This is a genomic window from Algoriphagus aurantiacus, assembly GCF_035156405.1.
Classification (GTDB): Bacteria; Bacteroidota; Bacteroidia; order Cytophagales; family Cyclobacteriaceae; genus Algoriphagus; species Algoriphagus aurantiacus.
In genome coordinates this window covers 57,360-115,030 of the sequence record NZ_JAXRUT010000009.1, presented here as the reverse complement: position 1 = coordinate 115,030, position 57,671 = coordinate 57,360, and the positions used below count along the sequence as shown (strand labels likewise).

The 57,671-nt window shown below is 40.4% G+C and carries 47 protein-coding genes (2 of these 47 cut by a window edge); 14 read left to right on the top strand and 33 right to left on the bottom strand.

Going from position 1 to position 57,671, the window contains the following annotated elements; translation table 11 throughout:
* The 4 genes from SYJ56_RS11150 to SYJ56_RS11135 all read left to right on the top strand — a co-directional run.
* Positions 1-663, top strand: the 3' portion of a protein-coding gene (locus SYJ56_RS11150) for a methionine aminotransferase (protein ID WP_323834174.1). Its footprint begins 486 nt before the window's first position; the window shows 663 of its 1,149 coding nt (coding positions 487-1,149); its start codon lies beyond the left edge, outside the window; the stop codon is at positions 661-663.
* 154 nt (positions 664-817) lie between these two features.
* On the top strand, positions 818-1,252 hold the full coding sequence (locus SYJ56_RS11145; protein WP_323834173.1) for a hypothetical protein: 435 nt from the start codon (positions 818-820) through the stop codon (positions 1,250-1,252).
* Between the two features lie 116 nt (positions 1,253-1,368).
* A complete protein-coding gene (locus SYJ56_RS11140; protein ID WP_323834172.1) occupies positions 1,369-2,754 on the top strand; it encodes an arginine decarboxylase in 1,386 nt (461 codons plus the stop codon).
* 169 nt (positions 2,755-2,923) lie between these two features.
* Positions 2,924-5,698, top strand: coding sequence for a carboxypeptidase regulatory-like domain-containing protein (locus tag SYJ56_RS11135; RefSeq protein ID WP_323834171.1), 2,775 nt, complete (start codon positions 2,924-2,926; stop codon positions 5,696-5,698).
* Between the two features lie 26 nt (positions 5,699-5,724).
* Here the strand turns inward: SYJ56_RS11135 and SYJ56_RS11130 are convergent, their stop codons facing one another.
* The 8 genes from SYJ56_RS11130 to SYJ56_RS11095 all read right to left on the bottom strand — a co-directional run bounded on the left by SYJ56_RS11130 (position 5,725) and on the right by SYJ56_RS11095 (position 12,546).
* Positions 5,725-6,768, bottom strand: coding sequence for a hypothetical protein (locus SYJ56_RS11130; RefSeq protein ID WP_323834170.1), 1,044 nt, complete (start codon positions 6,766-6,768; stop codon positions 5,725-5,727).
* A 178-nt stretch (positions 6,769-6,946) separates the two neighbouring features.
* Complete coding sequence (locus SYJ56_RS11125; protein WP_323834169.1) at positions 6,947-7,465, bottom strand: mycothiol transferase; 519 nt, start codon at positions 7,463-7,465, stop codon at positions 6,947-6,949.
* Positions 7,466-7,831: 366 nt separating this feature from the next.
* Positions 7,832-8,173, bottom strand: a complete 342-nt coding sequence (locus tag SYJ56_RS11120; protein ID WP_323834168.1) for an L-rhamnose mutarotase — start codon at positions 8,171-8,173, stop codon at positions 7,832-7,834.
* Between the two features lie 264 nt (positions 8,174-8,437).
* Positions 8,438-9,253 carry a sugar phosphate isomerase/epimerase family protein gene (locus tag SYJ56_RS11115; protein WP_323834167.1) on the bottom strand — a complete coding sequence of 272 codons (816 nt, stop codon included), beginning with the start codon at positions 9,251-9,253 and terminating at the stop codon, positions 8,438-8,440.
* Between the two features lie 4 nt (positions 9,254-9,257).
* Positions 9,258-10,277, bottom strand: a complete 1,020-nt coding sequence (locus SYJ56_RS11110; protein ID WP_323834166.1) for a zinc-binding alcohol dehydrogenase family protein — start codon at positions 10,275-10,277, stop codon at positions 9,258-9,260.
* Positions 10,278-10,441: 164 nt separating this feature from the next.
* Complete coding sequence (locus SYJ56_RS11105; RefSeq protein WP_323834165.1) at positions 10,442-11,374, bottom strand: aldo/keto reductase; 933 nt, start codon at positions 11,372-11,374, stop codon at positions 10,442-10,444.
* Positions 11,375-11,467: 93 nt separating this feature from the next.
* Positions 11,468-12,121, bottom strand: a complete 654-nt coding sequence (locus tag SYJ56_RS11100; RefSeq protein WP_323834164.1) for a serine hydrolase domain-containing protein — start codon at positions 12,119-12,121, stop codon at positions 11,468-11,470.
* Positions 12,118-12,546, bottom strand: a complete 429-nt coding sequence (locus SYJ56_RS11095) for a serine hydrolase domain-containing protein (protein WP_323834163.1) — start codon at positions 12,544-12,546, stop codon at positions 12,118-12,120. Before SYJ56_RS11095 ends, SYJ56_RS11100 begins: the two co-directional genes overlap by 4 nt.
* A 207-nt stretch (positions 12,547-12,753) precedes the next feature.
* On the opposite strand from SYJ56_RS11095, the gene SYJ56_RS11090 reads away from it, so the two are divergent.
* The gene (locus SYJ56_RS11090; RefSeq protein WP_323834162.1) at positions 12,754-14,832 is read left to right on the top strand and encodes a S9 family peptidase; all 2,079 of its coding nucleotides are present in this window, start codon (positions 12,754-12,756) and stop codon (positions 14,830-14,832) included.
* Between the two features lie 264 nt (positions 14,833-15,096).
* On the opposite strand, the gene SYJ56_RS11085 is transcribed toward SYJ56_RS11090, so the two are convergent.
* Positions 15,097-15,909, bottom strand: a complete 813-nt coding sequence (locus tag SYJ56_RS11085; protein WP_323834161.1) for an amidohydrolase family protein — start codon at positions 15,907-15,909, stop codon at positions 15,097-15,099.
* A gap of 265 nt (positions 15,910-16,174) precedes the next feature.
* On the opposite strand from SYJ56_RS11085, the gene SYJ56_RS11080 reads away from it, so the two are divergent.
* Positions 16,175-18,109, top strand: coding sequence for a TlpA family protein disulfide reductase (locus SYJ56_RS11080; RefSeq protein WP_323834160.1), 1,935 nt, complete (start codon positions 16,175-16,177; stop codon positions 18,107-18,109).
* 19 nt (positions 18,110-18,128) lie between these two features.
* On the opposite strand, the gene SYJ56_RS11075 is transcribed toward SYJ56_RS11080, so the two are convergent.
* Positions 18,129-18,788, bottom strand: a complete 660-nt coding sequence (locus tag SYJ56_RS11075) for a metal-dependent transcriptional regulator (RefSeq protein ID WP_323834159.1) — start codon at positions 18,786-18,788, stop codon at positions 18,129-18,131.
* Positions 18,789-18,899: 111 nt separating this feature from the next.
* Here SYJ56_RS11075 and SYJ56_RS11070 point away from each other — a divergent pair, with 111 nt between their 5' ends.
* Positions 18,900-21,182: a TonB-dependent receptor gene (locus SYJ56_RS11070; protein ID WP_323834158.1), complete on the top strand. Its 2,283-nt coding sequence runs from the start codon at positions 18,900-18,902 to the stop codon at positions 21,180-21,182.
* Positions 21,183-21,361: 179 nt separating this feature from the next.
* Here the strand turns inward: SYJ56_RS11070 and SYJ56_RS11065 are convergent, their stop codons facing one another.
* The 16 genes from SYJ56_RS11065 to SYJ56_RS10990 all read right to left on the bottom strand — a co-directional run bounded on the left by SYJ56_RS11065 (position 21,362) and on the right by SYJ56_RS10990 (position 42,177).
* Positions 21,362-21,922, bottom strand: coding sequence for a DUF3347 domain-containing protein (locus SYJ56_RS11065; protein ID WP_323834157.1), 561 nt, complete (start codon positions 21,920-21,922; stop codon positions 21,362-21,364).
* 12 nt (positions 21,923-21,934) lie between these two features.
* Positions 21,935-22,630 (bottom strand): PepSY domain-containing protein, encoded by a 696-nt coding sequence (locus SYJ56_RS11060; protein ID WP_323834156.1) that lies wholly within the window; start codon positions 22,628-22,630, stop codon positions 21,935-21,937.
* Positions 22,631-22,657: 27 nt separating this feature from the next.
* Positions 22,658-24,445 (bottom strand): efflux RND transporter periplasmic adaptor subunit, encoded by a 1,788-nt coding sequence (locus tag SYJ56_RS11055; protein WP_323834155.1) that lies wholly within the window; start codon positions 24,443-24,445, stop codon positions 22,658-22,660.
* Positions 24,446-26,485: a copper-translocating P-type ATPase gene (locus SYJ56_RS11050; protein ID WP_323834154.1), complete on the bottom strand. Its 2,040-nt coding sequence runs from the start codon at positions 26,483-26,485 to the stop codon at positions 24,446-24,448.
* Positions 26,486-26,510: 25 nt separating this feature from the next.
* The gene (locus tag SYJ56_RS11045) at positions 26,511-26,969 is read right to left on the bottom strand and encodes a DUF305 domain-containing protein (RefSeq protein ID WP_323834153.1); all 459 of its coding nucleotides are present in this window, start codon (positions 26,967-26,969) and stop codon (positions 26,511-26,513) included.
* Positions 26,959-28,200 (bottom strand): TolC family protein, encoded by a 1,242-nt coding sequence (locus SYJ56_RS11040; RefSeq protein WP_323834152.1) that lies wholly within the window; start codon positions 28,198-28,200, stop codon positions 26,959-26,961. Before SYJ56_RS11040 ends, SYJ56_RS11045 begins: the two co-directional genes overlap by 11 nt.
* Positions 28,197-32,021 (bottom strand): efflux RND transporter permease subunit, encoded by a 3,825-nt coding sequence (locus tag SYJ56_RS11035; protein ID WP_323834151.1) that lies wholly within the window; start codon positions 32,019-32,021, stop codon positions 28,197-28,199. The genes SYJ56_RS11040 and SYJ56_RS11035 overlap by 4 nt, the downstream gene beginning before the upstream one ends.
* Positions 32,022-32,117: 96 nt before the next feature.
* On the bottom strand, positions 32,118-32,534 hold the full coding sequence (locus SYJ56_RS11030) for an HYC_CC_PP family protein (RefSeq protein ID WP_323834150.1): 417 nt from the start codon (positions 32,532-32,534) through the stop codon (positions 32,118-32,120).
* Positions 32,535-32,690: 156 nt separating this feature from the next.
* Positions 32,691-33,125 (bottom strand): CHY zinc finger protein, encoded by a 435-nt coding sequence (locus SYJ56_RS11025; RefSeq protein ID WP_323834149.1) that lies wholly within the window; start codon positions 33,123-33,125, stop codon positions 32,691-32,693.
* A gap of 119 nt (positions 33,126-33,244) precedes the next feature.
* Positions 33,245-34,030 carry an AAA family ATPase gene (locus SYJ56_RS11020; RefSeq protein ID WP_323834148.1) on the bottom strand — a complete coding sequence of 262 codons (786 nt, stop codon included), beginning with the start codon at positions 34,028-34,030 and terminating at the stop codon, positions 33,245-33,247.
* Between the two features lie 115 nt (positions 34,031-34,145).
* On the bottom strand, positions 34,146-34,355 hold the full coding sequence (locus tag SYJ56_RS11015) for a heavy-metal-associated domain-containing protein (protein ID WP_323834147.1): 210 nt from the start codon (positions 34,353-34,355) through the stop codon (positions 34,146-34,148).
* Between the two features lie 183 nt (positions 34,356-34,538).
* Complete coding sequence (locus tag SYJ56_RS11010) at positions 34,539-36,767, bottom strand: heavy metal translocating P-type ATPase (protein ID WP_323834146.1); 2,229 nt, start codon at positions 36,765-36,767, stop codon at positions 34,539-34,541.
* Positions 36,768-37,110: 343 nt separating this feature from the next.
* A complete protein-coding gene (locus tag SYJ56_RS11005) occupies positions 37,111-39,039 on the bottom strand; it encodes a c-type cytochrome (RefSeq protein WP_323834145.1) in 1,929 nt (642 codons plus the stop codon).
* Between the two features lie 18 nt (positions 39,040-39,057).
* Complete coding sequence (locus SYJ56_RS11000; RefSeq protein ID WP_323834144.1) at positions 39,058-40,845, bottom strand: 3-keto-disaccharide hydrolase; 1,788 nt, start codon at positions 40,843-40,845, stop codon at positions 39,058-39,060.
* A 279-nt stretch (positions 40,846-41,124) separates the two neighbouring features.
* Positions 41,125-41,688: an AraC family transcriptional regulator gene (locus tag SYJ56_RS10995; RefSeq protein WP_323834143.1), complete on the bottom strand. Its 564-nt coding sequence runs from the start codon at positions 41,686-41,688 to the stop codon at positions 41,125-41,127.
* A gap of 132 nt (positions 41,689-41,820) precedes the next feature.
* Positions 41,821-42,177: a DoxX family protein gene (locus SYJ56_RS10990; protein ID WP_323834142.1), complete on the bottom strand. Its 357-nt coding sequence runs from the start codon at positions 42,175-42,177 to the stop codon at positions 41,821-41,823.
* A 203-nt stretch (positions 42,178-42,380) separates the two neighbouring features.
* Here SYJ56_RS10990 and SYJ56_RS10985 point away from each other — a divergent pair, with 203 nt between their 5' ends.
* Positions 42,381-42,773: a winged helix-turn-helix transcriptional regulator gene (locus SYJ56_RS10985; protein WP_323834141.1), complete on the top strand. Its 393-nt coding sequence runs from the start codon at positions 42,381-42,383 to the stop codon at positions 42,771-42,773.
* A 1-nt stretch (position 42,774) separates the two neighbouring features.
* Here SYJ56_RS10985 and madM read toward each other — a convergent pair whose 3' ends face one another.
* The 3 genes from madM to SYJ56_RS10970 are packed head-to-tail and all read right to left on the bottom strand — an operon-like array spanning position 42,775 to position 45,372.
* Positions 42,775-43,533 carry a malonate transporter subunit MadM gene (gene madM / locus SYJ56_RS10980; protein WP_323834140.1) on the bottom strand — a complete coding sequence of 253 codons (759 nt, stop codon included), beginning with the start codon at positions 43,531-43,533 and terminating at the stop codon, positions 42,775-42,777.
* Position 43,534: 1 nt separating this feature from the next.
* Positions 43,535-43,894 (bottom strand): malonate transporter subunit MadL, encoded by a 360-nt coding sequence (gene madL, locus SYJ56_RS10975; RefSeq protein WP_323821772.1) that lies wholly within the window; start codon positions 43,892-43,894, stop codon positions 43,535-43,537.
* A 2-nt stretch (positions 43,895-43,896) separates the two neighbouring features.
* The gene (locus SYJ56_RS10970; protein WP_323834139.1) at positions 43,897-45,372 is read right to left on the bottom strand and encodes an acyl-CoA synthetase; all 1,476 of its coding nucleotides are present in this window, start codon (positions 45,370-45,372) and stop codon (positions 43,897-43,899) included.
* A gap of 226 nt (positions 45,373-45,598) precedes the next feature.
* On the opposite strand from SYJ56_RS10970, the gene SYJ56_RS10965 reads away from it, so the two are divergent.
* The 5 genes from SYJ56_RS10965 (at position 45,599) to SYJ56_RS10945 (ending at position 52,140) form a co-directional block, all read left to right on the top strand.
* Positions 45,599-46,060, top strand: a complete 462-nt coding sequence (locus SYJ56_RS10965; RefSeq protein ID WP_323834138.1) for a GbsR/MarR family transcriptional regulator — start codon at positions 45,599-45,601, stop codon at positions 46,058-46,060.
* A gap of 6 nt (positions 46,061-46,066) precedes the next feature.
* The gene (locus tag SYJ56_RS10960) at positions 46,067-47,500 is read left to right on the top strand and encodes a TolC family protein (protein ID WP_323834137.1); all 1,434 of its coding nucleotides are present in this window, start codon (positions 46,067-46,069) and stop codon (positions 47,498-47,500) included.
* Positions 47,501-47,629: 129 nt separating this feature from the next.
* Positions 47,630-48,682, top strand: coding sequence for an efflux RND transporter periplasmic adaptor subunit (locus SYJ56_RS10955; protein WP_323834136.1), 1,053 nt, complete (start codon positions 47,630-47,632; stop codon positions 48,680-48,682).
* Positions 48,683-48,685: 3 nt separating this feature from the next.
* Positions 48,686-51,844 carry an efflux RND transporter permease subunit gene (locus tag SYJ56_RS10950; RefSeq protein WP_323834135.1) on the top strand — a complete coding sequence of 1,053 codons (3,159 nt, stop codon included), beginning with the start codon at positions 48,686-48,688 and terminating at the stop codon, positions 51,842-51,844.
* 65 nt (positions 51,845-51,909) lie between these two features.
* A complete protein-coding gene (locus SYJ56_RS10945) occupies positions 51,910-52,140 on the top strand; it encodes an acyl carrier protein (protein WP_323834134.1) in 231 nt (76 codons plus the stop codon).
* A 420-nt stretch (positions 52,141-52,560) separates the two neighbouring features.
* Here the strand turns inward: SYJ56_RS10945 and SYJ56_RS10940 are convergent, their stop codons facing one another.
* Both SYJ56_RS10940 and SYJ56_RS10935 read right to left on the bottom strand, forming a co-directional pair.
* Positions 52,561-54,930 carry a S9 family peptidase gene (locus SYJ56_RS10940; RefSeq protein WP_323834133.1) on the bottom strand — a complete coding sequence of 790 codons (2,370 nt, stop codon included), beginning with the start codon at positions 54,928-54,930 and terminating at the stop codon, positions 52,561-52,563.
* A 27-nt stretch (positions 54,931-54,957) separates the two neighbouring features.
* Positions 54,958-55,293, bottom strand: a complete 336-nt coding sequence (locus SYJ56_RS10935; protein WP_323834132.1) for an Hpt domain-containing protein — start codon at positions 55,291-55,293, stop codon at positions 54,958-54,960.
* A gap of 411 nt (positions 55,294-55,704) precedes the next feature.
* Between SYJ56_RS10935 and SYJ56_RS10930 the strand changes: the two genes are divergently transcribed.
* The gene (locus SYJ56_RS10930) at positions 55,705-56,352 is read left to right on the top strand and encodes a DUF7255 family protein (protein ID WP_323834131.1); all 648 of its coding nucleotides are present in this window, start codon (positions 55,705-55,707) and stop codon (positions 56,350-56,352) included.
* 55 nt (positions 56,353-56,407) lie between these two features.
* On the opposite strand, the gene SYJ56_RS10925 is transcribed toward SYJ56_RS10930, so the two are convergent.
* Positions 56,408-57,025, bottom strand: a complete 618-nt coding sequence (locus SYJ56_RS10925) for a deoxynucleoside kinase (RefSeq protein WP_323834130.1) — start codon at positions 57,023-57,025, stop codon at positions 56,408-56,410.
* A 6-nt stretch (positions 57,026-57,031) separates the two neighbouring features.
* Positions 57,032-57,671 carry the 3' portion of a 3-hydroxybutyryl-CoA dehydrogenase gene (locus tag SYJ56_RS10920; RefSeq protein WP_323834129.1) on the bottom strand. Its footprint extends 251 nt past the window's final position, so only the last 640 of its 891 coding nucleotides appear in the window; its start codon lies beyond the right edge, outside the window — the gene reads right to left on this strand; its stop codon occupies positions 57,032-57,034.

Sequence of the window (57,671 nt, the reverse complement as noted above, 5' to 3'; positions counted from 1 at the left end):
ATGGTAAACACCCCGCACAATCCGAGCGGCTATGTGTGGACGCAAGATGATCTAAATACCCTGGCAGAATTGATTCAGGACAAAGATATTTTTGTCGTCAGCGATGAAGTATATGAGCATATCACCTTTGATGGGAGGGAACACCTTTCTCTTTTGACTCATCCGATCTTAAGAGAAAGAACTTTTATTTGCGGCTCTTTCGGGAAGACCTTTCACGTGACTGGGTGGAAGATCGGATACTGTTTGGCTCCGCCCAAACTCACTGAAGAATTTAGGAAAATCCATCAGTTTTTGACTTTCAGCACGGCTACGCCTTTACAATATGCCTTGGCAGATTACTTATCCGAATCTTCACACTATTTGTCACTTCCTGATTTCTATCAGAAGAAAAGAGATATTTTCTGTGAGGGGCTAAAGAAAACTCCATTTAAATTCATTCCTGCGGAAGGGAGTTTCTTTCAGATGGTGTCCTACGGCCACATTTCCCAGGAATCAGATTATGAACTTGCTATACGGTTAACCAAAGAAATAGGGGTCGCGAGCATTCCAATTTCAGTTTTTTTCTCCGATAAAAGGGATCATAAGATACTTAGATTTTGCTTCGCTAAGAATGATTTAGACTTGGATCAAGCTTTAGAAAAACTTCAAGGTGTAAAACTGTAAGGTGGAAATACATTAATGTAATGTGGAAATACAATACTTTAAAAAAGTAATCAAAATCCATATCTCCATTACCCTATAAAAATTATAGGGAGTATGGGATTATAAGAAAAACTCTTTTACATTTGACACGTAAGTAAATATAAACCTCAAAAAAATGAGCGCATTACCACATACAGATCCTACACCAAATGATCAAGTGAATAGTTTAGCCAAAGGCATTTCTAAAGTTTCCGTTAATCAGCAGGAGATTGTAAAGATCTTCAATCAGAAATCTGATAAGGTCATGCAGGGAATGTGCAAATTTGAGGAGAAGTTTGAATTTCTTTACCCACTTTTCAGAGGACTAAGTGAAGCTGGGAAACCAAAGAGTTTGAAATTGAGGTTTTCTTCCACTGATAAAGAAGCATACTTTCATTACCCAGAATCAAGTCAGTCTGAAGTTTCTTTATTTTTTTCTCAACTGATTTTGCTTTTGCAAAACGAAGTAAAATTCAAACAAGTATTGAAAAAAGTGATCACCAACAGAAAGCATTTCAATTCTGAGCAATTCTTGCTTCAAAATGCTATGTTGGGTTCTGCAGAAAATTAAGAAATCATTACGTTTTTCTAATAATGGGACAGTCCTTTGGGATTTGTCCCTTTTTCGTTTGAATTCCCCTGAGAAAAAGCAATTTTTGCAGGGCTTTAACACCAACTACCTTGCTAATGAATACCTACAAAGATCTGATTGAGCAGACCTTCGATTTTCCTACCAAAGAATTTAAAGTAGAAAACAATGAACTGCATTTCAATGGAGTAAATATGATGGAGATCATAGAAACCTATGGCACTCCGCTAAAGCTTACTTATTTACCCAAAATATCCGAGAGTATTCAGAATGCCAAGACATATTTCAGGAATGCAATGGAGCAGCATGACTATAAGGGCAATTACACCTATTGCTATTGTACCAAGTCATCTCACTTCAGCTTTGTACTCAATGAGGCGCTAAAAAACGATATTCATATCGAGACATCTTCGACTTTTGATATTCCTTTGGTTAGAAGTCTCTATGCCAAGGGCAAAATCACAAAGGATACTTTCATCGTGTGTAATGGCTTTAAGCGGGAGTTGTACAAGCAGTACATTACTGAATTGTTAAATGACGGTTTTGTGAACTGTGTGCCGATTTTGGATAATTTGGCTGAGATCGATTATTACTTGGAACATGTGAAAGTACCCTTCCAAGTAGGGATCCGAATCGCTGCTGATGAAGAACCAAAGTTTGGTTTTTATACCTCTAGACTAGGTGTGAGATACAATGATATCATCAAGCTGTACGAAGATAAAATCAGGGATAATCCAAATGTTAGCCTGAAAATGCTGCATTTCTTCATCAATTCCGGGATCAGAGATACTGCTTATTATTGGTCAGAATTGACTCGATTTATCCAGAAATATGTAGATCTGAAAAAGATCTCACCTACCTTGGACTCTATGGATATTGGCGGTGGCTGGCCGATCAAGACCAATGTCTTTTTCGATTATGACTACCAATACATGGCAGATCAAATCGTGAAGAACATCAAGTGGATGTGTGGCAAAAACAATACAGAAGAGCCGAATATATTCACGGAATTCGGAAGCTATACAGTAGGAGAGAGTGGGGCGGTGCTTTATTCTGTCTTGGAAGAAAAGCTCCAAAATGACAAAGAGCTTTGGTATATGATCGATGGATCATTTATTACGCAATTGCCCGATAGCTGGGGGCTCAACCAGAAATATATCATGCTTGCGGTGAATAATTGGGATGCTGAATATCATAATATCAATCTGGGTGGGCTGACCTGCGACAGTATGGATTATTACAACTCTGAAGCTCACCAGTATAATATTTACCTTCCAAAGCCTGAAACGAAAGTACAGTATCTGGGCTTTTTTCATACAGGAGCATATCAAGAATCACTCGGTGGATATGGTGGAATCCAACATTGCCTAATTCCAGCACCAAAGCACGTGTTGATTGATAAAGATGAAAATGGGAATATTACTCATCGACTCTTTGCGAAAGACCAGACTGAGGAAAGTATGTTAAAAACTCTGGGATATTAAAATTTGAAGCCGCTCCTAAAACGAGTGGTTTTTTTTTTAACCGCCGAGTACGCGAAGGTTTTCGCAGAGCACACAGTATTATTGTCCTGTTTCTCCGGAAGCTGGACTGTTTAGAGGATTTTTTTCGGTAAAACTGGTATCTTAAGAGGCTAAACCCAATTTTAGCCAAATGAATTTATTTTTTCCAAGTATCAGGAATCTGCTAATGATAATTTGTTTGGGTGTAAATTTTTTAGTGAATGCTCAAACAATCTCCGGAACAGTAAAAAATGCAAAAACAGGTGAGGCCATGCCTTTTGCCAATGTTTTTATCAACAACACTACTTTAGGAAGTACTACCGATGATGAAGGCCACTATCGCATAAGTGGAGATCTTCCAAGAAATGTTGAGTTGGTAGCTTCGTTTGTTGGGTATGTGACAGCTACAAAGACATTGAATCTTTCTGGTTCCACCACGGTGAATTTTAAGCTGGAACCTTTGGAATCTGTACTGACTGAGGTAGAATTGAAATCACGTCGGGATAAAAAGTGGGAGCGGGATTTACGTCGCTTCAAGCAGGTATTTCTAGCGCTTCCGGATGATCCTTTTGCTGCGCAACTGGATATTAAGAATCCCTGGGTGTTGGATTTTGAAACGGTTAGACAAAATGGTCCTAATTACGTCCATGCCACAGCACAGGAGCCATTACAGATTGTAAACGATGCCTTGGGGTACGATGTAACCTATTATTTGAAGGATTATCGTTATTATCACAATCGTTCCAGCTATGTGGGATTTGTTTTTTTTGACTCTCAAGAGGTGACAGACAGTGTTGAACTAGCCAAAGTAGAAACCAACAAGGTGAGTAGTTATATGGGGTCAATTAGACATTTGTTAAAATCTGTTTTGTTGGCTAATGTGTATGAAGAAGATTTCCGGATTTTCGAGTTACTTCCTGTTGATCATTTTAGGGTGCGTACAAATGTATTTACCGAGGAAATTGACAAATCCATAAGGCGGGTTTTTGCCGATTCTATTCAAAGAGTACCTCTGGAAAATGGGAATTATCGGATAATTTGGCCTTATGATGCAGAAATTCATTACAGTGGGAAATCATGGGTAAATGACTATTATTCAGATATTTATAGTTCTGTCAGTTGGGTTTCTGCGCCTCTAGGATATTTTGATATTGATCGCAATGGAATTCCGGTAGTTCCTTCGCAGGTAGTTATGTCTGGCTACATGGGGAGGCAGCGGATGGGGAGGTTTTTGCCACATGACTATGTGCCATCAAAGAGTTTGGATAGCTATAGATATCTGACAGAAATTGATAGCCCTCAGATGAGATTTTCCCGCTGGAATAATCTTCGCGAAAAACCTTACGTCAATACCAATAAGCCTTACTATTATCCTAGTGAGACGGTCTGGCTTGGTGGTCAAATGCTATATCAAAATAAGATCATGTCCGATACACTCAGCAGAGTTGTTTATATGGACTTGATGGATAAAGACTCAAAAATCATTCAATCTGAAGCTTTTCCCATCAAAGAAGGAAAGATTGCAGGAGCATTCGTTTTGCCAAATGAACTTAAATCAGGCGATTACTTTCTTCGCGCCTATACCGAATGGATGCGTAACTACCCTGAGAAGGATATTTTTCTGAGAGCACTTCCTATTTTGAAAAAAGAAGAAAATATCCAAACTGTCGCCATTACCAATCCTGATCTTTTTGGAGATCTGACTATCAATTTGACAGACTCATTGTTTTTCAGAGATTCTTATAAAGAAATGGAATTTCAGTTATCACTTCTAGATGAAACGGAGGAGCTGACAGACGCGCAGTTTACAGTTTCCTTAACGGATGCAGATTTGGTATCAACGGTCGCTGATCAGATGATTATTTTAAATGCTATGGAATGGCTTGATGTAAAAGATCCACCTAAGAACCTTACCCTTGGCAATCATCAAATTGAGTTTGGGATTACAATAGATGGGCAATTCACCAGAGATAAGAAACGGGATCCATTGGTGAATCCAATTACCGTTGTCCGGGATGATTTAGCAGATTATGGAATAGTAGAGACAGATTCTTCGGGATATTTCCGTGCTACAGGTTTGTATTTCACAGATACGGCGACGATTTCAATTGCTGCACTGGATTCCAAGCAAAGGCACTATGGATCGATAACTATAAATGAAAATAGCAAGCCGCTTTTCAAAGGTTCCTATCCAAAAATCAATTATGAAACTTACTTGAGAAACCCTGATGATTTAAGGTTTGATGTATCAGGTGATTATGTGTTGCTTGAAGAATTTGTGAAGGAAGACGACAAAATTGAAACACTTGAAGATCGAAATTATGGTTATGGAATGGCTGATCGAGAGCTGAGTGGGGAGAGGCTGACAACTATTTCCCCTGAAGCTTTAGCAGGATATTTAGGATTTAAGCGTGGAGGAAAAAGTATTGGGAATTATAATTTTGGCTTGAAGGCATCAAATCCCTTGTTGATAATTGATGGAGCTCAATATCCTTTTTTGGAAAATGAACAGTTTGACCAAATTATGAGCTCCTTTATTCCAGCTGAATTGGAATCGATTAAAGTTTACACTTTCAATTCAGCTTCCTTTGGTATGGCAGGATTTGGCGGAGTAATTATGATTACCACCAAAAAAGGCAATAGATTTGATGCTACTGAACAAACGGCTTTCAACTCATCCGAATTTCAGCAGTTTAAGATTCGTGGCTTTTCACGAGAAATACCATTTCCTGATAGCTATGAGAGTGATCAAGCAGTAGAAAGTAAACCAACTCTTTATTGGGATGCAAATGCTGAAACCGACAAGGGCCTTTATTCTTTTAAAGTAAAAATCCCCCAAGCTCTAAAACGGATGAATCTGAGAGTTGAGGGATTGACAAAAGACGGTTTGGCTTTTGAAAAGACTTTTGAGGTTGTTGTGAAATAGGATCATGGATTAAAAGGATCAGTTGATCAAGGTTCTCCTACAATAATTTCAAAATTATCAAAATAAACCTCCCCCTGAGTTCCCGGAAGCATTATTGCGAAAGGGATAAGCATTGTGTTTTCTCTGGAATAGCTTGGAATAGAAATTTCCAACATATGGTTTGTCAATTTACCTGTTACAGGTTCTGATTCAGTACCTGTAACATATGTTTCAACTAATTGTGCTCCTAGCGGAAATAACTGCGGTTCATAAACGCGCATCCCTATTGCAGCTCCTGTTCCAACCAGTCCCTCCGAATTTATTTTTGTACGCAAAGTTACTTTAGCGCCTTGGGGTATGTTTGTGACCTTCAATTGTGTATTCCAATAGCCTGTTTCAGTTGAATTTTTACCAGGAACTGAAGATATCCTTAGTGAATAGGGCGGGGATTCAGTAGATCTAGAACCTACAAAATTACCTTGTGCATCATGAAAAGTCCATTGTTCATCTCCACCTTCATGTTTAAAATAAACTGGATTATTGACCCAATCTTGTTTTGGTTCTATACATTTTGTTTCGGCAGCCAACCTATCGAAGAGCTCATCAATGTAATCTTTCCTTAATTCTGGTTTTTCTAAATAATAGGAATAAAGGCGAACATCTGAATGCATCAAAGAAGCAGGACTTCCATCACAAAGGAATGAATCATCATGATAGAGATTTAAGAATGCATGACCTATTTCATGAAAAAAGAACTTCTCTCTGTTTAAATCTGAATCATTTATCCATCCACAAGAACTCTCTTTTGAAATTAAAACAGTTCTTCGTCCTGTTTGTGAATGATTTACATAGCCATATCCACAAAAAGTAGTTCCTTCTTCTGGTATTTTCTCATCTACGTAGCGGACATCCAAACCAGAGAAATCCAGATCATACCCTCTGGCTTTAGCTTCGGCTAAGAATCTGTCTTTGTATGTAGATAAAGATGGAAATGGATCAGGATCGGGAGTTGGATCATCTTTTTTATCGCATGACATCAGTAAATAGAAAACCAAAAACACTAAAAGTTTTGAAGACAAACGTAGGCTCATGATTTTGGGTTAAAAGTTTATTGTTAGCCTTTTAAAGGCCATATTATGTTTAAGTTAATTAAATTTCGGCTATATATTGAGTATGATTTTTTGAAAATGTTTTTGATCCTCTTAATTGGGACAGAACTTACTCAGGTAATCTACTTCTCAGCATATTGATTTGCCCCATATGATTAGCCTAGTGCTCCATCACATGAAACCATGCCCAGTGATTGTCAGTCTGCCCACCTGTTGTTAAAGTAGCAAACCATTTATCATCCTTGGTTTTGAGTGTATCTAATGTCTTTTGACGGACTTCAGCCCAGATATCTAAATAATATTGAATAGGCTTTCCAACAAACTCAGATCTGGCCTCATCACCCAAATTCAAAGCAGTTTCCCATTTCTCTTTTTCCTCCTTATTAAAACTTCTGCCTTCAAATGTATAGGCTTGGTAATAAACTTCAGTTGCAGCCAAATGCATGATCATAGCACCGATTCTATTGGCTTTATCATCCAATAAAAAATCTGTTTGATTCTGATTTAGACTTCGGGTGCTCATGATTATCCTTGTTCTGAGGTTTTCCAGCATGGATACCATAGTTCCAATATCATGATCATAGCCATGAGGGGGAGTCATCGTGTTTTGTCCGTAGGTCAAGGCAGAGCAGGACAAGACTAAGGCAATGAGCAGAGGGAATTTTATGTTGTTTTTCATGTGATTATAAATTAAATCTTTTAGTTATTTGGAAGAAATAGTCAAGTGAGTTTACAGAGGTTTTTAAATATCCTCTTGTGTGAGGCTTGAGTCAAGCTCGTTTTCTTTGTTCTTTTGGCTTGGCCCAAAAGAACCAAAAGGCCAAGACGCCAGCAAAGCTTCCGCGCGCAGACCAGCCGCATGGCTCGCTGCTGCGTCACCCCAGCGCGCCCTAACCACAAACAAATCTGCTGATGCGGTGTTTGCTGGGTTATAATCATCCCGCTGTATGTCGTCCGCTCGTCATGGGTATTTCATAAGTGAGAAAAGTTTGTGGATTAGAAAATTGCTTATAAAATGATAAAGTGCTTAGTCAATCTTTGTTAATTACTCACCAGACTTAAAGATTCTATTCATCAGTACCCACTTTTCACCAGGTTTTGCCCACGGTATGGGCTGCTGATACTTCCACATAAATGCCTCCCATTCTGCAATTTTCGGATTGGAGGCATCGAATTTTGCCTTCTCTTCGAAGTCAAATTCATCTACCGTTTCCAGAAGCATAAACATGCGGTTTCCTGTTCGAAATATCTCAATATTAAGAATTCCAGCATCAATATCATGTTGGGTGACTTCTGGCCAAGCGGCACCCTTAGCATGATGCTGCTCGTATTCTCTGATTGATTCCTCGTTATCAATGAGGTCAAGTGTAAGTGCAAAACGTTTCATTTTTTATGTTTTAGATTTAAGACATTAGACGTTAGACATAAGGTTTTAGAAGCTAGAGCCAAGAGCCTAGAGTCAAGAATCAAGAATTGGGCAACTCCCCCTTGAATCTCTTATTCAATATTGACTCGAAATGCCCGTAAAAGGGGGTAAGGGGGATTTAGATCAAAGGCCTTTGAATTAAGAGATATAACTTAACTAGTTGTAGAAGGAGGTTCAAAAATCTCAAATCTCAAATCTCAAATCTCAAATCTCAAATCTCAAATCCTATCTAAACCATTTCCTAAATTCCTTTATCGTCTGCTCAGCAGCTTCATCTGGACTCGGGTAGGGGAAAGCTTCCGCTGAAGCATAGCCAGTGTAGCCAATTGTTTTAAGCGCATCTGCTATACTTTCCATTTGGGTATGTCCAAAACCCATTGGTCTTCTGTTGCTATCCGCAAAATGTACGTGGCCGATGCTTTTTCCCCAGTTCAAAATGCTTTCTTCCAAATTACCTTCTTCAATATTCATATGAAATAAATCTGCCAACAGCTTCACTGACTTGGTATCTAAAGAATCCAAGAATTTTGATCCAGCTTCAAGTGTGTTTATTAAATTACTTTCGTAGCGGTTAAGTGGTTCGTAGATCAATATTACTCCTTTTGATTCAGCATGCTTTCCCAATTGGTTCAATCCTTCAGCTAGCCAAGACATCGTTTCTTCTCTGTCTTTTCCAGGGAGTACATTTCCCTGCATTGAGCCGATAATTGACGGAGCTCCGAAAGCAGCTCCAAAGTCAATCATGTCTGAGATGAAGGATATAGCTTTTCTCCGAATTTCTGAATCAGGGTCAGTAAGCGTTAGACCATGGATGACCTTGCCAGCACCCGTTCCAACAGCCGCGAGTTTGAGGGAATATTTATCCAATAGTTCTTGGAGTCTTTGGATTTTAATTGCATCAGCGGAAGCTGTGAAAAGCTCAATCGCATCAAAGTCAAGTTTGGAAGCTTTCGCCATTCCAGCTTCTAAGTCTTCCCAAAAAATCCAAGGGCCACTTTTAATTTGAGGAACTAAAGCAATTGTTACGCAGGATTTTATCATTTCGTTAGTTGTCAAAATCAATCATTATTTTAATTATACCCTGCTGATCCATCGCCCAATCTGCAAGTGCCTGTTCGGACTCGTCTAGTGTTACTACTTTGCTGATTACTTCATTCACAGGAAATTTTCCCTGCTCCAGATAGCTGATCACTTCAGGGAATTCGGTAGTGCAGTTTCTTGATCCCAAGATTTCTATTTCCTTCTGCACAAACAGTGATGTATTGAATTCGACGGGTGCTTTTGCATACCCTATGCAAACTACTCTTCCGGTAAAGGCCACTTCTTCTACGGCTTGGCGATAAGTTATGGGACTACCGACCGCTTCAATAATTACATCAGGACCATCGTTGGTTGTCATCTCTTGAAGAGCCTGATGTAGGTCTACTTTCTTTGGATTGATGGTATGCTTAACTCCGATTTTCTTTGCGATCTCAAGTTTGGCGTCATCTAGATCAATGGCGATCACTTCTGCACCCTGCTCAACTGCAGCAGCTACAGCTCCCAAGCCGACGATTCCGCAGCCGATCACAGCGACACGATCCTGAGAAGTGACTTTAGCACGGTTCACAGAGTGAAAACCAACAGTGAGAGGCTCTGCCAAAGCTAATTCGCGAAGCGATAATTTCTCCGATGGAAATACATCCTGCCATGGCAAAGCAATGTATCTACACATAGCTCCTGGACGTCGAACTCCCATTGTTTTATTTTCCTTGCAGGCATTACGGGCGCCTTTTCGGCAGGCGATGCATTTTCCACAATTCAGATATGGATAAACAGTCACTTTCATACCAACTTTGATTTCAGCAGGAACATCATCACCCAATTCCTCAATCGTGCCACCAACCTCATGGCCTAGAATATTCGGATATTCTTGCAGTGGAAAAAGACCTCGGTAACTATTCAGATCTCCTCCGCAAAAGCCGACCATTCCAACTTTAAGGAGGGCTTCTCCCGATTTTGGAGTGGGTTTTTCGACTTCTCGGAGTTCTGTTTTACCGATATCAGTTAGAACTAATGCTTTCATAAGGTTTGAGTTATTGTCTTTACTTAATTAAATTTTTGCAGGCTACTGCGGTCAATAGTTGAGGTTCTTTTCTTGGTGATTCCCCCTTTTTCAAAGGGGGGCAAGGGGGATTTAATTATTTGAAATGCTAACTTATTTTTGAGTACTCGTCTTCCGTCTTTTTCTTAAATATTGTTCTCAGACTTGCCTTCATACCACATTTGGTTTTTGACAGGAGCTACCAGCGTTTCGATTTCTTCTAATAAGCCATCTGGAATTCTGAAATCAAGTACACTAATATTTTGTGTGATAGTCGCAAGATCACACATGCCCACTATCGTAGTAGTAATATCGGGATGATCCAGTGCATAGCGGATGGCCACATCACTGAGTTTTACGCCATAGTTCGCGCAAAGCTTAAGTAACTCTGATTGCATTGCTTTCATTGCTGGTGGAGATCGATGCCAATCTGGTAACTCCCCATCTGAAAGTATGCGTTGCATCAAAGGAGCAGCATTCATCAAACCAAAGCCTATTTCTTTAGAAAGTGGCACTAGTTCCCGATTGATTTCATCTTCTAATAAATTATAATGTGCCCATGATAACACCGAATCCACTTCGATATTTCTCGTGATTTCAGCTAGATAGTTTACTGGAAGTCCAGTGATTCCTATGAATCGGGCTTTTCCAGACTCTTTGAGTTTAAGCAGTGTTGGCCATGCTTCATTCAGAATTTGTTCTTTGTCTACAAATTCAATGTCATGAAGCTGAAGTAAGTCTACATAATCTGTTTTCAGTCTTTTAAGTGATTCATCCACACTTTGCAGAATCCGCTTTTCAGAAAAATCAAATTCCTGCAAATCGTAACGTCCACATTTAGTAGCTAAAATCACGTTGTCACGTTTGCCTTGGAGTGCATTTCCCAATCGCTTTTCCGCTAGGGTAATTCCATAAAAAGGAGAAACATCAAAGAAATTCACCCCCTGGTCAATCGCATAATGCACGGCACGATAGCCATCTTTTTCGTCAGAAACATTAAAAACATCACCCATGGGTGACGCGCCAAATCCAAGAATAGACAAATCTATTCCTGTGTTTCCTAACTTTCGGTATTCCATATATTGATTATTGCGGGTTTTTGACTTTGCCAAACCAATATATGGAGATTTTATGAGTAGGGAAATTCAATTGCAATGGACGGGATTAATCTCTCAATTTCCCATAGTTAACTGTGCGATATCTCGGGTCAATTTCGTGGGAGAATTGCAGTCACAATTACTCAAACCGACCACATAAACATCTTCTTCAGGCAAGTATACTCCCATGGATTTGAATCCAAAAATGCTGCCTCCATGCTCAAAAGTTAGGGCATCATTCAAAGTGGTAATATGCCATCCATAGCCGTGGTTGATTTTTTCACCATAATTTAAGCTGTAATTCTCAAATGCTTTTTTCGTGGTTTCTTCCTTAAGCAGGGTGTTGTTTTTTAATGCTTCATTCCATTTGAGCATATCGTCCACGGTGGACATTAGCGATCCGGATGAATAAGGTAAACTCAGACTGATGAAGGTCTTATTTACATATTTATCCTTTTGATGGTAGCCGTATGCACGGTTTTCAATGACTTCGGAGTGGCTGGCATATTGAGAGGAGTTCATTTCGAGTTTGTCGAAAATATTATCTTGAATAAATTCAGCATAAGTTTTCCCTGAAAGAACCTCTATGATATATCCCAGAATCACATAACCTGAATTATTGTATTTAAACTCTTCTCCGGGATCAAAATCCATTGGATTCTCCTTGAAAAAATCGATTAATTCTAAAGGCGTAAGATCTTGCCTTTCGATTGCCCGCAGAGACTTCATGACAGTAAAATTTTGATGCCCGAGGTGTGTGTGAGCAAGTGATGAATAGTGATGCTTTTTCCATAAGTAGGGTAGTTGGGGAAGAATTTAGTGATCTCATTATCGAGTTGAAGCTTACCTTGCTCCATTAGCGTCAAAATAGCTATAGCCGTAAACTGTTTGGTCATTGAGCCAATTTCGAAGACGTTACCGGTATTCATTGGGACATTGAGTTCCAAGTTGGCCTGTCCAAAGGCTTTTCTATAAATGGGTTTACCGGCCTTGGCAACCAAAAAAACAGCTCCTGGGCCTTCTGGAGAAAAAGTAGTTTCGAGCAAAGAATCGATCTTAGCTTCCAAGGTTTGAGAATAGACGAGTTGGGTGATTTGCGAAAAAAGGAAAAAAGTAGCAATCAGCAGTTTGCTTAGCGAGTCAAAGTTTTTCATGTGGGGAGTTTGTTGATTATCCCTTGGATGCTGGAATCTGTTATATGGTTACAAAATCAGGTTTAGTTGAACTGGATTTGATATCATTATTACGAAAATGAAGAGTAAATAATATTGAGTTTGAGCAACCTATCGTGTATTTATACCTGTTTTTTACAGCTAAAAATAGTATCATCGCAACACGAATAAACTTAACCCGAATATGATATGAAGAATAAGTTCTTCCTAACTATGGCGACAGCCTTAGCCACCACCATTTCTGTTTCTCAAGCTCAGGACAAACTTAAAAGCATGCCTGGCTATGAGCAATACCAAAAGATTGCTCCCCAAATTAGATCTGCAGTTAAGTCAGGTAGCCTAAATGTGAATTGGGCCGAGGATGGCAAATCCTTCGAATTTGTAGAAGATGGTAAACTTCAGTCCTTTTCTGTCAAAACCAAAAAGATCACAGAACTGGGGGATCCACCAGCTCAGGAGCGAAGAGCTAATAATAGACCTGCCCGAGGCCGTCAGTTCGATTCAGCTGAGTCTCCTGATGGCAAATACAAGGCATTTACCAAAGATCGCAACATGTACCTCAGTGATGCAGATGGTAGCAATGTAATCCCAATTACTACTGATGGTAATGAGGAAAACCAAGTGAAATACGGTATTGCAACTTGGGTTTATGGAGAGGAATTAGGACAAAATACCGCTATGTGGTGGTCCCCAGATGGTAGCAAGATCGCTTTCTACAGATTTGTTGAGAAGGATGTGAAGAAATACTATGTGCTTTTGAATCAACTGAGTTTATATGATTCGCTTGAGATTGAAGCCTATCCTAAAGTAGGAGAGCCCAACCTTCCTGTAGATCTTATGGTCTATGATGTAGCTACCAAAAAGATGACTGAACTGGATATCAGAGATGGCAAGCCTTACAGCGATGGAGATTTAGGTACATATATTTATGACTTGTCTTGGACTCCTGATGGCAAAGAATTGCTTTTCCACAGCACCAATAGACGTCAGAACATTCTTGAACTTCGCGCAGCAAATCCTGAAACTGGCAAAAGCAGAACGGTGATCCGTGAAGAATGGCTTCCAAGTTTCGTGGAGAATTCCCCGGAGATGGAAGTTCTTGCTGATGGGAAGCACTTCATCTGGGCTTCTGAAAGATCAGGTTTTAACAATTACTACCTGTATAATTTTGACGGTACCCTTGTCAATCCCATAACCACTCATCCTTTCGAAGTATCCAATATCGTGAAAGTAGATGAGGATGATAAAATGCTTTATTACTTGGCTCGCAGCGGTGACAATCACATGCTGATGCAGCTTCACCGCGTAAAACTCGATGGTACAAAAGATACCCGATTGACAGATCCGAAATTCAACCATGCTGTGACGATTTCTCCTGAAGGTAAATATTTTGTAGATGTAGCGCAGACTCATGAAATAGCTCCAATTACAAATTTGATGGATGCAAAAGGGAAAGTAGTTGCCGAATTGGCGAAAAGTGACATGAGTAAGTTTGAAGAATTGGGTTTGAAAAAAGTGGAAGTATTCACTTTCACATCAAAAGACGGTGTAACTGAATTGCATGGTATGATTCACTTTCCATCGGATTTTGACTCTACTAAAAAATACCCGGTTATCCTAAGTAACTACGGTGGGCCGGCTACCAACGCTTTCCGTGAGAATTTTGTACTCCCAGACCCATTGACAGAATATGGATTTTTAGTGCTTAACATCGATGGTCGAAATGTGAGAGGACGAGGTAAGAAATTGCTGGATCAGTTGTACGGAAACCTAGGTTTGGTAGAAATGGATGATTTTGCCGAAGGCATCAAATCTCTTCATGACCGCCCATATTTTGATAAAGATAGAGTGGGGGTTTACGGAACTTCATATGGTGGAACTGTGGCGGCTTCAATGTTGCTTAGATTCCCGGAGCTAGTTCATGCGGCAGTTGCAAATTCATCGGTGACCGACTGGAGATTGTACGATAATATCTACACGGAGCGCTTTATGAGCACGCTAGAGAATAACGAGGAAGGTTATAATAGATTCAGCTTAATGAATATGGCTGATCAGCTTGAGGGTGAATTGTTGGTTTTCTTTGGTACTGCGGATAACAATGTACACCCATCCAATTCATTACAATTGATCAAAGCATTTCAGGATGCAGGAAAAAGCATAGAAGTGCAAGTGGCGCCTGATGGAGGCCACACGGCTTTAAACAGAGACCGAATGATGGAGTTTTTCATCGAACATTTGGTGACAGATTACAAGAAAGAAGTTCGTTAATAATGACTTTATTTTAATGCAAAACTACCTACTGGGTGATCGGTAGGTAGTTTTTTTATTAACCACGGTGGTCGCGGAGTGGGGCGCAGAGGTCGCGACTGTCAGGTTGAGCGAAGTTTGCCTTAATTAATGTTTGGCAGGGCAGTCTGGAGACTGCATTACTTTGGGTCCAAGCCTGCCTACCGGTCAGGCAGGTCGTGAGACTTGAACCAGATATGTTTTTTTGGAGAAATCAACTAGAAGAAGCCAAGGGGAAATGCAGGACTACTTGATATTAGTCACGTCAATTTTGAACAATTCAGCAGCATTTTTCCAGAGGATCAATTCCTTTTTTTCTTGAGGTAAGTCCAGATTCTTCATAAAATTCAAATAAGATTTCATAGAAGAAATAGGCCAGTCTGTTCCGTAAAGCAGATACTTTGGATTGCCAGCATAAGTAATCATTTGCTCCAGCTCATGTTTCATCCACTTCTCAAATTTCTCCGAAAAATCACCAAGCACTAATCCAGAAAAATCAGCATGGACATTCTGGTTTTTATAGGTTACTTCCATGCAGTCTTTGATCCAGGGATTACCCACATGACAGATGACAATTTTTAATTCAGGAAAGTCGACCGCCAGATCATCAAGGTGGATAGGGTGGGAATATTTTACCCTTCCTGTGGGAGAATAAGTGTCTCCAGAATGAAACATCACAGGGACGTCAAATTCAATTGCCATGTCATAGACTACCTTCATACGCATATCATTTGGGTAAAATGGTTCGTACCCTGGATAGAGTTTAAGTCCTTTGATTAGACCTGATTCTAAGTATTCAGCTATCTCGCTGAGATCTCTATGATTATAATTCAAGTAGCTGATACCGGCCACTACTCCTAAGTTTTTCCTATGTGAGATAGCCTCGACCACCTTTTTGGTGCTGGGTCTGTGTTCATTGACCTTGTAGGAAGTGAGTACCAAAGAGTAATCCACTTGATTTTCCTCCATAGTTTCAGTCAATTTATTCAGGCAATCTTCCAGCGAAACGACACGGTCTTCATGGTAATTATTGATGTGGGTATGTACGTCTATGATCATGTTTTAAAAATTAGTTCTGGAATAATGTAGCAATTACTCGTCCAAGTGTCAAAAGAAAGAAACATGACTGGAGATGATCTTGTTAACTATATCTGGGTTAAAGTGCCTAAATTCATTTGTCAAGTAGTATTTAGCCATTTGATAAATTGCCCTGCTTATTCATAATTTTTCTTAAAGAGGACAATTTTCCAGCTTTTATGAACTTGATTACTTGTCACAAAACTATTTAATTCTTTTATTAGAAGGGTATTAAACTTCCTCTGTTATGTTTTTTAGAATTGTAATTACTTTTATCGTTTTCCTATCTTTTCATCCCGTTTTTTCTCAGAACCCAACTTTTGATGAAGTTCAGGGAAAATGGTATGCCTCTGACGGGTCCAACATTCTCAAGCTCTTTGTAGCTGACGAGTATGCCTTATTCAATAGTCAGCTGTGGGATATTGATGGATATGAAGAGGGAATGCTGAGCTTATCCAATCAACTTGAAAAAGTGGATGTCAATTTGAATAAACAAGCTAATCACTTAGTTCTGAAATTTAAGGAAGAAGCTTATCCTATAATTTCTACTAAAGTTGTAGATATATCAGACCGAGCAACTGCCTCTACTAATCTTGATGATGATTATTTCCAACGAGGTCAGGTGGTTTTGCAGGGTGTGTTTATACCTGTGGATTCCATGCCACCTACTATTTCGATTATATATAACTACGCATATGCCGATGATCAGAAGAAATTCGTCGCGGATGTTGATAACAAGGGAAGATTTAAAATTATTTACCCATTGGAGAATCCACAAACAGTAATGCTTCAGATTGGTAATTCATTTTTTAGTTATCTAGCAACTCCAGGTGGAAATCAGGCTTTAATTATTGACGAAAGAACATTTTCAGGTTCATGGACTGAAGTTCAGGGGATTGATTTTATGGGATCATTAGCTGTTGAAAATGAGGAATTACGTTTAGTTCGACCAGAGTACATGAAAGTGAGAAAATACTTTGAAAATGACAGTTTGCAGCGAGCCCTAGAGTCTGACGAATACTTGGAATATAGGCTTGAATTGATGGAGTCACACCGTCAATTTTACCAAGAATATTTTGATTCACTTCCCATAAGTGAGGTAGTTAAAGACATGAGTTTCAGGAATACTCGAATCGATGCGGCTGATGATTTGATGCGCTATTCTTGGCTTCACAATCGTCTCAATAAAGAAGGTGTTAAGGGGCCAGCAGATATCTCTGATAAATATGTTGCAAAAGTAAGAAGTTTAGTCTGGGATGAGAAAGAGGAATTATTGGCTGAAAGTTACGCTGATCTAAATCGGGAATTTGCCAAGTCATCCTTAAAAATGGAAAGAGAAAAAATTCAGATGTCTCAAGCAGAAAAAATGTATGATTTTCTCCTTGAAAATGTTTCCTCAGATTCCGGTCAAGTTGCTGTTAAAGCGTGGCACAGAGAGGTATTGGAAAAGAATAGTCTTTCGGATGTGAAGCTTACTAATGCTGAAGCTCTTGAAGTGATGAAGAACAACACACAGATATTAAATTCAATGTACTATTCGACCGTGTGGGATCATTTGGTGCAAAAAGTTACAGATTTTGGAATTTATCAGCGTTCGAGTATTATCTCCACTTTCTTAGATCAAGCATATTTAAGTCATGGGAATGATGTGCCTAATGAAATTCAGGAAAAATTAGAAGAGCTTGATATTCAGCCTCAGGTTTTGGAAGGGATCTATCGTCAAATCGAAGAATTTGAAGCCACGAAAAACTTAAAATTTATAGAAGGAATTGAGATTGCCGCTGCTTCTGATAATATCCTCAGCCAGTTGAAAGAGAAGTACCAAGGAAAGGTAGTTTACGTGGATGTGTGGGCTACCTGGTGTGGACCATGTATATCTGAATTCGGATACATGAAAGAGATAAAGAAAGAAGAACTCAATGATGTGGTTTTCGTCTATCTCTGCGCTCAGTCACCGGAGAAATCCTATGAGCCTATGGTGAAAAAGCATAATCTCATTGGGGACAACTATTTTTTAGATAACGATAGCTACCAAAAGTTTGACAAAGAAGTAGGAATCTCTGGTTTCCCAACTTACATGGTAATCACCAAGGAAGGGAAACTGGTAAGAGAAGGTATCAATCGGCCGAGTTCAGGGGCAACATTGATTAACCAACTAAAGGAATTTGCATCCAGGGAGTAAATTGTACGGCTTAATTTTGTTACTCCACAACCTTCACCAATAACTTCTCACAGACTTTTTCGGAGAGTGTTTCGCTGGGATGATCAGAGTAGCTGACCACAATGCTTTGATCGTAAGCTTCCTTGGAGCGAATTGTCAGCTCAGTACCTAAACTGAGATTTCTGCCATTAAGAAATTCTAAAAATTCAGTGGATGAATTGGTAAGACCGGCAAGTTTAACGAATTGTCCGGCTTTACAATCCGATAAAGTGAGGTAGTTAATCTCTTGAATGCGGCCTTGCTTGTCGGGAATAGGAGAGCCGTGTGGGTCGATGGTAGGGAAGCCCATCATTTCATCCATTCGTTCAAAGAATTTTGGAGCGTGGATATGCTCCACCTGCTCTGCGATTTCGTGTACTTCTTCCCAGCCAAAACCCATTTTATTTACCAAAAACATTTCCGTAAGTCTATGCTTTCGGATGATCAGCGCAGCTTCTTTTTTGCCTTTGGATGTAAGTGCCACAGGTTTATACTTTTCATAGACCACCCATCCATTTTTTTGAAGAGTCTTAACCATACTGTTGACAGTCGGCATACTGACTTGCATCTGATTCGCTAGCTCTGAGATATTGATCTCATTCTTGTCATTTGCTAAGTTGAAAAGTGATTTCAGATAATTTTCTTCAGTCTGTGATGCCATATCCTATTGCTTTAGTATTCAAATATGGTAAAATATTATTTAAAACAATTTTGTTAGAATGATCTAACAATGTAGATTTGTGCTATCTAATTTAAAAACAGACCGAAAAGCATGAGACAGATTTTTACTTTTTTACTCCTTAATTTCTTAATTACTAACAGTCTTTTCAGCCAGAATATGCTTCTGAAAGGGAAAGTTATTTCGAAGGGTGAACCCGTTGAATTTGCCAATGTCTATGTCAAGGGCATGTCCAAAGGAGCAGTCACAGATAGGGATGGAGGCTTTTCAATAGCTATTTCCGAAACTGGTACTTACACTGTTCAGGCATCCATGGTGGGCTTTCAAACTGCACAGAAAGTGGTGAAAATCCCAAGTGAAAAAATGTCAACTTTGGTTTTTGAACTTCAGGAGATGGATGGAGGATTGGATGAAGTCGTAGTAAGTGGGACGATGCAGGAAGTATCAAAACTGGACAGTCCTGTACCTGTAGAAGTGTACAGTGCCAATTTTTTCAGGGCGAATCCCACTCCCTCGATTTTTGAATCACTCCAAAATGTGAATGGAGTTCGCCCACAGATTAACTGCAATGTCTGCAACACAGGAGATATTCACATCAATGGTTTGGAAGGACCATATACCATGGTGTTGATAGACGGAATGCCAATTGTGAGTGGGTTGGCAACGGTTTATGGTTTGACGGGAATTCCCCAGGCGCTGATAGATCGCGTAGAAGTAGTCAAGGGGCCTGCATCTACACTTTATGGATCAGAGGCAGTTGGAGGCTTGATCAATGTCATAACAAAAAAGCCAGAATCTGCTCCCTTGCTGTCCACAGATTTCTTCGCCACTGGCTGGGGAGAAATGAATCTGGATCTCGGCTTACGTTCGAATTGGGGTTCAACTATTCAATCACTTACTGGTGTGAATGCGTTTTATTACGACAATCCTATTGATAATAATGGCGATGGTTTTACAGATGTGACACTTTCGAAAAGGATTTCTTTCTTTCAGAAAATCAATGTACTAAGGCCAGACAATAGACTGCTTACTATGGCAGGAAGATATGTCTATGAAGATCGCTGGGGCGGAGAAATGAACTGGACCACTGCAGATCGTGGAGGTGATGAGGTGTATGGTGAGAGTATATACACCAGTCGATGGGAAGCTTTTGGCACCTGGCAGTTGCCAACTGAGGAGGCTATGAACTTTCAATTTTCGGCAAATGGACACAACCAAAACTCGGTATATGGAACAACAATTTATAAAGCTGATCAATACATAGGTTTTGGACAATTAACTTGGGCCAAAACAGCCCAGAAGCATGGCTTACTACTTGGTTTGGCTTATCGATATACCTATTATGACGATAACACTTCAGCCACTTCTGACCTAATTTCTGACAATAATGCACCCTCAGTAATTCATTTGCCAGGTGCTTTTTTACAAGATGAAATCAAGCTGACTACCAATCAGAGTTTATTACTTGGAGTACGTTATGATTATAATTCCATCCACGGATCTATATTTTCTCCACGTGTAAATTATAAATTAGCTTCAGCTGACAAGAATACAGTCTTTAGGCTTTCGGCAGGAAATGGTTTTCGGGTCGCTAATGTGTTTACCGAGGATCATGCAGCATTGACTGGTGCAAGAGAAGTGATTTTTAAAGAAGAGTTGAAACCTGAACAAAGCTGGAATGTAAATGCCAATCTGGTGAAGAAAATCTATACTGATCAGGGTGCTTTTTTTGGCTTGGATGGTTCTGCATTCTATACCTATTTCACTAATCGTATCATTCCTGACTATGAGACGAATCCAAATCAAATTATTTATGCCAATCTGGATGGCTCGGCAGTTTCGAAGGGAATCTCTCTAAATATTGACGCTGCTTGGGCAAACGGTTTGAATATCACTGCTGGTGGCACACTCATGGATGTGAGTATTGAGGAGGAGGGAATCAGGACCCGTCAGTTGCTTACGGAGCAGTTTTCCGGAGTTTGGTCTGTTGGATATGAGTTTTTCCGATTAGGCCTGACGGTGGATTATACCGGAAATGTCTATAGTCCGATGCGTTTGCCGCTACTTGGTCCCCTGGATGATCGCCCAGCTTATTCTACTTGGTATAGCCTTCAAAATATTCAGCTGACCAAGACTCTGGGTGAAAAATGGGAGATTTATGGAGGGGTGAAAAACCTCTTGAATTTCACACCCCCCGCAAATAGTATTGCTAGAGCATTTGATCCTTTTGATAAAAATGTGGTTTTCTCCCCTGATGGATCTGTAGCCCCCACCCCTGATAATCCTAATGCATTGACTTTTGATCCTACCTATGTTTTTGCTCCAAACCAAGGCATCAGAGGTTTCTTGGGATTTAGATTTAGGATTTCGGATTGAGTACTTGCCACAGAGAATACGAGGGTTTCGCATAGGGAGAATAGATCAAAGGGACTGTGGGGAATATTCATGCTCATTTTAGGCTATGAGAGCTGTGATTTTATAGAGTCAAAACCCAAATACAAAAAAATAAGATCCAGATTTCCCCAGACCTTATTTTAAACATCCGTTGTGAAGGGTTAGATCTTCTCAGTCACTGAACCGCATTTCAGCATTTTTTCTCCGAAATATGGGTTTTTGATTTCTTCAGATAAACTGATCCAGTTCGCTCCCTTATTGCCATTTGCCATCGGGCAATGTTGTAGGAACAGATTCCCAGTTGCTAATTCGCTGTTTTTTGCAAGCTCAATCATTTGATCAGAAAGACTGTTAAATGTTTCACGTTGAATCTCTGGGTCTTTGCTTTCTGCGATTTTTTGTACGTCTACTTTTATTGACTTATACTTTTCTTCAGTCAAAAGAGTCTTCAATTTTTCTGCCTCTCTACTTACTTTTTCGCCGTTAGATTCCACCAATGCATCCTTCACAGCCAAGTAAGCATTGAATATTTGGGTAATTGATTCTTCTTTGAAAGCAATGGTTGCGGTTGCTGCAGTAGTAGGCTGGTTGGATTCTGCTTCGTGCATTTCATGAGTATTCGAATCTTCTGTTAGCGACTGATTTTCAGTTGATTTGCTTGTACAAGCAAGAGAAAGAGCGATTAATAGGATAAAGGTTAAAGGTGTTTTTGAATTTTTCATGATGGTAAATATTTATTTTTTTGGTTTGAATTTTTTCTTTTTAGTCATATAAAACAAGGTGAAGCCTGAACCTACTGCAGCCAACCCTGCTAGGGAAAATATTCGCAGTAAAAGGTTGTTGAAATTATCCCTTCCAGCATAATCCATGGTGTGAAACATCCAGAGGAAGTCAAACCAGCGCCAAGCTCTGTGTCTGACTTTGGTGAATTGTCCACTTTTGGCATCCACATAAGCCACTAGGTTTTCAGGATGTTCAAAGTGAATAGCCCAGACGGGTAGGGCAGACTCTCGGTATTCATGATGAGCTCCTGTCTCTGTCAGATATTCCATTTTCTTGATTTGTAGATCCTCTTTGACATAGATCTGCGCTATTTCTTTAGCCTCTGCTTCGGAAATCCCATGATGAAGACTTCCGGTTTCAGCATCAAATAATATACTTTCATTCACCCAGTAGTAAGGTTTGTGATTTACAAACCTTAGTTCAAGCGTAGCTATCATTAGTGTAGAGTCTAGCTTGTTTATATCGATCAGGTCTTTGGCATATTCATGCATTATATGTTCCGTACGGAAATGATCGCCATGGATTTCATCAATATCTGTCCAGCTAAAATAGAGTCCGGAAATAGTCCAGAAGATGAATTGAACTCCTATAAACACACCTAGAAATCTATGGATTCTGCGTGCGTAGTATTGCTTATTTTTCAGCATTTAGTCTAGATATTTCAAGCTTTCAATTTAGTAGATAGTTTTGGTGACTTCACCACAAGTAAGCATTGCCTGACCAAAGTATGGGTTGACAACTTTTTCCTCCAAACTCAGCCAATCCGCCCCTCTATTGCTATCTGCCATAGGACAATGCTGCACGTGTATTTTGGATGATAATGGTTTGAAGTTTTCTGCTATTCCAAGCATTTCATCAGATATAGAAAGGAAGGATTTTCTGATTTCCCCTAAATCTTTTTGGGACTTAATATGAGCCAGAGCAGCTTTGATTTTTGTCTCATATTTCATCCAATCCGTGTGTGCATTACCTTGGAATTCAGACATGTTTACTTGTCCCAAAGAGGCTAGCATATCATTCGCGCTGGATTTAGATTCTGCCAAATCATCATTAGTCAATGCATCTTTCAGCTTGAAATAAGTATCAAAAACTGGCTTCAGTGCATCCTTGGCTTTGTCAGAAACTCCTACATTTCCAGCAGAAGTCTGACTGGTTGTTTCCTGGTTTTTTCCCGTCATGCCCCCATGGTTATGGCCTGTCATCCCAGCACTGCCATCTGGAGACATCATGCTAGGCTTTCCAGCCAGTTGGGCAGCAGCATCGATGCTAAAAGTGCCATTTATAGCGATTTCTTCCCCAGATTCTAAACCTGAAGTAATGATATATTCTGATCCCAATGATGCGCCAAGCGTCACTTCACGAAGTTGAAAAGTCACAGCTTGATTAGTCACATTTTTCACATAAGCCACCGAGCGAGTTCCGGTCCACATCACAGCCGTTTTTGGCACCACAATGCTATCGTCTTTTGATGACCCTTTACTTACTACTTCTCCGGATACAAACATTTCAGGTTTGAATTTTAGATTAGGATTGCCTAGTTCTAACCGGGCTTTTGCCACTCGGGTGCTGGGATCAATGACTGGGTCTATGTAGGTTAATTTGCCTGTGAATGTCTCTCCGGGAAGTGATTTTACTGTGAATTGGATTACATCACCTTTTTTAATCCATTGCAACTCGGATTCATAAATGTCAAACAATACCCAAACATTACTGAGGTCTGCTATCTGGTAAATGGGTTCTCCACGTTGCACATAATCTCCCAAATTGACCATTTTGTCAGTGACATATCCAGAAACATTGGCAAGGATGGGAATCTGTTCGGTTACCTTTCCAGTAGTTAAAATCTCTTCAATTTGAGCATCAGTTAACTTCCAATTTCTGAGTTTATCTTTGGCTGCATTAAAAAGTGCCGGCTGAGTTTCCTTGATTTTTTGAGTCTGTAACAATTCTTCTTGAGCAGTGGCAAGTTCAGGAGAATAAATCTGTCCGAGAACTTGTCCTTTATTGACGTATTCTCCTGTGAAATTGACTGCTAGCTTCTCTATCCTACCTGGAATATGGGCAGACTGGGTGTAGTTGTAACGTTCGTCTGCCTGTATTTTACCACTTAGTCGAATGGATTTATCAGCAGAGGAATTCCCGACAATCATCGTTTGAACCCCTGCCAATTGCATCGCAGTAGGAGACATCGCAATGGACATAGGATCCGTAGTTTCTGATTCACTTTCTAAGGGAATTAAATCCATTCCACATATTGGACAGTCACCAGGTTCGTTTTGTCGAATCTGAGGGTGCATGGAGCAGGTGTAAGTGACCGGGATTCCAGCAATAGACTCCACATGGTTATGTTCTTCAGTTTCCTCTGATAACTCCGAAGAAGGCTTAATCAGCCAACCGATTGTAAGTCCTACTACCAAAGCGATAGCAATCAGGACGAATTTGTTTTTGAGTATATTTTTCATCTAGGATTTTATTTGTCTTTTTAATAGCTGAGCATTTAGGGCTACAATGACCGTACTCAGGCTCATTAGCGCTGCACCAATGGCCGGGCTAAGGATTATTCCTGCTCCTGCCAGTACACCGGCAGCCAGTGGAACGGCCACAATATTGTAGCCTGCTGCCCACCAGATGTTCTGCATCATCTTTTTATAAGTAGCCGTACCGAATAGAATGAGATTAGCTATGTCTTTTGGATTGCTATTGACCAAAATGATGTCTGCCGTTTCCGCAGCCACATCGGTACCGGAGCCCACTGCTATTCCTACATTTGCCTGTGCCAGAGCAGGGGCGTCATTGACACCATCTCCTGTCATGGCCACGAATTCACCTTTTTCTTGAAGATCCTTGATGATCTTCTGCTTGTCTTCTGGCAATACTTCAGCGAAGTAGCCATCCAATTCAAGTGCTTCACTTACAGCTTTTCCTACTCTTTCATTGTCACCAGTAGCCATTAGGACTTTAATTCCCTGCTTTTTCAAGGTTTGAATTGCTTCTAATGATTCCTCTCTGATTTCGTCGGCAAGGGCTATATATCCAATTAGATTTCCTTCGGAAAGTACAAAGACGACCGTCTCATCTTCTGACTTAAAGGCTCCTTTTGGTTGTTCAATTCCTTCTTTTTTCAAGCTGCCGGGACTGACTATGGAAAATTCCTTGCCTTCAAGTTTTGCCTGTATGCCTCTTCCTGTGATGTTTTTAAAATCTTCAGGGTCGCTTAGTTTTAAATCCAATTCTTTGGCTTTTCTGACAATTCCCGCAGCAATCGGATGTTCAGAGACATTTTCCAGTGAAGCAGCTAAACGAAGCAATTCATTTGCATCGATTGTATCAACAATAGATTCATATCTGGTCACTCCAAATTCTCCTTTGGTAAGAGTTCCTGTTTTGTCAAATATGATTGTGGTTAATTTTCTCGAATTTTCAAATGCGGTGCGATTCCGAATCAATAGGCCATGCTTTGCTGAAACTGAAGTGGAAATTGCAACGACCAAAGGCACAGCCAATCCTAAGGCATGTGGACATGAAATAATCATCACCGTCACCATTCGTTCCAAGGCATAATTAAATTCTTTGCCCAGGCTTAACCATACAATTAAGGTAATTATACCTGCGGCCAGAGCAATGTAAAAAAGCCAACCTGCAGCACGGTCTGCAAGATTTTGGGATTTGGATTTGGTCTGTTGTGCCGCTGTGACCAATCCAATTACTTTAGATAAATAGGAGTCGTCGCCAGTATGCCTAACTTGGATTTTAAGTGCTCCATTATCATTAATAGAACCACCTATCACTTCATAGTCTTTATGTTTTTCCACAGGCTTGGATTCTCCTGTAAGCATGGATTCATTCACATGGCTGCTTCCCTCTACTATTACTCCGTCAGCAGGTATTTTCTCTCCAGGCCTAACCTGAATCGTATCCCCTTCTTGAAGATCTGTGATAGGCACATCTTCAGTTTCACCGTTTGATTTCACTCTTCTGGCCTCCGACGGCATCATTTGGGCGAGTTCCTGTAAAGCATTGCTGGCACCCATTACTGATTTCATTTCTATCCAGTGTCCCAACAGCATGATGTCGATCAGACTGACCAACTCCCAGAAAAATATCTTACCTGATAGTCCAAAGACCACAGCCGAACTATAGAAATAAGCTACTGAAATCGCTAGGGCAATGAGTGTCATCATTCCCGGTGATTTTTTCTTAAGCTCATCTACTAATCCCTTAAGAAATGGCCAACCTCCATAAAAGAAAACTAGGGTGGATAGCCCAAACTGAACATAACGGTCCCCATTGTAGCTGAATTCATAACCAACTAATTCCTGAATCATCGGGGCCATTACGAGTATAGGCAAGGTAATAACCATCGAGACCCAAAATCTTTTTTTGAAATCGGCAATCATGTGCTTATGGTGCATTGTATGGTCATGATGACCATTTTTATCCTTGCTGTCCATTTTGGACATATCATGGGATTTATGTTTGTCGTGCTGATTTGAGTGCTCCATAATTAAAGAGGTTATTAAAGGTTTCTTATTCTGAATCTTGAAGTCTTTTGATCATTCCCTGCATCTGCGCTATCTCTTTCTTTTGAGCTTCAATGATATCTTTTGCCAGTTGTTGAGCTTCTGGGTCATTTAGATGAGCCGATTGACTGACCATTATCGCTGAAGAGTGGTGTGGGATCATTGCTTTCATCCATTGAATATCAGAGATTAAAGTTTGATTTCTGAGCATGGTCAAGGTGCCTAAAAATAGAATTACTGCAGTCCCGAGAATAAGATAATTTGCTTTCTTGTTTTCATACATCCCCCACATGAAAAGTATCATAGAGATAGCCATCGGAGCAATCATCAATAAAGTCATGTAGGTTCGGGTAGTACTCAGCATGACATGCTCGAATAGGTCTGCGTTTAAAAACATTACTGCATACATGATGACGAAAGAAATAGCCATCATTGCGGAGAATTTTAGATAATTGTTATTTTTCATAGTAGTATTCTTTAGCGGTTAAGTAATTAAGTTGTGCCTCTGCGGTATAGAATGCCACTGCTGCTTTGGCCTTCATTTTTTTATACTCCAACAATTGTTGTTGCAGTCGTAATACTTCTTCAAAGTCCTTTCCTGAATTCGAGTAAGCCTGATACAATAATTCCAGCGTTTGTTCGCTTGTTTGTATCTGCCGATCATAGGAGGCAATTAAGTCAAGCTGAATTTCCATTTCTACTTTGAATCTGTAGAAAGAGCCATAGAGCTGATTTGAGATGTTTTGTTTTTCGGCTTGATAGGATTCAGCAAGTAGTTCGGCCTCTTTTTTAGCTCCATCGTATTTGCCCCGGAAAATAGGAATGCTCATTGTGACCATTGGCATAAAGACATTTTTACCATTATCTGGTAGTGTCATGTCTTTTCTTTCATCCACAATGACATAATCTACTCCTGCACCTAGCTTAGGCAATCCCTGCTTAGTTGCCAGTTCTTTGCTGAGTTCACTGGCTTTGATTTTTAGATTTATATTTTCCAGGAGAGGATTGTTCTGAATGGAGTCAAGTGAAACTTGCGTAGGGGAGTTTGGTATAACAAGTCTTTCTGCAAATTCAATCGGTGAATCATAGGCTCTTCCAAGTAACGAGTTAAGCCAGGCACTTGAAGATTGAATTTTCTGATTTAGCACCTCCAAATTGGTTCCAGAGCTGGTTTTCATGATTTCCACTCGAAGTGCATCCGCTAATGATCCAATTCCATTTTCAAATTTTGAAGTTGCAATGGATTTGTAGGTAGTAAGAATTTGGAGATTCTCTTCTTCGATTTCAATCAGTTCATTCGTTTCCAAAAGGGGATAATACACTGCTGAAATTTGACTATAAAGCATGTTTCGTGCGTCCAAAAATTCTTGGTATTTAGCCTCTGCTAGCACAGTGGACATATCGCCCTGAGTGCGGAGTGTCCCAAACCAGGGAAACATCTGCGTGAGAGAGAATCGCATGCGTTGTGGACCAACTCTGGTTTCTACCGGAGAGATAAAATATCCAAATGACAGGTTTGGATCGGCTAGCGCATTCGCTTGCGGAATCTTTTGCATAGCAGCTTCAAAAGCTTTGTATTTTGCTTTCAGCCCTGGATTACTTTCGGCGGCGATCTGGAAATAGTTTTCCAAAGTTTGCGCTGATCCATAGAAGTTCAGTAGCAATCCTAGCATTATAGAGAATACGATGACTTTCATGCTGTTTGATTTTTAAGTTTTCGCTCTTCCCGTATTGAATACAACACAGGGACAATAAAGTAGGTGATAGCTGCAACGATCATCCCTCCGAAGGCAGGAATAGCCATTGGAATCATGATGTCAGATCCTCGACCGGAGGAAGTGAGAATTGGAAGCAAAGCGATGATTGTAGTCGCTGAGGTCATAATAGCAGGCTTGATCCTACGCTGACCAGCTTCGACAATTGCCAGTCTAATACCTTTTAGATTATCAGTCTTATTGCGCTTAAAACTCTGGTCCAAATAAGTAGCCATGAGTACTCCATCATCGGTCGCTATACCAAACAAAGCGATGAATCCTACCCAGACCGCAACACTCAAATTAATGGTATGTATTTGGAAGAGGTCTCTGAAATTTGTTCCAAAAAGACTGAAATCTCCAAACCATCCTTGTCCATAAAGCCAGAGTGTAATAAATCCACCGCTGAAAGCCATGGCGATTCCGGTAAAGACCATCAACGATGTAGTTACCGATCGGAATTGGAAATAGAGGATCAGGAATATGATAAACAATACCAAAGGAACAATTACACCCAGCCGTTTTTCAGCGCGGACTTGATTTTCATAACTTCCAGAAAACTTAAAAGTGACACCTGCTGGCACTTCCAGTTCTCCGGCATCAATTTTACTTTGGATTAGGTTTCTAGCATCTTCGACAACTGTAACTTCTGAGAAACCATCTTTTTTATCAAAAAGCACATAGCCCACCAAAAATGTTTCTTCACTTTTGATAGCTTGAGGCCCCTTTAAATATTCAAAATCTACGATTTGGCTAAGTTGGATTTGGGTGCCAGTAGGAGTTGGGATCAATATTTTTCCCATAGATTCCGGATCGTCACGTAGCTCCCTCGGGTAGCGGACACGAACAGGGAACCGCTCCCTTCCTTCCACAGTGGTAGTGATTTTCATCCCTCCGATTGCAGTTTCAATTACAGCTTGCACGTCTTCAATGCTTAGACCATATCGTGCTATTTGCTCCCGATTTATATTTAGATGTAAGTATGGCTTACCCACGATTCGATCAGCAAAGACAGCTTCGGTTTTTACCGAGGGCACCTGTTTGAGTATGTTTTCTACCTGAATGCCAAAATCCTCAATAGTTTGTAAGTTTGGGCCGTATACTTTCATGCCCATGGGAGCCCGCATGCCAGTCTGTAGCATGACCAGTCGAGTTTCTATTGGTTGTAATTTTGGAGCCGAAGTGATTCCTGGGATTTTGGTGACAGCAACAATTTCATTCCAAATATCATCAGGAGATTTAATATGCTCCCGCCAGTTTCTATAGTACATGCCACCTTCATCTGCAATAAGTTGAGATAGCGGAATTTGCTGTATAAGCGCATTAGTATTGGAGATCGTGTCACCAGTAGTAAGAATGAATCTGTTGTCCTTATTTACTTTGAACCGCTGTCTATGCCCTTTTTCATTTAGTAAGTATTCAGGCTTATAGTTGATCACATTCTCATACATTGAAATGGGAGCAGGATCCAGTGCCGTTTCAGCTCTGCCAAGTTTACCCACGCTTAGATCAACTTCCGGTATATTGGTCAATAGCATGTCTAGTTGGCCAATGACTTTTCGGTTGTAAGCTATTCCCGAATGCGGCATGGCTGTAGGCATTAGCAAAAAGCTTCCCTCATTCAGAGAAGGCATGAATTCCTTTTGCATTCCAGGAAAAGTATGAGCCAATCCGGACCAAGCCTTCGTGTCCTGAATATTCCAACCAACGGTATTTGTAGCCTTACGGATCACGCTAAAGGTACTGTTGAAGCCAATCCAAATCATTGTCCCAAACAGAATGATGATTGCTGGAATAGTCAAAAAAGCTCCTTTGTGATCAAGACACCAGGTCAGCACTTTCTTATAGTTGTATTCCAACAGAATAAATGCACCAAGAATAAGACTGACCAACAATGCAACAAATACAAAGTTGAGCAAGGTGGATTTACTAGCGCCAAGAGGTAGCCAGTAGCCTGCCAGTAACCAAAGCACACCAGCGATGACTACGATAATTTCCAGATTTGCATAAATGGATTTAAATCTACCAGGAATGCTGATTTTCCTGTACGCTACATATTCTCGCATCAATGCTATTCCTGCAAGGAAAATCAGTAAGCTACCTGCCCAAATAAAACCGAAGAAAAGTGAAACAATTCCACAAAGGATGAGCAAGCTATTTCCAGCTCTTCTGTATTTAGGATTACTAATCTTAAAACCAAAAAATGTATGTGCAATGCTCGGAAGTATAAGAAGAGACACGATTAAAGCTGCGATTAATGCAAAGGATTTGGTATAAGCCAAAGGCCCGAACAGCTTTCCCTCAGCAGCTTCCATGGTGAATACCGGTACAAAACTTACAATTGTGGTGGAAACTGCAGTAAGAATTGCACTAGACACTTCAGATGATCCATTATAGATGGTAGTGATCAGTTTCTGCCCAGGTGGTGCTTCGTCAATATGCTTAATGATGTTTTCGGAAAGTATAATTCCCAAATCCACCATCGTACCAATGGCAATGGCTATTCCTGAAAGTGCCACAATATTGGCGTCTACACCAAAATATCGCATTGCAATGAATACCATCAGAATAGCAATAGGCAATAGGCTTGAAATAAGGATGGAGGCTCTTAGATTATAAACCATTACGATCACCACTAGAATAGTTATCAATATTTCCAAGGACAGCGCTTCTTCCAATGTTCCTAGGGTTTCTTGAATCAGAGTTGATCGGTCATAGAATGGAACAATCGTCAGTTGACTGACTCTGCCATCTGCTAGTGTTTTTTTAGGTAGTCCAGGTGCGATTTCAGCTATTTTCTCTTTTACCTGATTGATAACTTTCAATGGGTTCGAGCCATATCTGGCCACAACTACTCCGCCTACTACTTCGGCACCATCCTTATCCAAGAGTCCTCTTCTGGTTGCCGGGCCTAAGCTGACTACTGCTATGTCTTTGATACGAATAGGGACATTATCTTGCACGGCTACTACCGCAAGTTCCAGATCTTCTATGGATTTGACATAGCCCAATCCACGAACTAAATATTCGGCTTGATTGATTTCAATTGTCTTGGCACCCACGTCACGGTTGGATTGCTTTACAGCCATCATTACTTTAGTCAGGGGGATATCATAGGCCTTTAAGGCGTCTGGATTTACATCTACCTGATATTCCTGCACAAAACCTCCAATAGAAGCTACCTCGGAAACACCTTCAACGGCGTTCAATCCATATTTTACAAAGAAATCTTGCACAGTTCTTATTTCATGCAGATCCCATCCGCCAGTTGGATTGCCTGTTTGATCTCGTCCTTCCAGCGTATACCAATAAACTTGACCAAGAGCAGTGGCATCAGGTCCTAATCCAGGTTGAACTTCATCAGGAAGTAGACCGGCAGGAAGTGAATTGAGTTTCTCAAGAATTCGGGATCGAGACCAATAGAACTCTGTCTCCTCGTTGAAGATGATGTAGATACTTGAAAATCCGAAAATAGACGAGCTACGTATTGATTTAACACCGGGAACTCCCAATAAATAAGTAGTGAGCGGATATGAGATCTGATCTTCTATGTCTTGAGGCGATCTCCCAGGCCATTGGGTAAATACGATTTGTTGGTTTTCACCGATATCAGGGATGGCATCCACAGGGACTGGATCGGAAGGCAGAGCCCCAACTTTCCATCCAAATGGAGCTGTCACTATTCCCCACATTACTATTAGTAAAATGAGTAAAACTGTAACAAGTTTGTTTTCAAGAAAAAACTTGATGATTGAGTTTAGCATGATTTAATCCTGGAAAAAAGAAACACTAAATGATTGTACTAACTAATTGAAAATCATTAGCTAAAAAGAGGTCGTATGACCTGTAACCAGGAAATATTAAATCAAAAACGATTGGAAGAGGACACTAAAGTCCTTATCAATCAAGGGGGGAGTTAAGTAGGGTTTCGGCTGCTCAGCAACGATAAATGGAGCAAGCTCGAAAATAAATGAGTGAGTAAATGCAGCGATAAAAATAAGTTGGGTAGCATCAACCTTAAGAACTTTGACGGTTTGGTCAATATCGTTATGAACCAACTCGAATTGATTTTGACAGCAATCATCTGGGATTATGCTTTGATGTGCATCTGAGGATTTATGAGGATTTTGTGAGGCCATTCCGCAATCCAAATGTTTGATTGCCAATCCAAATTCTGACACCATTTCCATACCCATACAAAAATGGGAACTCTTTGCTATACCGATGCTAGAAAACATCAGCAAGAAAGCGAGCGCTATGGAAATCTGCTTTTTCAATTGCTTAAAATTACGTAATTATTGGGATAGTGTTTGCTTTTATATTTAAGAGTTCAGTAAAGTAAGGTGTTAATCCACATCACCTTATCTGATGTTGGCTTTTGGTTGTGGATTAATAGTACTCCGTTTATATTAATTACTCTTTGGTTATTTCGGTCATCGGTCTTCCAGCTTTTTTTCCGTCTCAAAGTACAAATGATAATGCTTGCTACAACCGGGATTGAAAGCAGCAGTGCACTTAGGACAGGTGTTTCCACTTTCCTGATATTCCGAGATTGTCAGTTCCGTACCACATACTCCACAGAGAATCGCTTTGGTGTCAAACTCAGTTTTTGGCCAAACTTCCGGCTTGTGATCAGCTTCTTCCTCATGGCATGAATAGCATGGATAGTACTTTTCGCAGCACTTGAATTTGATAGCAATAACATCCAGATCCGAATGCCAGTGCTGACATCGGGTCTGGTTATCGACGGTTTTTCCGTAGATATTTATTCCTTTTATTTCTGATTTTACAATTGGAAGCAAAACAGCTTGTTGGGCTAGAATATTGTTGGAAAAAAGTATAAGTAAGGTAATTAGTAGGGTTTTCATTGATGTTCTTGGGGACTGTTTCATCATTTGCAAAGTGAAGGTAGTTAACCTTTGGGGTTTCTAAAACCTCGAAGGTTTTTCTCTGTACCTATTAAAACCTTATCACATATTCCATACAGCTACAAATACCTTAAGAAAGCCTCAGGATTATTGAGGAAGTTTTTCAAGATCGTAAAGTGCTCTGTCTCCTGATAATTAACTTTCTCGATTTTATCTCCAAACTGAAATATCGTCGCATTAGGAAGCGTCATTAAGATAGGGGAGTGAGTGGCGATGATAAACTGACAACCATGATTTTCTGCCAGATTTTTGATCAGGGAGAAAAGTGCCAATTGCCGCTGAGGAGAAAGTGCAGCCTCAGGTTCGTCAATCATGTAAATTCCTTCTGCTTGCAATCTACCCTCTAAAACCTTCAGAAATCCCTCTCCATGTGATACTTCTGTAAGATTTCCATATTTCCGAAGTAGCGCTTCTTTTTGACCATGAACAGCTCCCACAGCCAATTTTAATCCAGTCCCACTCAATCTTTTTTCGAAATCTACGATATCACCTTTGAGTTCATCATCCAAATTCCTAAGGCGCTTCACAAAGCCAAAGTAATCTTCAGCCCTAAAGAAAAAGCCACGATAAGCTTTATTATTCCATCGGGTGACTATACTTTCTCCATAGGATTTGACTCCATCAAGTGTGTCGTCTTGTTCCAAATCTGTACTGCCAATCGCAGGCAAATTCAACTTGATAGCCAACGCTTTTAAAAGGGTTGACTTTCCAGATCCATTTTCCCCAACAAAAATCGTTATCGGATTTTCGAAAGTCATAGTGCCCAATTCAGCCAAAGACTTTATAGAAAAGGGAAACTGAGAGTTTCTCCCTGTGGGAAGATGGATCTGATGGAGGAAGTACATAGAGATTTGGTGGTTAGAATTGGATAAAAGCCGGGTAGCACACAAATTCGGGGATAATAGCTCAGCTCGGGATTACAAATCCCGAGCTGCAGTCCAGCATCGGGCAGCAATTAATTTATTCCGGTTTTGCGATAAATCCTGCTTTCAAGACAGTTTTGAATACTTCATCTGCCGTGATGTCATCAGAATCTACTGTGAGGATTCTGTCCTCACTTTGCAAATCCACCTCCCATGAATTTATTTTGGGCTCGGCATTTAGGACTGGAGTTACTTTTGCAAGACAGTTGCTGCAGGCGATATTAGTTTTGAATTTTTGAGTTTTCATTTTATTTGAATTTTAAAGTTGTAAAGTTTTTATGTTTTAGCTGTCACCCTGAGCGCCTACCTGGCTCGGTAGGCAGGAAGTCGAAGGGTTATATCCGGTTTAGATTCTTCATACTAGCTACTTGATACTTCTTTTTCTTGGTTCTAAACTCTTGAATCTAATGTCTCGATACTTGCTACTAGACTAGATACGTTTACTTTTCAGTCTAAGACTGTTCAATACTACTGACACAGAGCTAAAGGCCATAGCCGCACCCGCGATCATGGGATCGAGCAGGAATCCATTGATTGGATAAAGAACGCCTGCGGCAATTGGTATACCGATCACATTGTAAATAAATGCCCAGAATAGGTTTTCCTTTATTCCCCGAACAGTTTGATCGGATAAATTCAATGCTTTGGGAATGACTTCCAAGTCTGAGGAAATGATGGTCATTTTGGCCACATCCATCGCAATGTCCGAACCGTGCCCCATTGCTATGCTGACATCAGCTTGTGCCAACGCTTCCGAATCATTGATTCCATCCCCGACCATGGCTACAATTTTTCCTTTAGCCTGAAGTCCTTTCACGAACTCAGATTTATCAGAAGGCATCACTTCTGCTTTGAAATCAGTCAAACCGACTTGCTTTGCAACTGCACTGGCTGTCTGCGGATTATCGCCAGTAAGCATGTACACATCAATTCCCTTTTCTTTTAGCTTTTGAATAGCTGATTTAGAGCTAGGTTTGATTTCATCGGAAATTGCTAATACAGCAAGCACAGATTTTTCATTAGCAAAGAAAACAACTGTTTTTGCTTCTTTACTCCATGTATTAGCAAGCGTGTCCAATTCAGAATTCATCGAGATTCCATGTGACTGGATCAGTTTGGAATTTCCAATATAGAAGGATTCTCCAGCTCGATTTTTCGCTTGTACTCCTTTTCCTGTTAAGCTTTGAAAATCTTCGATTGCTTCAGATTTAACTCCTTCTTCGATAAGTTTTTTGCTTACCGCTTCTGCCAAAGGATGTTCTGACTTGGATTCAATTGCGAGTAGGACAGGAGCAAATTGCCTTTGTATCTCCTCGCTTTCCCAGTTGATGTTGGAAACAGTTGGTTTTCCGGCAGTAATTGTCCCTGTTTTATCCAGAATAATTGCATTGACTTTGTGGGCTATTTCTAGGCTTTCAGCGTCTTTGATCAGAATATTGTTTTCAGCGCCTTTCCCGATTCCAACCATAATAGCAGTAGGTGTAGCCAAACCCAGTGCACAGGGACATGCGATTACCAGTACGGCAACTGCGTTGAGGAATGCATGGGATAACGCATCTTCGCCACCGACAATCATCCAAACTGCAAAGGTCAAAATTGATATCCCGATGACTACAGGAACAAAGATAGAGGCAATTTTATCCACCAATTTCTGAACTGGAGCCTTGCTGCCCTGTGCTTCCTGCACACGCTTGATGATTTGGGCTAGAAGGGTTTCACTCCCGACTTTCTCGGCTTTGAAGTGAAAACTCCCCTTTTGATTGATAGTACCTGCGAACACTTTATCATTTTCTGATTTCTCCACTGCCAGGGGTTCACCACTGATCATGCTTTCATCCACAAAGGAATTTCCTGAGAGCACTTTACCATCCACTGGTATTTTTTCTCCCGGACGTACGATGATTTCATAGCCTTTCTGAACTTCGGATATCGGGATTTCTTTTTCCTCACCAGCGACAATTGCTTTCAAGGTTTTTGGCTGAAGTCCCATTAGATTTTTGAGTGCTGAGGAAGTTTTTGACTTCGCTTTTTCTTCCAGCATCTTCCCAAATAGGATAAAGGTGATGATCACTGTGGCCGCTTCGTAATAGACATGCGGTTCAAAACCCCTGCTCACCCAAAACTCTGGAAATAAAGTGTTGAAAAGACTGAAAATAAAAGCTATTCCTGTACTCAGTGCCACCAGTGTGTCCATGTTTACACTTTTATGTGTAGCCTGTTTCCACGCACTGATGAAGAATCTTCTTCCAAAAACCGAAAGTACTGGTATTGCTAAAGCAAGAGAAATCCACGTTCCTGGATTCCAATGCATGAAAAACATTCCTATAATGAAAATAGGAAGGGTTAAAATAGCTGCTCCGATTGTATGTCTTTTTAGTTTTTGGTAATGTTCAGCTTGGTTTGTTGAGACAGTTTCATCCGCATTTTCTGTTTCCGTGATAAGACCATACCCAATTGCTGAAAGCGCTTCGTTCAGGCCTTCAGGATTTATTTCATCCGAGTATTCTACCAAAACAGTACTTGAAGCGAAATTGACTTGGGCGGATTTCACTCCATCTGTATGTGCTAGAATTGTTTCCACACTGGACGCACAAGCTGCGCATGTCATGCCGGTGACTGGGAAAGTCTCTTTATGTAATGTTTGAGTTGCTTCTTCCATGAGTTGTCTGTCTTTATTCGACATTACAAACTTAGGAAGAGTCGGGGAGGGTAGTGTTATGGAATTTTGTGGAAAAGTTATAAGATTTTGGGAGGTCGGGGGTATTCACCACAGTGACCACAGAGGATTACGCAGAGGTCGCAGAGAAAAAATATTGATGTTGTCCTGCTTCTCCAGAAGCTGGACTTTGAATTTAGGTAGAAAATGCGAAATAGATTGGATTTAGCGTTCCATCAGAACGCCTTGTGAAATTTGTCGAAAACCAATTTCGAATGAAACCGAAAAAAGGCCTAGCGAAATAAATCACTAAGCCTTTTCAATAATCTATGGGCTGAACTGGTTTTTATCTCAATGAATTAATCCATTTTGCGATTTTCATTGCATCTTCTTTGGATACTTGAGCCATTGGAGGCATTTCAGTAGGATAATCAGGCCAGTTTTGAGGCTGAGGATTATAGATCAATTCAACGATCTTTTCATCCGTATATCTTCTTTTAGCTACCTCAGTGTACGCTGGACCAATTACCTTTTTGTCCTTCATGTGGCAGGCCGAGCAGGTATTTTTTGCTAGAATCGTTTTGATCTCTGCATCTGTTGGAATAGCAGAGTCCACTGTTTTTGCCGGAGCGGGCTTAGCTGCTTCTGGTTTTACAGCCACTTCTTTTACTGGCTCTGGAGCAGGAGTTTTGATCACCATCTTTGCTCCGGCAGGAATACTATTTAATGTATAATAAGCATCTGGGTGTACCAAAGAGAAGCTTCCATCCACAGCTCTTACACCAGGTAAGCTAATCTTATGTACAAAATATGATCTTAAACCTTCCACTGCAATTCTTGCGGACATACCATCTGCAGCTACTTCCACGCCTAGTACTTTTAGTGTTTTGTTGTCTACAGGAGGGCTACCGTACACGGGGTAGTATTTGTAAGTGAAGCTTTCCACTGTATAAGAAGTCAAGTCTTCTGCTGTAGCTTTGTCTACTGGCTTGGTAAATTCGATTAGGAATCCATCAGGCTGAGCCTTAACCGTTCTCATTTCAAATGGAACATTATAATTCCAAACCAAGCGCTGCAAACCTTCATTTGCTTCACCGGCAGAACCCCATCCACGGTTGGTTTCTCCGATAAACAGGGACTTGTCAGGAGCCCAAGCCATTCTCAAGATACCTGACTGAAAGCCAGATCTGAAATCGATGGAAGCACCTTGCATCACACCATTTATTTCCTCTAACGTGAGACGCATGATTTTACTTTGTCCCTGATCACCTACCAAAACCTGACCTGCAAAAGGGCCAAAATGACCTTCAGGAATAAGAACTGGCTCTGAATTCGAAATACCTTGGATACCATGAGGCAACCAAACTGCAGGAAGCTTCAAATCAGGAAGTTCTTCCTTGGCCTGAGCCATGGTGATATAAGGTGCGTCCATTACATTCTCTGGTTTTTCAAATCCACCAGTTCCATTAGGTACTTTTTGCGGATCAACGACCTTGTTGAATTCTTCAGTAGTCAATTTCAATGGAGAATCAGGAAGGCCAGTCCAGGCCAAACCTGCTGGGTGACCGGTGAAATCACCTTTGTCGATGAACCATAGTCCACCCGAACCAATGTAATCACCTTGATTTTCGGTATAGACTAACTTATCGCCGAGCATGCCCAATCCGGCAGGAGATCTCATCCCGGTCGCATATGGCTCCATACTTCCATCACGGTTGATCTTCATGATCCAGCCTCTATATGGCACACGGCTTTCGCCTCTCCACCATTCCTGATCACCAAAAGCTACGTTTGCAGACACGAAGAACGAGCCATCAGGACCTACCTTTGGGCCGAAGCTGTACTCGTGATAGTGAGCAGAAATAGGCCAGGCGTACACGGTTTCATACAAGTCAGCTGTACCATCCTGGTCTGTGTCTACCAATTTGGTTAGCTCGCCTCTTTGAGCCAAATAGAATGCTCCATCTTCATAATGAAGTCCTAGAATCTCATGGAGTCCAGAAGCAAACTTTCTGAAGAAAGGTTTAGGACTGGTAGGGTTTTCTACAATAAATACATCTCCTCTACGAGTAGCTACGCCAAGGTCGCCATTTGGCAAAATGGTCAAACCACCAACTTCCAAAAGTGTTCCTTCAGGGGCTGTTACCCGCATGATTTTAAAGAAATCCTCCTCTTTTGGAGATTCCTGTGCTTCGACTTGCCCCGCCATGAGCTGAATTACAGCTGCTAGTCCAAAGGCAATTTTTGTGAATTTATTCTTTAGTAATGTTTTCATCTTTGCGCTGTCCTTGGATTAAAAGAGAAGATTGTAAACGATGTTTCCCTTTGCAGGCAAGAAAATACCCTCGCCGCTAGCAGTGGCATGAGTCACAGGAGCACCATAAGTTGCTTCATCGTATTCCAGGTACAAACCTGTGTCAGGAAGCAGGTAAAATCCTTTTTTGACCTTTTGTATTTCTGTGCCTGCTGCTACTCGGTAGTATCCATTGGCTATGCCAGATACTGATCTTTGCAGACCTTTGCCAGAATCCAATACTTTGATTTCATCTTGTACAGATTGACCGCCAAGTTGATAGGTAAATACAATATCTTCCGGACCGTTTATTAATTGGTAGCCTTTAGTTCTGAATTCTTCGGAAGCACTGTATTCGTTGTTTACAGCATTTACTTCAGGAGAACCTAAGTTGATCAAAGCTCCACGTGGTACCGAAACACCATTTCCACGGCTATTCCACATAGGAGTTGCATTCAAAAACTCACCTCTCCATACTTGGATCAGTGTTCCTGTTTCCATGTCATACGCATAATTCACCTGCTCTTTGCCGGCTACTGATACGACATGACTTAATCTTTTGAAATTAGGAATATCCCGGAAGCTGCGCAAAACTGGAGTCTCATCAGCATCCACCAAAATTGGGTCTGTTTCTTGATAAGCACCTGCTTCTGAAACTAAAAGATCTATATTTCTTAGACCAGGACCAGAGATAGAAAGGTTGAATCCATCTACAGACCAGTTTCTGTTTTTAGAAGCAATGATCTGGATTGGATTGTCACCAGCTGATAATTGCTTTTTGACTCTCACACCTCTATTAGAAAGATTTGAAATGCTTTCACTCCCAACTGCAAAGCCTGCCATTCCACCTGGAACCTGAAGCGTGATTTCAAATTCGCCAGCTTCAGCAACGTTTAGATTTGCTGTGTATTTGGTCAAGTTGACATCAGAAACGGAGGTAGGGACTTCTTTCAGTGAAGCAACACTTCCTTTTGCAGCAACAGTCTTTCCTGCTAACTCTTCCAAACTGTTGAATGAACCTTGGTAAGTTTCATAGCTCACATTAGATACGGTAGGAACTGTAGCATCGAATGGAGTGATTTCAATATTTCTAAAAGCTACAGCACCGTGATCTCCTTGGATTCTTAGTGGACCTTCAGCCACATCTTCAGCGGTCATTGATCCACGGGTAGGACCGAAGACCTCTAGATTTTCGTGAATGGTTACACCATTAAGTTTCACAGAAAGGAAACGTGCATTTTTGATTTTTTTGCCTGAGGCATCAAATTTTGCTGCTTGGAATGAAACTTCCAGCTTTTGCCATACACCCGGAGCTTTGGAAACATTTTGACGTGGGGCATATCCTTGATAGCCTTTTTGGCCTTCAGGCTTACTTTCGTCCCAGCGCTGATAGATTCCGCCGTTATCTCCAGGTTTGGTGGTGGTAGAATTCCAACTATCAAGGATTTGAAGTTCGTAGTTCCCTTGAAGGTAAACGCCTGAGTTGGATCCTGGAGCGACCAAGTACTCTAAAGAAAGGTCTACATCACCAAATTTCTCTGTGGAAATAATGTCAACTCCTTGATTTTTCTTCGAAGGTAGATTCACCAAAACTCCAGATCCATCCGAGGATTGAAGTTCATTAGGAACAGTTGGGTCTGCCCAGACTTTTCCTACTTCTGACCAGCTGCCTTTATTTCCTTCGAAGGAACTAAGATCTAGCTTGACAGGATTTTGCTGTGCTTGCACGATACTTAGCTGGAGAGCTAATGCAGCGGTGAGCAAGCCTACATGTTTGTTCAAAATCATGTGAATTTGAGGGTTAATTGATAGAATGAGGTTTATTAGAAAAATGCAGAATATTAAAAACTCACTATATTTTACATTTTGGGAAATAAAGTGATTTAAAATTTCTGATAATGATTTTAATAAGTCTGACTATTGAATTTTTCTTTCTGACTCAAAGATAAACGCTCGAGATCTTTCTGCAAGTAAATTTCATTTGATACAGCGTAAGCTTAAGTGATTCTTTGAATCTGTCTCAATACTTTAAAAAATAACTAAGAATGTACACTTTCTGATAAAATCTTAGATCTGGTCCAAGCTTTTTCGTTGTGGCTGAGCTTGATTTTTAAAAGCTGATGGAGTCATTCCAGTCTCTTTTTTGAATTGTGAAGATAGATAAGCTACGCTGCTGTAGCCAAGTTGATCGGCGATTTCGGAAAGGTTTATATTATTGTAAAAAATCAATTCTTTCACACGCTCAATTTTCAATTTGGTGATAAACTTCTCAATAGTTATGCCTTCAACTTGAGAAAAAAGTCTACTCAGATACGTGTATTCATGATTGAGTTTTACAGAGATAAAGGTCGAATAGTTTTCAGACAAAGGTTTATCAGAATGCTGAATTTGTTCGATTAATGTGCTTTTGATCTGAGAGATTAAAGTGGATTTTCCTTCTTCCAAGAGTTCAAAACCACGATCCTCCAGCATCTTTGCCAATTGTTTTTTCTGAGAAATGCTCGGTGAAGAGTCAAGTGTTATTTTTCCCAACTCTAGAGTAGAGTAGGAGAGTTGCAGCTGATTCAACGCTTCCTTCACCGAAGTGATGCATCTTGGACAGACCATGTTTTTGACGTATATCAGAGGCATACTACTAGGATTGCTACTAGTACAAAGGTATTCAACCATGCGAAAGTTCTAGGCAGAAGTGGTTGGAATTATATAAAAGCAAAAAAGCATCCTAAAATTACTTCTAGAATGCTTTTCTGATTAAGAGTTTTCTTAACCGATTTTTGAAAGAAATACCCTGGAAGTGGCAAGCATAGCCAAAGCCACCAAAGGCATAACCATTGAAGAAGCGGGATCGGCATTAGCTGCATGGGCAATAAATGCCGAGATAAATGTGATTCCAAACCCAGCATAAGCCCATTCTTTGATAAGCTGAGGAGCAGCAGGGATTAACAACACAAATGCACCCAGAATCTTAGCAACTCCAAGTTCAATTCTGAAGAAATCCTTAAACCCCATTGCAGTAAATCCCGCAGATACATTTGGGTCAGTGAAATATGCATATGCGCTGAAAAGCATCATTAGCGACACAAGTCCTGTCGCTACCCAATAGATAATTTTGTTTTTCATCTGTTTATTTTTTTTAATGGTCATATGGAATCTCGCAATACGGATAATCATTCCTCTGTGTGTCGTTCTTCGACATGCTCGATTTCATAGTTGTAATATTTCTTGCAAACTTACCGTAATATGCTATACATTTGTAAGCACTATACTGATGTATAGTGCTATACTTTGGTATAGTATAAGTCAAATCAAGATTTGAGATTGATATGAATAAAAAGGGAAACTTAAGTCCTACCAAGTGTAAGCTGATTATCCGTCCTGTTCAGGATGCGTTGGACGTACTTAGTGGAAAATGGAAACTTCCAATTATCATTGCACTGCTCCATGGTGTGAAGCGTTTTTCAGAGATTTCGAGGGAAGTACCAGGGATTACTGACCGAATGCTTTCAAAAGAACTTCGGGATCTTGAGCTGAATCATCTTGTGAAAAGAACTGTATATGATACATTCCCCGTGACAGTTGAATACACCATGACTGAATACGGTGAGACACTCAAAGATGTAATCGGTGCACTTCATGTTTGGGGAGAGAATCACAGGCGAAAAATCTTTGGAGACGACTTATTGAGAGAGCCAGTGAATAAGGATCATTTGGCGTAAGCTACAGCAAGATTTCGACTATATAGTACAGGAGTGAAGGGCAAAGCAAACAGCCCAAACCTGTATAAAAGGTGGCAGTTACAGCTCCATAAGGGACGAGTTTGGGGTCGGTAGCTGCCAATCCAGCTGCGACTCCGCTTGATGTCCCCATGATCCCTCCGAAAGCCATTGCTGATCCGGGGTCATTTAAGCTGATTTTTTCTGCTAAGATAGGAGTGAAAATAGTCACAGCTATAGTTTTTACCACTCCAGCGGCTATGCTAAGAGCAATCACCTCCGAACTTGCGCCCAATGCAGCTCCTGTGACAGGACCTACAATATATGTGCATGCTCCTGCACCGATTGTAGCTAAGCTTACTGCATCTCGATACCCCCATAGCCAAGCCATGGCTACCCCTGATATGAAAAATAACAGAATTCCAAAAACGAGAGAGATAAGTCCTAACAAACCAGACTTCTTGATGAGCAAAAAACTTGCACCCATTGCCGTAGCTACGATTGCAAAATCCCGGAACATAGAACCTCCCAATATACCAACTCCACGGAAAATTCGAATGTCAGACAATCCCTGTTCCCCACCTGTAAAAACTCCTCCCACATATCCCAAAACCAATCCCAAAAAGATGGCAATAGCAGATCCTGGAATTCTGCCATTCAATACTTTTTTAGAAAATAAATCCGAAAGATAGGCGAGCAATCCAATGGCAAGAAAGCCTACTATCAATGCATTTTTATCAAACACCTTTAGCAATTCATCCATTTCAGTTTTGCTTAAATGCTTTCATGAGAAATGGGAAAAATACAAAGGCGAGAATTACTGGAATTATTCCAACAACAATGGCCAAGTTTCCACTGGAGATAGCTGCCTTTACATTTAAACTGGCAGCCATGGCAATCACGACAGGGATGTACAATTTATTCCAAAAATCAATTCCGGAGATCATTTCATGCTTCCACCAGCCTTTTCTCTCAAATAATTCTTTGAGAAGCATCAGAATGATCATGGCAAAACCAACTCCACCGACATTGGAATTAATGCCGATGAGTTTACCAAGAAGCTCTCCAAGCCACTGACCGATGAGGTAGGAAAAGGATAGAAGTGCAACGCCATATATGAGCATGATCAGAAAAGTTTTTTCAAGTCATTCTTGGTCACTTTTCCCATCGCATTTCGTGGTAAATCTTCTATAAATATATAGTTACGGGGAGTTTTATAGGAAGGCATTCTTTCTCGCATCCACTGATTAAGTTCCTCAAGATCGGGGTGATCTTTACATACCAAAGCAGCTACGACAAGTTCTCCCCATTCTTCATTTGGGATTCCTACTACGCCACAGTCTTGGATTTGAGTATGCTTACGCAAAACTTCCTCGATCTCTAAAGCTGAGATTTTATACCCACCAGATTTAATAATGTCAATAGAATCACGACCGAGAATTCGATAATAACCATCTTCCATTATGGCAATATCTCCAGTCATGAACCACCCGTCTTCTGTAAAGCTTTTTGCTGTTGCCTCGGCCTTGCCCCAATATTCTTTAAATACGCACGGACCTTTTACTTGTATCTCTCCGGGTTCGCCATCTGGGACAAGATTATTATCCTCATCCACAGTTCTTATTTCTACATTGGGCAGGGGTTGACCAATGTGACCAGCTCTCCGTTCTCCAGTATATGGGTTGCTGATTGCCATGCCTATTTCTGTCATTCCGTAGCGTTCCAGTAAATAATGCCCAGAGATTTCTTTCCATTTTTCCATAACAGAAACCGGTAAAGCAGCAGATCCGGAGACCATGAGTCTAAATCTTGCCATTGCCGCAGATAGTTCTTTTTGCTCATTGGTTGGAAGACTTTCGAATTCAGAAATCAATTTGAAATAGATTGTAGGCACTGCCATGAAAACATTGAGTTTGCCCTCTTCGAAAATCCTGAAAACCTCTTTAGCATTGAAAGGGTTAAGAAATTGCACTGTGGCACCAGACCATAGCGCACAGCAAAGCACATTGATAATTCCGTGGACATGATGAAGCGGGAGTATTTCTAGGATATGATCATCCGAAGACCAATTCCAAGCTTTCACAAGCGTACTGATCTGAGATTCTACAATTGCATGAGTCGTTAGGACTCCTTTTGGAAGGGAGGTAGTGCCCGAAGTGTAAAGAATCATAGCGCCCCGGTCTTTGCTGATCTCTGGCAAGGCGATTTTTCCGGTCTGTAAAACCGTATCTATTTCAATAAAATGTATGTCTGAATCGGTTTTATATTTCTCCAGAATGGAAACATATTCAGGGCTTACGATCAAATATTCTGCTTGAGTATCTTCGATGACATAAGCCAATGAAGGCAGGGGATAAGTAATACAAAGTGGAACTGCAATGCCTCCAGCTCTCCAGATGCCCCATTGCGCAGCTACATAATCTATTCCAGGAGAAACCATAAAAGCCACTCGTGATTCATTTAGATCAGGTTGATCACCCAGTAAAACATCACTGATGCCATGGCTTCTATCAAGTAAATCTTGGTAGGAATAGCTATTGTTAGAATCAATTACCGCTGCTTTGGACGGGAACCGTTTGGCGTTGTCTAAAAGTTGGAGCATGAAAGAATCTTATTTCGGGTTTATTTTTTTGGTAAGTTAAATGCTATTGTTTACAAAGGAAATAATAGTTGTATGATTTCCTCTGTAATATGTGTTTGTGCTCATTTCTTCATCATGCAAAACCCGGAACAACTATTTTAAATAATATTTGTTCTGTATTTGCAGAACTAACTGAACTTTCTATATCTTTGTCCCGTTATCAGCGCATAACCCAAATTAATTGAAGATGATATTGACCGAAAGACATAAGGAACTGATCGAGCGAATTGGTGTATTCCATGAGCATAAGGGAATGCAGCCTTTAGTAGGGAGAATAATCGGATTGCTTTTGGTTCACGAAGAAGGTGAAGTTTCTTTCGATGAAATCGTAGAGCAACTTGGAGTAAGTAAAAGCGCGGTAAGTAATGCATTGACTTTCCTTCAGGCCAAAGGCAGATGTGTATATTCTACCCGACCAGGAGACAGAAAACGATACTTTGCTCTTAAAGTAAGTGACTGGAGAGAGGACTTTGAACAAGAGCTCGAAAACATCGCTGAGATTCAGAAATTTATAGATGAAGTGTTGGAAGTGAGAACAGACAAAAACCCTGAATTCAATTGTAAAATGAAAGACTTCTCTAATTTCTTGGGCTTTTTCAAAAAAGAAATTCCAGCCCTGTTTGAACGATTTAAAAAACAACAAGCATAAAAAAATTTGAATAGAAAGTTCATTAAAAACAGAACCAACTATATATTTTATAACCAACTATTTATCAACGACATGCTAAAGAAGTATTTAACGTATGCATTTTTCTTATGGGCTCCGACGGTGGCTATCGGACAAGAAGCTATGCAGGAATTCAATCTCCCCGATACGCTCACTTTGAAAGAGAGTATTCAGATCGGTTTGGAAAATAACAGAACACTGAAAAAAGCCATTCTGGATGAAGAAAAGGCTAAGTATCAGAGAAATGAAATCAGAGGTGCCGGTCTCCCGCAGTTCTCTGCTTATGGTCAATACAACAACTTCCTGGATGTATTTCCTCAGGCAGTACCAGGAGGGATTTTTGGTGGTGACCCGAGTGAGATTCAGGTAATTTCTCTAGGGGTGCCACAGTCACTAAAAGCTGGTTTCGAATTGAACCAGTTGATTTTTAGTAACTCATATCTGATCGGTTTGAAAGCCGCAAAGACTGGTGAAGAATTTTATCGAATTCTCGCTGAGCAATCTGAGGAGGATGTAATACATGAAATATCTATGAATTTCTTAGGAGTGATTCAATTGGAACTTCAGAAAGAAAATTTACAAGCTAATATTGACCAGTTAGAAAGCCTTCAGAAGATCCTTCAGTCACAGTATGATAACGATCTGGCGCGTAAAGTCGATCTGAACCGGGTGAAAGTAAACTTGACTTCTATTAAAAGTGAACTTGAAAACCTGGAAATTTCTAGCTATCAACAAGAAGGTTACTTGAAGCTATTGATGGGTATTCCAGTGGATACAGAGATCAATCTAGATCAGTCCATTGCCGATACAGATCAGTTGATACAGGACTTTCAGATCCAAGACCTAAGTATTGCAGACAGAAAAGATATTCAGGTATTGGGAGTTCAGAAGCAGTTGTATGAATATGAATACAAAAACATCAAGGCGGCACACCAACCTCAATTGGTAGGATTTGCTGATTTCAACAAGAATGCTTTCTCAGAGGACTTTGACTTTATGAGCCAAAATAAAGTGTGGTATCAAGGCTTTTTAATAGGGTTGAAACTTCAAATCCCAATTTTTGACGGAATGCAAACTAAATACAAAGCGGCACAATCAAGGGTGACTGCCCAGCAACTGGATCTGGATCGCCTACAAGCAGAAGATGCTGCTGAATTGGAGTACAAAAATGCACTTAATAAGTATTACAACTCCATAAGTACACTTAAGTCACTGGATGGTAATCTGGATCTCGCCAATGATGTATTAAAAGAAACCACATTGCTCTACAAGGAAGGACTAAGTCCACTGACTGACTTGCTGGATGCGGAGACTACACAAAGAGCCGCACAGGCAAATTTCAACAATCAAATTATTCAGGTTCGTATCGCACAACTGGAGATACTGAACTCAACCGGAAAAATCACTAATCTTTTACTGTAATAAAACTCATACCAACGATGAAATCGAGCATGTAGCAGGAGATACACACTGTGATGATTATCTCAACCATGCGAGATTCCATCCCGATTTTCGGGACAAGTAATGGCCATTCAAAACAATTATAAACACATGAAAAAATTAATAATCATAGCGCTTCTTTTGGTCAGTGTAGGGGCAGTAGCTTTCACCCTTTACAATAACAAGCAGGAAATGAACGAGGCTGCCACCCTGGCCATGAAGTCCAGCGAGTATATCTCTGTGACGGTGGAGAAAGTGGAAGAGAAAACTGTTAACCGCAACTTTGAATCAAACGGAATATTTGAACCTTCCCAGGAATTAAAACTGATGGCGGAGACTTCTGGAGCTATCGTCAAAATACAGCGAAGAAAAGGGGATTACGTACGTAAAGGCGATCTTCTTGTGCAGATTGATGATCGCTTGATTAGTTCTGAATACACAATTGCAAAGCTAACCAGAGATCAAGCTGAGAAAGACTTGAAGCGTTTTGAAAATCTTGCTGCAACTGACGCAATTACCAAAAAGCAGTTGGAAGAAAATGAAAATGCCTTCAAAATTGCCGATGCACAGTTGGCAGCCTTGAAGAAGCGTTTGGATGACACCAAAGTAACTGCACCGATATCAGGCTTCATCAATGAAGATTATTACGAGATGGGAACATTGGTGAGTCCAGGTATGCCTTTGGCAGATATCATCAATAAGAATCCACTCAAACTAGCAGTGAATGTCACTGAAACGGAAATATCCAAAGTGAAAATTGGTGACGAAATAACGATAAGAGTAAATGCTATGTCCAATCAGGAATTTACCGGGAAAGTGCATTTCATCTCTGACAAAGCTGATGCTTCCTTCAAATATGAAGTGGAACTGATCATGAATAGTAAGAATCAGGATCAGATCAAGCCAGGTATGTTTGGAACAGCTCAGTTCCAGTTTTCCCAGGAAGAAAAAGTGCTGAAGATTGACAGAAAGTCGATTGCAGGAAGTCTAAAAGATCCAGGAGTTTACTTGATCAAAGATGGCGCGGCCGTATATCAGCCAGTGAAAATCAATCCTCTTACTGATGGATCTGTGGAGATTCTTGAAGGCTTGAAAGTGGGTGACGAAGTAATTGCTTCCGGGCTGATCAACGTGCAAGAGGGAACAAAAGTCAAAGTTCAGTAAACTATGCAAATCACTAAAATATCGATACAACGGTCGACCATGGTGGTCGTATTGTTCACCGTACTGACTTTGTTGGGGGTTTTTTCCTACACGCAACTGTCATACGAGCTTTTGCCAAAAATGGAAACCAATGTGGTAACCATCTCTACTATCTATCCCGGCGCAGCGCCATCGGAAGTGGAAACTTCAGTTACTAAAAAGATCGAGGATGCGGTAGCTTCCTTAGAAGGAATCAAATCGATGAATTCCATTTCTCAGGAGAGTATCTCCATCATCACTATCGAATTGGAGGCAGGAGAAGACGTGGATTATTCCATGCAGGATGCACAGCGAAAAATCAATGCGATCTTGGGGGATCTTCCTGATGATGCAGATCCACCGAGCCTGGGTAAGTTTGATTTGGATGATTTGCCGATCATGCAATTGGCAGTTTATTCCAACCTGAATCCATCTGATTTTTATGATTTGATCAAAAACAAGATTCAACCATCATTGGCTCAGATCAAAGGTGTAGCCCAAGTGAATATGCTAGGTGGTACCGAGCGTGAGATCAAAGTCAACCTAGATAGAAACAAATTGGATGGATACGGTATTTCGCCGATTACAGTTGCTCAGACAATCAATGCGAGTAACCTGGATTTTCCTACGGGTCGACTGAAAGATAACGAAGGACAGGTTTTGATCCGCCTTGCGGGTAAATTCCAAAACATCCAGGACATAGAAAATCTGGTGATTGCTTACCGTGAAGATGAATCTCCAATTCAACTGAAGGAAGTGGCTGAAATAGCCGATTCATATAAAGATGAAGACATTCTCACAAGACTTAATGGTAAATCTGCAATCGGTCTGACAGTGCAGAAGCAATCTGATGCCAATGCAGTGGAGGTGTCGGAGATTTTGGAGCATGAGCTGCATGTAATCGAACAGACCTATACTAAAGAAGGTATTTCTTTCCAGATTTCACAGAACACGTCTGAGTTTACATTGGAAGCAGCGAATCACGTAATCACGGATTTGATAATTGCAATTGTGTTGGTGGCCTTAATTATGCTGTTGTTCCTACATAGTATCAGAAATGCGGTCATTGTAATGGTGGCGGTGCCAGCTTCCATCATTGCGACATTTACAGTGATGTTCTTGGCTGGCTTTACGCTAAATCTGATGTCATTGCTAGCTCTATCACTTGTAGTGGGTATTCTGGTGGATGATGCCATTGTAGTGATTGAGAATATTTACCGTCACTTGGAAATGGGTAAAACAATTGCTCAGGCTTCTTACGATGGTATCAGAGAAATCGGATCGACTGTGGTTTCCATTACCTTGGTAATTATAGTTGTTTTCGTACCGCTAGCAATGACAGGCGGGTTGATTGGAGGTATTTTAGCTCAATTCAGTATCACAGTTGCTACAGCTACCATAATAAGTTTGCTAGTGGCATTTACACTAATACCGCTGCTCACCTCTAGGTTTTCGAAGCTGGAGCATTTGGATAAGAATTCCTTCTTTGGAAAAATTGTTTATGGCTTTGAAGCTGGGTTGGATGCTTTTGTGGATTGGTTGATAGGAATTTTGAGATGGGGATTTGCGCATAAGTTTGCTTTGCTCACAATTACTTTCCTGCTTTTCATATCTTCTTTCTTTTTGGTAATCAAAGGGTTTATAGGATCTGAGTTTGTCTCCGAAGGAGATAGAGGGGAATTCTTGCTTAGGCTGGAGCTTCCAAAAGATGCAACACTTGAACAAACTAACTTCAAAACGCGAGAAGTAGAAGATTACCTAAGAACTCTCCCTGAAGTCACTGAGGTTTTTACTACAGTAGGTGTGGCCAGTGGCCAGTTTACAGGTTCTCAATCTTCTCCGTTTACTTCTGAGATTTTGGTGAAACTGGTAGAACCTGAATTTAGATCAATGACAGGTCCTGATTATGCAAGAAACCTAGAAAATTACCTGGAAGAGCATATCACTGGGGCTGAATACACTGGCGTTCCAATCTCAATTATGGGTACTGCGAATGATGCACCTATTCAAGTGATTGTTTCCGGACCTGACAAGGATTCAATTCGTGTCGTGTCTGAGAAGATAGAAGCTATTCTCGCAGGATTGAAAGGTACCCGTAAAATTGAAAGCTCTCTAGAGGATGGGAACCCTGAAATCCGTGTAGAAGTGGATCGCTATAAAATGAATGAGCTGGGTCTTTCCATGGATATGGTAGGTGGGGCACTTCAGGTAGCATTCAACGGAAACGATGATTCCAAATATACAGATGGTGATTATGAGTATGATATTCTGGTGAAACTGAATGAGTTTGACCGAAAGTCGATTTCAGATGTTCAAAATTTAACTTTCCTGAATAGAAATGGAGACCTGGTGAAGCTAGAGCAGTTTGCAACAGTCAATCAGTCAGAAGGACCTACCAAATTGGAAAGAAGAGACCGTGTTTCCTCCGTTAAAATCACTTCACAAGTAGCCGGTGTTCCTTCAGGTACTGTCGGTGCTGAGTTGACTTCGGCGATTGATCAGATGGATCTTCCACAGCAGGTGCAGATCAATTACGACGGTGACATGAAGAACCAATCGGAAGGTTTTGGTTCATTGGGAATCGCGCTTTTGGCCTCAATCATTTTGATCTACTTGATCATGGTAGCATTGTATGACTCTTACATATACCCACTGGTGGTGATGTTCTCACTTCCTATGGCGTTGATCGGTTCCCTGCTTGCCTTGGCACTTACCAAAGGCACGCTAAGTATCTTCTCTATCATGGGTCTAATCATGCTCATGGGTCTGGTAGCTAAGAATGCGATCTTATTGGTTGATTTCACCAACCAGCTGAAAGAGGCTGGAGTTGAGGTGAAAGAAGCATTAGAGAAAGCTGTGAAGATCCGTTTCCGTCCGATTTTGATGACTACAATCGCGATGGTGATTGGTATGATGCCGATTGCTTTGGCCACTGGTGCAGGTGCTGAATGGAAAAACAGCTTAGCATGGGTAATCATCGGTGGTTTGCTTTCCTCCATGTTCCTGACCTTGGTTGTCGTTCCGGTGATTTACTATCTGTTTGACAGATTTATGGTGAAAATAGGCAGAGCGGAGAAGAAGCATATCGAACTCGAAGAGACGAATGTGGAGGAATTTGAATCCGAAGCAGCTGCTTACGTGTAAGCCAACTATGACTAATCATCCCCTTGCTAGTCGCTTAGATTGGCAAAGGGTAACTAAAATACCCAATGAAAAATTATACTGATTTACGCAAAATCTCAAAGGTCTTCCAACAATATGGAATAGACTTGACGGGAAAAAGAAAGTACGCCTCATTTGAAAGCGACTTAAGAATGGATAAGGTATTTGTCTCTGGTTTGATCTTCGAACTAGAATACGAATTAAGGAAACAAATAGCTGATGACAAGGTTGAAGGTGTGAAAGCACCAGCCCAAATTATAGAATTGTTGATGAGTTAAATTTTTGAAAAAGAGTCCGAAACTTTCGGACTCTTTTTTTTTATTTTTACCGCAGTGGACACAGAGTTTATCGCAGGAGCGCGCAATATGTTTATTCACTTTGCTCAAACCGAAGAGTATGACTAGCATTGTGCATTTTAGATAGTTATTTCCATTTGCATGGAATGTGGTTTTGAACTTAGATTGAGAATGATTTATGTGTGAAATTGAGTTGAATTAATATAGAGCATCAAAGTTGAAATGACTATAGAATCCTTAGTTTGGTTTTCCCTTGATAAAAATAATGGCTGATCCTATGACTAGCCATTTTGCTTTTTTGAAATCGAGCATGTCGAAGATCGACACAAAGAGGTATGATTATAAATCCTGCGAGATTCCATATGACCGCTAAAAGCAATTATAAACATATGAAACCAAATGCTACTCCTCCAAAAGTGTTTCATTAAACAACTTCAAAATCCTTTTGTATTCATCCGTCCATGAACTAGGTTCTACAAATCCATGATCTTCCACAGGATAAATAGCCATTTCCCAATTGTCTTTTCCCAACTCAATAAATCGCTGTGAAAGTCTTACCACATCCTGGAAATGCACATTCACATCCACCATACCATGTGCCATCAGCAAGTTGCCTTTCAGACCTTCTGCAAAGTAAATAGGAGAGGAACGACGATAAGCAATCGGATCTTCTTCTGGAGTGTTGAGAATGTTGGCAGTGTAGCCATGATTGTAATGTGCCCAGTCAGTGACAGAACGAAGTGCAGCACCTGATTTGAATGTTTCAGAAGCATTGAAAAGTGCCATCAAGGTGATAAAACCACCATAACTACCACCATATAAGCCAACTCTGTCAGGATCTATTCCATGAGAAGATATTAGGTATTTCACTCCGTCAACTTGATCGGATAGGTCTTTTCCTCCCATGTGACGATAGATTCCCGTTCTCCAATCACGGCCATATCCGGCAGATCCTCTGTAGTCAATATCCAAAACCGTGTATCCTAAATCAGTCAACAGATTATGAAACATGTATTCTCTGAAGTAGCTGCTCCACCATTTATGGACGTTCTGCAAGTAGCCTGCACCATGAACGAACACTACAGCTGCACCATTCTTTTTGGCCGGATCCGGTAAGTATAGTCTTGCCGGTACCTGTGCTCCATCTTCTGCAGTGAATCTTACAATTTGTGGTTCTCTCCAATTGTAAGCTTTAAACTCTTCGCTTTGACCGGAGGTTAGTTGCTTAGCTTTTGCACCTACTTTATTGTTTTGGAGGTAAAGCTCAGCTGGTTTATTGCTGTAGGAATAAATGATGGCGAGTTTTTTCTCATCTGGAGAAAGAACCACATCATTATTCCCAGTCATGGAAGTAAGTTTTTCCATTTTTCCACCCATCAATGGCATCCTGTAAAAATGACGCTCTCCTGGATCTACTTCAGAAGTAGTGAAATACCAGAATTTTTTATCCTTCGAGAGAAAAGGATTGAATACCTCATAGTTGCCAGAGGTAAGTGCTTTCTTTTCACCTGAAGTTATATCCAGCAAATAGAGATGAGAATAACCACTTTCCTCAGACTGGAAGTAGATGTGTTTGTTATCAGGTAACCATCCCATCGTACCTCCAGAGAAAGAATACCCAATACCCGGACCTGATATCCAAGCTTCATCCCGTTGTCTATCTAGTGTGTTTAATTTTCCTGTTTCCAAGTCTATGGAAGCAATCCAGCGATCTTTATTGTCAGTGGATCTAATGTTCAGGATAGCTTTTTTGCCATTAGAAGAAAAATATGGGCTTGAGAAAATGACGTCTCTTTCCTTTTCTTCCCAAGTTTTATCAGGATAGTCTATTATATAATCCGGTAAATCTTTGATTCCAGGCAGTTCGGAAGAACTTATGAAATACACCGTATCACGCTGTAAATCGTAGATTCCCACATCCGTTTTAGTAGGAGTAGAGCCGACTTTAGCTCGGGCATTGAGATCTACGGTATATCCTGAAGCATCTACATAGTCAGGAACTTTGGTGTTTATATTCTCAGAAGAATTGTAGATGGTGAATGTAGCATAGTTGCCGTCAGCTGATAACTGTAGGTTTACAGGGCTTTTTCCATCTGTATAATAAATAAACTCATCCTCTTCCGAATCACGAAATGATTCCCGGTAATCTCTGCGCCTCTTAGCTTTCTCCTTTCTGTCTCGGACCACACCCAGTAGCTCCAAGTTTTCCGATTCTAGCCAATCTGTTTTTTCATCCTCATTTTCGGATTTGTCTTTTAGCTTCGATTCAGTGGAAATATTGGTAACCTTTCTAACTGTTTTGGTAGATCTATTGAAGACAAAAATATTGCTCTTCGAAATAAATGAGATCTCCATTTCATTTGACATGAATTTTGGATCAGAAAAGTTTTCAGGCCATTCCATGAGCAAACTGGAAGTACTTGAAGCCATATCTTCAAGCATCAATTTCTTGTCGATCTGATATATACGGAATGATTTGTCTGCATTAAAGTCCTCCTCACTTCGCTCGTTTGCCTTCATTTCTTTCCAATTCACCTTTGAGATTGATGCTTGATCTGTTAGGTTTAATTTATACAATGAATCAGCAGGATCATTAGCTAAATTATATTGGAAGTAGATGGTTTGTGAATCATCACTCCAAGAAGCTGAAGATGGGAAAGTTCCCATCCACATAGGATCTCGCATGATGTGTTCTACACTTAAAGTCGACTGCGCATGAGCTTGCAATAGGGCAATGCAAAGCAAAGGCAGAAACAGTAGTTTTCGCTGCATATTCGTAGGGGTTTGTTTATTCTGAAATCAAATAAGAGTGTCAAGAAACTGATTAAGCTCAGTTTCTATTGCGATTAGATGGGCTTGAAGGCTTTCGTTTAGCCTATGATAATCATTAGGTTTGTTTTCAATTTCTTCTAATAATTTTCGTGTTTTTTGAGCTCCTATGTAACTCATGCTAGGTTTAGCTTTATGACATCGATTTTTAACTGTGGTAAAGTCATTTTGATCGTAAAAGACATTCAGTTCCTTTAAATCCTTGATGTTAGTATCCAAAATTATTTGGACCATCTCTCTAATCATATCTGGCTCGTCTTCGCCAAAATAATGATAAATCGATTGCTCACTTATGAGTTGATACATGATTGGATTAAAAAGGGTCTTACTGTAAAAAGTTTATTTATGCGGATCTTCATAAAATTAATCACAATTTTGAAAAAGTTTAATTTTCGACCAAGGTCTTTCAATAATTCATGAACATTGGTCAGAGATTTCTTATGATTAGTTAATTTTGTACTCCATCAAGTCAGAAATTAAATTACGGAATGCAGAGGAATAAGAAAATATTTTTGATCCTGTTTTTGATATTCATGTTGATTATGTGCTTTATCGGATATGATATTTCCCAAAGAACAACCTTTCCAGGGTCCAAAGGGAATTTGGAGCAACGAATTGGAGATGGCCTGGAGAAGGACGAAAAATAGACTACTATTTTTCATATTCACTAAATGGATTACACGAACTCAGTAGCCTTACTGAGATAAAACCAACTCAATGGATAACTTAATGACTCGCCAGCTTGACCTTATTTTGCGTGAGGGAAAAGTGGATTTTGAGCGGGATTTTGAATTAGAATTAGAACCAAAATATTTAGATCAAAAAGGCCACAATTGGCTTGCAGAAATCTACACGGATTTGGGAGGAGTTGGGGATTTACCCATACTTAAAAAACTGAATTTCGACTTTAAAATCAATCGGAATTTATTCGTGTATGATGATGAAATGCACTTCAATAGATACCGTCTAATTACTTTTAGGTCAGATCTTTATTCAGAGCAAAATTTCTCTTTTACAGAAACTCAAAAAAGACTCTGTAGAAGCTATGAGAAAGAATGTCTGAAAGTCGGAATGCAGCAAAGAATCTGGAACGGATCACCTATAGCCAAGCATTGTTTTGGCGAAGCCAGTGAGCCAGGAGACTTCTCGGAAAATGGGGCAATAGGATGGAAGCTTACCGCATACAATGATGTTCAGTTTGATCTCCAAACAAGAATCCATGGGTATAGACTTTTCCGAATCACTCCCTTCGAAACGCTGATGACTGGCGGTTCATTGAAGAGATTAGACCAACTGCTTATAAATCCCAAAGAGGAGCAGCGCGCAATGCTTCTAGCCTGGTTTAATCGAAAGTACGAATCCTAAAAGTCAAAAGGGGCAGTATTTTCTCTACCCCTTTGATTGTATTGCTTCTTTTACGTTAGGAGAATAATCCAAAAATCTCCCGTTCAACTTTTTCTACCACCAAAGAGAAATCTGCTGGATTCTCTACAAAATCAAGATTGTTGACATCTATGATTAATAGTTTTCCCTCGGAATAGCTAGCGATCCACTCTTCGTAGTGGGTATTTAAATTTTTCAAATAATCTATTCGCATGGTCGTTTCATAGCTTCTGCCACGCTTTTCTATTTGCCCAACCAACTTAGGAATGTCAGCTTTTAGGTAAATCAAAAGATCGGGAGCTTTCACATGAGCAATCATGCTTGAGAATAAGCTCTGATAATTTTCATAATCCCGCTCTGTTAAGAATTGACTTTTATACAGATTGGCAGCGAAAATATAAGCGTCTTCGTAGATAGTCCTATCCTGAATAGTTGGAGTCTCACTATCTTGAATCTTCTTGATTTGGTTGAATCGGGAGTTGAGAAAGTAAACCTGGAGATGAAAAGCCCATCTTTTCATATCTTCGTAAAAGTCAGGAAGATATGGGTTGTTATCTACAGCTTCGAATTCAGCCTTCCAGCCGTAATGTTTTGCTAGTTTTTCGGTAAGTGTTGTCTTACCACTACCAATATTGCCCGATACAGCGATGTGCATAATTTCTTATTTGCTAAAGCGAGGAGATATTACAGAATCTTTGCTTCCCGCCGTGTATTTGTAAAAACCCTCACCGGATTTAACCCCTTTGTAACCCGCTTCAACCATATTTACCAATAGCGGACATGGGGCATACTTTGGGTTTCCAAAGCCATCATGAAGTACTTTGAGAATCGAAAGACAAACATCCAGTCCAATGAAATCCGCCAATTGCAAAGGTCCCATCGGATGTGCCATGCCTAGTTTCATCACTGTATCAATTTCATGGACACCAGCAACTCCTTCAAAAAGGCTATAAATTGCTTCATTGATCATTGGCATCAGAATTCTATTTGCTACAAAGCCAGGATAGTCATTCACTTCCACCGGATCTTTCGAAAGATCTGTAGTAAGGTTCATGATCTTCGCTGTCACTTCATCGGAAGTGGCATAGCCGCGAATCACTTCTACTAGCTTCATCACTGGAACCGGATTCATGAAGTGCATACCAATTACCTGATCAGGTCTATTAGTTACTGCGGCTATTTTGGTGATAGAAATAGAGGACGTATTACTGGCCAGAATCGCTTCTTCTGGACTGTATTGATCTATTTGACGAAAGAGATCAAGCTTAATATCCATATTCTCAGTGGCTGCTTCTACCACT

Coding starts and splice junctions, on each gene's coding strand:
- SYJ56_RS11145 (WP_323834173.1), top strand. CDS start 818: ATGAGCGCATTACCACATACAGATCCTACACCAAATGATCAAGTGAAT.
- SYJ56_RS11140 (WP_323834172.1), top strand. CDS start 1,369: ATGAATACCTACAAAGATCTGATTGAGCAGACCTTCGATTTTCCTACC.
- SYJ56_RS11135 (WP_323834171.1), top strand. CDS start 2,924: ATGAATTTATTTTTTCCAAGTATCAGGAATCTGCTAATGATAATTTGT.
- SYJ56_RS11130 (WP_323834170.1), bottom strand. CDS start 6,768: ATGAGCCTACGTTTGTCTTCAAAACTTTTAGTGTTTTTGGTTTTCTAT.
- SYJ56_RS11125 (WP_323834169.1), bottom strand. CDS start 7,465: ATGAAAAACAACATAAAATTCCCTCTGCTCATTGCCTTAGTCTTGTCC.
- SYJ56_RS11120 (WP_323834168.1), bottom strand. CDS start 8,173: ATGAAACGTTTTGCACTTACACTTGACCTCATTGATAACGAGGAATCA.
- SYJ56_RS11115 (WP_323834167.1), bottom strand. CDS start 9,253: ATGATAAAATCCTGCGTAACAATTGCTTTAGTTCCTCAAATTAAAAGT.
- SYJ56_RS11110 (WP_323834166.1), bottom strand. CDS start 10,277: ATGAAAGCATTAGTTCTAACTGATATCGGTAAAACAGAACTCCGAGAA.
- SYJ56_RS11105 (WP_323834165.1), bottom strand. CDS start 11,374: ATGGAATACCGAAAGTTAGGAAACACAGGAATAGATTTGTCTATTCTT.
- SYJ56_RS11100 (WP_323834164.1), bottom strand. CDS start 12,121: ATGAAGTCTCTGCGGGCAATCGAAAGGCAAGATCTTACGCCTTTAGAA.
- SYJ56_RS11095 (WP_323834163.1), bottom strand. CDS start 12,546: ATGAAAAACTTTGACTCGCTAAGCAAACTGCTGATTGCTACTTTTTTC.
- SYJ56_RS11090 (WP_323834162.1), top strand. CDS start 12,754: ATGAAGAATAAGTTCTTCCTAACTATGGCGACAGCCTTAGCCACCACC.
- SYJ56_RS11085 (WP_323834161.1), bottom strand. CDS start 15,909: ATGATCATAGACGTACATACCCACATCAATAATTACCATGAAGACCGT.
- SYJ56_RS11080 (WP_323834160.1), top strand. CDS start 16,175: ATGTTTTTTAGAATTGTAATTACTTTTATCGTTTTCCTATCTTTTCAT.
- SYJ56_RS11075 (WP_323834159.1), bottom strand. CDS start 18,788: ATGGCATCACAGACTGAAGAAAATTATCTGAAATCACTTTTCAACTTA.
- SYJ56_RS11070 (WP_323834158.1), top strand. CDS start 18,900: ATGAGACAGATTTTTACTTTTTTACTCCTTAATTTCTTAATTACTAAC.
- SYJ56_RS11065 (WP_323834157.1), bottom strand. CDS start 21,922: ATGAAAAATTCAAAAACACCTTTAACCTTTATCCTATTAATCGCTCTT.
- SYJ56_RS11060 (WP_323834156.1), bottom strand. CDS start 22,630: ATGCTGAAAAATAAGCAATACTACGCACGCAGAATCCATAGATTTCTA.
- SYJ56_RS11055 (WP_323834155.1), bottom strand. CDS start 24,445: ATGAAAAATATACTCAAAAACAAATTCGTCCTGATTGCTATCGCTTTG.
- SYJ56_RS11050 (WP_323834154.1), bottom strand. CDS start 26,485: ATGGAGCACTCAAATCAGCACGACAAACATAAATCCCATGATATGTCC.
- SYJ56_RS11045 (WP_323834153.1), bottom strand. CDS start 26,969: ATGAAAAATAACAATTATCTAAAATTCTCCGCAATGATGGCTATTTCT.
- SYJ56_RS11040 (WP_323834152.1), bottom strand. CDS start 28,200: ATGAAAGTCATCGTATTCTCTATAATGCTAGGATTGCTACTGAACTTC.
- SYJ56_RS11035 (WP_323834151.1), bottom strand. CDS start 32,021: ATGCTAAACTCAATCATCAAGTTTTTTCTTGAAAACAAACTTGTTACA.
- SYJ56_RS11025 (WP_323834149.1), bottom strand. CDS start 33,125: ATGAAAACCCTACTAATTACCTTACTTATACTTTTTTCCAACAATATT.
- SYJ56_RS11020 (WP_323834148.1), bottom strand. CDS start 34,030: ATGTACTTCCTCCATCAGATCCATCTTCCCACAGGGAGAAACTCTCAG.
- SYJ56_RS11015 (WP_323834147.1), bottom strand. CDS start 34,355: ATGAAAACTCAAAAATTCAAAACTAATATCGCCTGCAGCAACTGTCTT.
- SYJ56_RS11010 (WP_323834146.1), bottom strand. CDS start 36,767: ATGGAAGAAGCAACTCAAACATTACATAAAGAGACTTTCCCAGTCACC.
- SYJ56_RS11005 (WP_323834145.1), bottom strand. CDS start 39,039: ATGAAAACATTACTAAAGAATAAATTCACAAAAATTGCCTTTGGACTA.
- SYJ56_RS11000 (WP_323834144.1), bottom strand. CDS start 40,845: ATGATTTTGAACAAACATGTAGGCTTGCTCACCGCTGCATTAGCTCTC.
- SYJ56_RS10995 (WP_323834143.1), bottom strand. CDS start 41,688: ATGCCTCTGATATACGTCAAAAACATGGTCTGTCCAAGATGCATCACT.
- SYJ56_RS10990 (WP_323834142.1), bottom strand. CDS start 42,177: ATGAAAAACAAAATTATCTATTGGGTAGCGACAGGACTTGTGTCGCTA.
- SYJ56_RS10985 (WP_323834141.1), top strand. CDS start 42,381: ATGAATAAAAAGGGAAACTTAAGTCCTACCAAGTGTAAGCTGATTATC.
- madM (WP_323834140.1), bottom strand. CDS start 43,533: ATGGATGAATTGCTAAAGGTGTTTGATAAAAATGCATTGATAGTAGGC.
- madL (WP_323821772.1), bottom strand. CDS start 43,894: ATGCTCATATATGGCGTTGCACTTCTATCCTTTTCCTACCTCATCGGT.
- SYJ56_RS10970 (WP_323834139.1), bottom strand. CDS start 45,372: ATGCTCCAACTTTTAGACAACGCCAAACGGTTCCCGTCCAAAGCAGCG.
- SYJ56_RS10965 (WP_323834138.1), top strand. CDS start 45,599: ATGATATTGACCGAAAGACATAAGGAACTGATCGAGCGAATTGGTGTA.
- SYJ56_RS10955 (WP_323834136.1), top strand. CDS start 47,630: ATGAAAAAATTAATAATCATAGCGCTTCTTTTGGTCAGTGTAGGGGCA.
- SYJ56_RS10950 (WP_323834135.1), top strand. CDS start 48,686: ATGCAAATCACTAAAATATCGATACAACGGTCGACCATGGTGGTCGTA.
- SYJ56_RS10945 (WP_323834134.1), top strand. CDS start 51,910: ATGAAAAATTATACTGATTTACGCAAAATCTCAAAGGTCTTCCAACAA.
- SYJ56_RS10940 (WP_323834133.1), bottom strand. CDS start 54,930: ATGCAGCGAAAACTACTGTTTCTGCCTTTGCTTTGCATTGCCCTATTG.
- SYJ56_RS10935 (WP_323834132.1), bottom strand. CDS start 55,293: ATGTATCAACTCATAAGTGAGCAATCGATTTATCATTATTTTGGCGAA.
- SYJ56_RS10930 (WP_323834131.1), top strand. CDS start 55,705: ATGGATAACTTAATGACTCGCCAGCTTGACCTTATTTTGCGTGAGGGA.
- SYJ56_RS10925 (WP_323834130.1), bottom strand. CDS start 57,025: ATGCACATCGCTGTATCGGGCAATATTGGTAGTGGTAAGACAACACTT.